We start from the raw sequence: 56387 nt of genomic DNA, 5'->3' as shown, positions 1-56387 counted from the left end.
ATCTCAGCGCGGACCCACTCGGCGGGATCCGAGGCCCCCAACTGCCGAAGCTGCTCCCACAAGGCGAACGCCGCCAGTTGGTCTCGCTCATTCAGCGAAGTAGCCCAGGCATCCCATGACGACCGATCCATCATGACGCCATGGTCACACGCATGGCCGTTACCGTGAGGCAAACGGGGGCGGGCCAGGAGCCGGGCCGCGCGCATCGGGTACCGCCGCGGGGCGTGTGCCTGATTGTCCTGGCGCAGTAGTCTCCATCATCGTGAACTTCGTTGCTGGTGTTCCGAGCCGTTGGCTTGTCACTTTGCACTCAGGCTCAGTCATCGAGCTTGCGGCCGACTGCTACAGCGAAGCCGACGGAGACCTGCTCTTCAGCATTCTCGTTGACGCCACCCCAGAGGAGCAGTCGCAGATGGTCGTCGAAGGGAGGACCCCATACGACCCGGCAAGGGTAATCGTCCTGGTTGCGAAGATCCCGGTAGCGGAAGTGGCGGACATCCTCACTGCCCCGTCGTGGTTCGACGATGGCAGTCAGTCCGATTCGACGCCTGAGTGAGCTGTGCCCGTTGCGTACCCGTCAGGACGGGAGTCTCAAGGTCGTTGTTCCAGCGGGGGGCTTCGCTGGTCAGCCGCGCTGGGTGTACACCCGCTTGACCTTGGCGACGGCCTTCTTGGCGTTCTTCACCGTTGTCGGCCACGTTGACCTGGTGTCGGTCAGGCCCTGGTAGACGATGACCGAGCTCTTGTAGGCGACGACGACGAACTCCGACACATAGGTGTTCGTATCGGCCCCGGGATACCGAGCGGTGTCGAAGGTCACCTCGAAGGCATAGGTGGTGTCGCCCAGGTTGGGGACCTTCTTCTTTTTGAACTCGCTCTGCCGTCGGAAACCCACCTGCCCGTCACAGGAGACGGTGACCTTCGACGCGGCGGTCTTGAGCTGCCTGATCGTCGCCGGACCACCCGTGAACACCTGCTGTAACCCGTTGACCTTGCCGACGAACCAGGCCGAGGGCCGCCTGCCGCCGAACACGCCGTCGTACGATTTCAGCGCGTCCATGCAGCGCGCCTCGTCCACCCTGAACGCGGACAGGAACGCCCCATCCAGGTCCGTCTTCAAGACGAACACGCCCTTGCCGAGATCCTTCTCGGTCAGCAGGGCCCGCTTCATCTCCGCCTTGGTCAGCGGGGCCACCGGCGCGCCCACCGCCAGCGCGCCCGTGAGCACCAGTTCCATGATCATGGTTTCTCCCGCCTCCGCGTGATCGGAAGACGAACGCTAGCGCCGTACGACAAACGTGATCAACGAAGTGCGCGGAATCTTCACACACACCGCACACCAGGCCCATGGCGAGCGCGGACCTCCCGTCAACTGGTGGCTGTTCTGACCTGGTGGGCGGCGTCTGGAGCCTGCCTGAGGCCGGACCGGTATGCGGGGGTCCAGGCGGCCGGGTCGGTGATGTCCGGGCCGAACGCCTTGAGCGCCTCGGCGTCTGGAACCAGTCGAACGATCACTCGATTCGCCGCTGAGACTTCGGGTGTCTCGGGGCCGCGTGCCATCGGCTCGGCGACGATCAGTACCGCCGCGTCGGCCGCCAGGTCCATGTTGGTTCCGGATCGCAGGGCGCCGTCGATGTAGCGGTGGCCGGCGATGGTGATGGGGGGAGCGGTCGTGGGGAAGGCGATGCTCGCGGCCACGGCCTGAGGGAGGGAGGCGGCGCCGTGGCGGTCCCAGATCGTCGGCTCGCCGGTCTCCAGGTTCACTGACGGGATCAGCAGTGGCTGGTCCGGCCATTCGTCTCCGCCGATGAGAAAGCGCATCCGGGCGATGGCGGCCTCCTCGTCGCCGGTCGCCGCGGTGACCGCGAGCGGGGCGATCCGGCGCAGGGCCTCGGCTCGCGTGAGGCCGGGGTCGCCGAGTGTCGCGAACACCTCGGCGAGTCTGGCCGGATCCGTCCGTACGCGCTGGGGTCCGGTGGGCGCGGGCAGCGTGGCGAGGCGGTCGAGCTCTCCCCCGCGGGCCAGGATCGCCCCCACGATCGCGCCCGCCGAAGTGCCCACGATCACGTCGGCTGCGCCCAGGTCCATCCCGGCATGGCGCAGTCCAGCCGCCAGTCCGGCCAGCCATGCCGTACCGACCGGGCCGCCAGGACCCAGGACGACGGCGTTCCCCGCCGTCAAGGACTGAAAAGCCATGGCTCAGACCCTAGGAAGAACAGAACCACGACGGCATCGGGCGAAGGGCCTAGGTCTGCTCCGGACTCTGATTGTCGGTCGGGTCTGACAGAGTGACGCCATGGGTGAGGCTGTGGAGGTGCGTCCCGGACGGGATGCGGACGTGGGCGCGGTCGCGACCATCTGGCGTGAAGGGTGGCGGGACGGTCATCTGACGCACGTGCCCGATGCACTGGTGGCGGTGCGGACGGCGGAGTCGTTCGCGGTGCGGGCGGGCGACCGGGTGGCCGACACCACGGTCGCCGTGGTTGGTGGGGCTGTGGCCGGGTTCGTGATGGTGGCCGGGGATGAGGTCGAGCAGGTGTACTGCGACCGCCGGCATCGTGGGGGTGATGTGGCCAATACCTTGATCGCCGAAGCCGAGCGGCTGGTCGCGGCGGCCAGGCATGAGCGGGCATGGCTTGCCGTGGTGGCCGGGAACGGGCGGGCGCGGCGGTTCTACGAGCGGAACGGCTGGATCGACGAGGGCCCGTTCGACTATCCGGCGCGGACGGACGATGGGCCGATCAGCGTGCCCTGCCACCGTTACACCAAGCGGGTGGCGAACCGATGACCAAGATCGCATTGGTGGCGGGGGCCACCCGCGGGGCCGGGCGGGGGGTCGCGGTCGAGCTGGGGGCGATCGGGGCGACCGTGTACGTGACCGGGCGGAGTACCCGGGAGCGGCGGTCGGAGATCGATCGGCCGGAGACCATCGAGGAGACCGCCGAACTGGTCGACGCGGCGGGTGGCCGGGGGATACCGGTCCAGGTCGACCACCTGGAGCCTGACCAGGTACGGAGCCTGGTCGAGCGGATCGACGCCGAGCAGGGACGGCTGGACGTCCTGGTCAACAACATCTGGGGCGGGGAGCAGCTTTTCAGCTGGGACGAGAAGCTCTGGGAGCACTCGCTGGACAAGGGCCTGCGGATCCTCAGACTGGCCGTCGACACGCACATCGTCACCAGCCATTTCGCGCTGCCGCTGCTGATCAGGAACCCGGGCGGCCTGGTGGTCGAGATGACCGACGGCACGGCCGAGTACAACGCCGCCAACTACCGGATCTCCTTCTTCTACGACCTGGCCAAGAGCTCGGTGCTGCGAATGGCCTTCGCGCAGAGCAAGGAGCTGGCGCCGCACGGCGGCACGGCGGTGGCACTCACCCCCGGCTGGCTGCGCTCGGAGCTGATGCTGGACCACTTCGGCGTCACCGAGGCCAACTGGCGGGACGCGCTACGCGCGCAGCCGCACTTCGCCATCTCCGAGTCCCCGGCCTACGTCGGGCGCGCGGTCGCGGCCCTGGCCGGTGACCCGGAGGTGAGCCGCTGGAACGGGCACTCGCTGTCCAGCGGCGGGCTCGCCCAGGTCTACGGGTTCACCGACGTGGACGGCAGCCGGCCCGACGCCTGGCGGTACCTGGTGGAGGTACAGGACGCCGGGAAGGAGGCCGACGTCACCGGTTACCGATGAGCTCGGCTGCCGCTGACCTCAAGGAGGTAGGAGCGGGCGATCCGGGAGATGGTTTCCTGGTCGACGTCGCGGGTGGTGCCGAGGAAGACGCGGACGATGCTGTTGATCAGGTTGGTCAGCCCGCCGAGGTCGCCCTGGTCGACCTTGTTGTCGAACTGCACGGCGATGCCGGGATCGGTGACGCGCGCGGAGACGATGGTCGCACGGATGTCGCTCTCAGTGAGGTGCATGCCGGTCCCTCCCTCGCGGGCGCGGACCGCGGGACCTGCCCCCCTCGCGGTACGTGATGTCGCGCCTGCGTGAATCGGCGACCGCGCGAGCGGCCTTGCCTGTTATTACATGAGATACCGGGCTGATCTGCGATGACGGTTCTTCAGCTGACACCGCACCCCGGCGTTTGCCGTCAAACCGTCAGATACAACGCGTTAAGGCCTTACACTCGGACGGCGCTTAACTGTCGGGACGTCGGCGAGTGATCCTCTGATGGCACACGGTGTTCGGTTGCTCGGCTCCACCAGCCGCGCCCCCGCGCGGGCCGCGCTGAACCGGGTGACCGCGCGGTGTGCCGCCGTCATGCGGGGCGTCATCGGCGTGGTCTCGAGCGTGGCGGGCCTGCTGAGCATCGGACCGCCGGTCACCCCCGCCTGGCTGCTGCCGGTGGTGGGGGCGGTCCTGGCCTGGACGACCGTGTTCTCGCTGACGGCCTGGCGGCACGGGCTGACCGTCTGGCTGATCAGCGGGGAGATCCTGCTGGTCTCGGGGCTGTGCCTGGCGCAGGGCCAGGTGGTGGCCGGCGCGGTGCTGGCCGGGGGCAGCAGCTGGGTGGCCGGCCTGGTGACCATGACCATTGTCGCGATCAGCCTGGCCTGGCCGCCGCCGGCCGCCGTACTGGGCGGACTGGTGGTCACGGTAGCCCACCTGGTGGGGGCGCAGAGTGCGGGCGCGGCGGACGACGGCCTGACCGGGGCGGTGATCAACGTCGTCCAGGTGGTGGCGACCGCGGCGCTGGGCGGGCTGCTCCGCAACGCCTCGGCCAAGGCCGACATCCTGCTGGCCCAGCTGCGCGACTTCGAGCGGCGGGCCACCGTGGAGCAGGAGCGACGCACCGACGAGCGCGCCCAGAACAGCCGGATGCACGGCAGCTTCCTGGCCACGCTGATGGTGGTCGGCGCGGGCGGCATCCCGGCCAGCACGCCGATGCTCCGCACGACCGCCACCGCGCACCTGGCCGAACTCGAACGGATCGCCCAGTCCACCGAACCGGAGGCCGAGCTGGTGGCGCTGGACGAACGGGTGCGGGCCGTGATCGACCGGGCCCAGCTGACAGTGGCCCGGCGACTCGCGCCCGTCACCGTGCCCTGGCGGGTGGCGGAGGCGTTCGCCGAGGCGGTCGCCGAGGCGCTGGCCAACGTGCACCGGCACGCCGGAACCGACTCCGCCGAGGTACGGCTGAGCGACGCCGAGGGCGGGGTCTGGGTCGAGGTGGTCGACCGCGGCGTCGGTTTCGACCACGCCGCCGTCCCCGACCACCGGTACGGCCTGCGCGTCTCGATCGTGGACCGCCTGGCGGCGGTGGGCGGCACGGCCACGGTGGCCTCCGGCGCGGACGGCACCCGGATCGCCCTGCGGTGGTCGCCGTGACCGCCGACACCGAGGTCCTGGTCGCCCAGCGGTACTCGGTGGGCAGCACCCGCGCGGCGGTCACCGTCGTGGCCGCCTGGCACCTGGGCTACGACCTGCCGGTCATGGTGCTGGGCTGGTCCGCCTACCGGTGGCCGTGGCTGGCCCTGGCCGCCTGGCTGCTCTACACGCTGATCGGGGTGGCCGCCTCGCCGGCCCTGCTGAACCCCGCGCGGCGGCTGCCGCTGGGCCCGTGGCCGCTGGCGGCTGCGGTGCTCGCGCTGGACGCGGCGGTGATCGTGGCCTGCCGCCCGGAGGACGTGCTGTCCCCGGCCAACTGGGCCTGGGGGTCGGTGGGCTGGCTGGCCATCATCCTGTTCTGGCCGCGCCGGAGCTGGCCGGTGGATCTCGGGGTGTTCTTCGCCGGGAACGCGGTGGTGATGCTGGCCGGGATGGCCGCCGCCGACGCCCTGGACCGGACCTCGATCAGCAAGTTCCTGGTGGTCCTGGTCGGCAGCATCACGTTGCAGGCCGGGGGCAGCGCGGGCGCGCACGGCTTCGACCTGGCCGCCCGCTGGGCGGCCGACAGCTCCCGCATCCTGGCCAGGGCCGAGGCGGCGCAGCAGGCCGCCGAGCAGGTGCACGCCGACCGGCTCCGCCGGTACGCCCAGGCCCGGCAGGCGGCCGCCGCCGTACTCACCCAGCTGGCCGCCGGCGCCGACCCGGCCGACCCCGCGGTACGGCATGCCTGCGCGGTCGGCGCCGCCCGGTTGCGGCGGCTGATCGCGGAGACCGACGACACCCCGAACCCCCTGCTGCACACCCTGCGCGCCTGCGCCTTCGACATCGAGCGCCGGGGGGTGGTGGTCAACCTGCTCACCGTGGGCGCGGTTCCCCCGCTCCCGCTGGAGATCCGGCGGGCGGTGATCGAGGCCCCGCTGGAGGCGATGGCGCGGGCCAGGACGCAGGCGCGCGTTACATTGGTCGCCACCGCGAACCAAGTGATCATCAGCGTGCTGTCGGACGCCGAGGCGTTCGCCGTGCCCGTGGCCGATGGCGTGACCGTGGCCACGCAGGTCGCCCCGAAGACGGAAGGAGGACTGCTGTGGATCGAGAGCTGCTGGACCGGCCCGTGACGCTGGCCGTGGTGGAGGATCTGCCGGTGGTGATCGAGGGCATGCGTTCCTGGGTGGCCCAGGACCCCCACCAGCGCGTGGAGATCGTCGCCAGCGGGAACACGCTGGAGGCGGTGCTGGCGGGCGCGGGGGCCGACGCCGACGTACTCCTGCTCGACCTGGAGCTGAACGGCGTGCTGATGATCGGCCGCATCCCTGAGCTGGCCGCGCAGGGGCGGCGGGTGGTCGTCTACTCGGTGCACGAGGACGAGGAGACCATCCTGACCGTGCTGAAGGCGGGGGCGGTCACGTTCATCAGCAAGAACGAGACCGCCGACCACTGCCTGGACACCATCCTGGCCGCCGCCGGGGACCGGCCCTACGTCACGCCCACCATGGCGGGCGCGCTGGTGGTGGCCGACGCCCGGACCACCCGGCCGATGTTGTCCGCCCGGGAGCGGGAGGCGCTGCTGCTGTGGTTCCAGGGCATGAACAAGCAGTCGGTGGCCACCCGGATGGGCATCTCGGAGGCCACCGTGAAGCAGTACATCGAGCGGGCCCGGATCAAGTACGCCAGCACCGGCCGGGCCGCCCCCACCAAGACCACGCTGCTGGCCCGGGCCATCCAGGACGGCCTGATCACGCCGGACGACATCATCGAATACCAGTCGCTGGCGGCGGAAGGCGGCTCGCATTGAGCGCGCCCGCGTGCCGCACCACGTCTGCCATACCCGGACGGACTGGGTATGTTCCCACCAGGGGCCATGGGCGACCGCCCGCCACGGCCTAGCAAATACGGATATGAGCTCTGGGGCAGTACAGTCTGGGAAAAATGCTGAAATGGCCCGGAGCTCCTAATTACCATTCGGAGAGATGAACCGGAACAGCGTGATCAAGGACCCCGTCCCCGGGGACCGGGCCGAATGGCGGCGCCGGAGCGCCAGTTCCGCGCGGGTACGGCTGGCGTTCCTGAACGAGGCCAGCCGCCGAATCGGGACCACACTGGATCTGGCCGAAACCAGCCGGGAACTGATGGACGTCACGGTGCCCCGGTTCGCCGACACCGCAGCGATCATGGTCCAGGACCGGCTGGTCATCGACGGCGAGTTCCCATCCCGCCCCACTGACGGCACCGCGCTGGTCCGGCGGGTGGCGCTGGCGGTGGCCGAGGAGAGCGCCGACGACTGGGTGGAGGCGTTCCCCCTCGGCGAGGTGACCGTCTACCCGGCCGGCCTGCCGCAGGCCCAGTGCATGGCCACCAGCAAGACGATCATGTATCCGGAGCTGGACGAGGAGACCGCCCGGCTGATCGGCGCCAGCCTCAACCACGAGCTGGTCGCCAAGCTGCTGGCCGGTGGCTCGTTCCTGGCGGTGCCGCTGCGCGCCCGGGGCCGGGTGCTCGGCTGCGCGATCTTCACCCGCCGCCCGGGCACCCAGCCGTTCGAGGAGCAGGACGTCGCGGTGGCCGAGGAGCTGGCCGCGCGCACCGCCGTCTGCATCGACAACGCCCGGCTGTACGCCAGGGAGCGGCGCACCGCGCTCACCCTGCAGAGCAGCCTGCTCCCCGCCGACCTGCACCAGCCGCTGGGCATGGACATCGCCACCCGGTACCTGCCGGCCAGCGACCTGATGGGCGTCGGCGGCGACTGGTTCGACGTGATCCCGCTGCCGGGCTGCCGGGCCGCGCTGGTGGTCGGCGACGTGATGGGGCACGGCACCAGGGCCGCCGCCACCATGGGACAGCTGCGCACGGCCGCGCGCACGCTGGCCGGTCTCGACCTGCCCCCGGACGAGCTGCTCTTCCGGCTCAGCCGGATGAGCCAGGACCTGGACCCGACCCAGATCGCCACCTGCGTGTACGCGACGTACGACCCGGTGACCAGGTCCTGCGCGATCGCCAGGGCCGGGCACGTGCCGCCGGTGCTGATCCACAGCGACGGGTCCACCGAGGTCATCGAGCTGCCGGCCTGCCTGCCGCTGGGCATCGGGAACGAGCCGCTGGAGATGGTGGAGCTCACCCTGCCGGCCGGGAGCATCCTGGCCCTCTACACCGACGGCCTGGTGGAGAGCCGCGCCAGGGACATCGACGAGGGCATCACCGCGCTCCGCCGCCTGCTCTCCGGCCCCGCCCAGGACCTTGAGGAGATGTGCGACCTCACCATCAACAGCCAGCGGCCCGGGCACGAGCGGGACGACATCGCGCTGCTGCTGGCCCGGGTGCACGACCTGGCGCCGGACGAGATCGCCTCCTGCGCGCTGCCGTCCGACCCCCGGTTCGTCGGTCACGCGCGCCGGTTCGTCCGGGCCACCCTGGCCTCCTGGGGGCTGAGCGGGGTGATCGACACCACCGAGCTGATCGTCAGCGAGCTGGTGACCAACGCGCTCAAGCACGGCTGGCCGCCGATCGAGCTGCGGCTGCTGCGCGGGCGGGGGCGCACCCTGGTCTGCGAGGTCTCGGACGGTTCGCCCACCGCGCCCGCGGTGCGCACGCCGAGTTCGGAGGACGACACCGGGCGCGGGCTCCAGCTGATCAAGCGCCTCACCTACCGGTGGGGCACCCGCCCGACCCCGTCGGGAAAGATCGTCTGGGTGGAGCTGCGGCTGCCCTGACCGTCAGGCGACGGATCCGCGCGGTGGGACCACCAGGGCGTAGATGATGAACAGGCAGAACACGATGTCGACGATCGACCAGACCGGGTAGGCCGCCATGAACGCGAACTGCCCGAGCATGGCCAGCAGGGCCATGATGATGCCCACCGCGCGGGCCCACGTCTTCCCGGCGATGATGCCGAACCCGGTGACCACCTGGATGACGCCGATGACCAGCCAGATCACGCCCCAGGCGAAGAAGTTGAAGACCAGGATGCGTTCGGTGCCGACCAGGAAGTAGCTGCTCCGGAAGAGCGCCACGAAGCCGCCGATGATGTTGAAGACGCCGACCGTGATGCCGATGATCCCGGCGAACCCCAGCCAGTTCGAGGTGGGCGGTGGGGACGGCACACGTTCGTGGGTCGTGGACGGCATCCGTCCGGGCGAGGCGGTGGTCACGAGTTACCTCCCGAACCAGTCGAACGATCAATCCCACCATAAGATGATAAATCGCCATTTCTCATTGTTTCTGGGGGAAAAATGAATGGCGATATATTTCCTTTGCTGGTTAATTGCCGATTCATCTGAAGCTGGGGGGTGTTTCGCGATGAAGGAAACGCGGGGGGAATGGAGTTTGCCGAGGGTACGGCGGTGCGCCGGGCCCGGCTCCGGATGACGGGACCGCTCCGGTCGGGTTAACGTCGAGAGGTGACCATCGATATCCGTGATGCCTACCGCCGGGCGCTGGATGCCTTCGGTCGGCGCGTGCACCTGGTCCGGGCCGACCAGTGGGGGCTGGTGACCCCCTGCGTGGACTGGGACGTCCGCGCGCTGGTCAACCACTTGGTGAACGAGAGCCTGTGGGCGCCAGAACTGCTCGCCGGCCGTACCGTCGCGGAGGTCGGGGACGCCTTCGACGGCGACCTGCTCGGCGACGATCCGATCAAGGCGTTCGACACGGCCGCGCACGAGGCGGTGCAGGCCGCCTTCGCCGAGGGCGCGCTCACTCGGACGGTGCACCTGTCCTTCGGCGACGTGCCTGGCGAGGAGTACCTCACCGAGCTGTTCGCCGACGCGCTCATCCACACCTGGGACCTGTCCCAGGCCATCGGCGTCGTCGACCGCCTCGACCCCGAGCTGGTGGACGCCTGCGCGAGCTGGTTCGCGGGCGCCGAGGAGAGCTACCGGCAGTCGGGCGTGATAGGAGAACACGCGGACGTGCCCGCCGAGGCCGACGCGCAGACGCGTTTACTGGCCGCCTGGGGCCGCCGCAGCGGCTGACTCAACCAACCCACGGCTGACCCGGCCGCTGACTCGGCGGCTGGGGTCACCGGCCGGTGGGCCGCTTGCCGTGGTTGGCCTTCTTCTTCTTGCGTGCCTTCGACTTGCGCTGACGTTTGGCCATGTGGCGTCCGTCCCTTCGGTCGTTCCCTCACTGTCTCCCGTCTGCCGTACCCTCACAAGGCCTCCTGGTCATCACGTTTCAACATTCGCTATGCAATAATTTGTTGAAATCTGTTGATAAGGAGCGGTGATGCTGGCCCAGCAACGGCAGCAGGCGATCCTGGAACGGGTCCGCAGGACCGGTGGGGTGCGGGTGGCCGACCTGGTCAGGGACCTCGGCGTGTCGGACATGACGATCCGCAGGGACCTGGAGGCGCTGGCCGACCGGGGGCTGCTGGAGAAGGTGCACGGCGGCGCCACCGTGCCCGGGCCCGGCTCGGCCGACGAACCGGGGTTCGCCGCCAAGTCCGTGCGCCAGCAGGCCGAGAAGGAGGCCATCGCCCGGCACGCGGCCGCCCTGGTCCGCCCCGGCGGCTCGGTCGCCCTCTCGGCGGGGACCACCACCTGGACCCTCGCCCACCACCTGGCCGACGTGCCCGAGCTGACGGTGATCACCAACTCGCTGCCGGTGGCCGAGGTCTTCCACCGCTCCGGCCGCCCCGACCAGACGGTCATCCTGGTCGGCGGGGTACGGACACCGTCCGACGCGCTGGTCGGCCCGGTCGCGGTGGCCGCCGTCCACTCCCTCAACGTGGACGTGCTGCTGCTGGGCGTGCACGGCATGAGCCCCAGGGCCGGTTTCACCACGCCCAACCTGCTGGAGGCCGAGACCGACCGGGCGCTGGTGGCCGCCGCGCAGCGGCTGGTGGTGGTGGCCGACCACACCAAGTGGGGCACCATCGGCATCAGCACCATCGCCCGGCTGGAACAGGCGCACGTGGTGGTCACCGACGCGGGCCTGCCGGTGGCGGCCAGGGCGGAGCTGGCCGAGTACGTGGGCGAGGTCGTGGTAGCGGGCGGAGAGGATCTCCCCCGGTGAAGAAGACCATGATCCACCTGGCCGACGGCCGGGAGCTGTTCTACTTCGACCGCTCCGACGCGGCCGACCGGAGCGCCCGCGACGAGCGCGACCTGCCCCCGCGGCCCCCCTCCTCCGAACTGCGCTACGACCCGCTGATGGACGAGTGGGTGGCCATCGCCGGTCACCGGCAGACCCGCACCCACCTGCCGTCCGCCGAGGAGTGCCCGCTCTGCCCCGCCCATCCCGGCTCGGAGATCCCCTCCTGGTACGACGTGGTGGTCTTCGAGAACCGCTTCCCCTCCTTCAGCTACGTGGGCCCGGACACGCGGGAGCAGGTGGGCGGCCTCAGCGAGGTACGGCCCGGCATCGGCCGGTGTGAGGTGGTCTGCTTCACCGCCGACCACCAGTCCTCCTTCGCCGCCCTCTCCCCCGAGCAGGTCGAGCTGGTGATGGAGGCCTGGGCGGACCGTACGGCGGAGCTGTCGGCGCTGCCGGGGGTGGAGCAGGTGTTCTGCTTCGAGAACCGGGGGGCCGAGATCGGCATCACGCTGCCCCATCCGCACGGGCAGATCTACGCCTATCCGTACGTGACCCCCCGGACCCGGCAGATCCTGGACAACGCCGAGCGGTACGGGGGCAACCTGTTCGCGGACGTCCTGGCGGCCGAACGGGCGGGCCCCCGCGTGGTCGCCGCCAACGAGCACTGGACGGCCTTCGTGCCGGCCGCCGCCCGCTACCCGTTCGAGGTGCACCTCTACCCGCACCGCCAGGTGCCCGACCTGGCCGCGCTGAACACCGAGGAGCGCGCCGCGTTCGGGGCCGTCTACACCGATGTGCTCTGGCGGCTGGACGGGGTCTTCGGGGTGGTCATGCCGTACGTGGCGGCCTGGCACCAGGCGCCGGTACGGGCCCGGCGCGAGCTCGGATACCTGCACCTGCAGCTGTTCAGCATCCGGCGGGCGCCGGGGAAGCTGAAGTACCTGGCGGGGTCGGAGTCCGGGATGGGGGCCTTCGTCAACGACGTACGACCGGAAGAGGCGGCCGAACTGCTCCGCGGATGGGGAAAGCCGGGGAGACAGATCACGGATTGATCTCTACTTGGTCGCGACTTTGGGTGGCAGGGCAACCCCTTTGCCACTACTATCCATCGCACCGGCTGATTCACACGGTCTCTCCAGAGATCAGGCGTCTCATCCGGTACGCCTAATCCCGGGTGCATCGCCCGGGAACCGGGGACCCAAGTACCTGGGGTGAACGCGCGAGAGCGCCAGGGCACCTCCCCGCCCGAACCCGTCAGCTAACCCGGTCGGCTCGCGGAGAGGAGCGGGCAGCTGCCCCCCACGTTCTACCGTCATGCCCTGGTTCTGGTCGGCATACTGGCCGCCGTCCTGATCCTGGAACCCGCTGCCACCGCGGCCCCCAAGCCCACCGAGGGCGAACTGCGCAAGCAGCTCAGCAGCCTGGAGAAGAAGGTCGACGGGCTGATCGCCAAGTACCACGCCGCTCGGGAGGACTTCGCGAAGGCGCAGACGGCGGAGAAAGGCGCCCAGGAACGACTGGACAAGGCCGAGGTCGCCGCGGTGGAGGCCCAGCGCCAGGTCGCCGAGCTGGCCGGGCTGAACTACCAGTCGACCGTGGACAGCCCCCTGCTGCTGCCCGGCATGCAGCTCGACCCACTGGTCGCGCAGTTGCAGGCCGAGCGTGCGGCCAAAATGGCCGAGTACGCCAAGCGGGAGACCGAGCGGCGTCGGGCCGCCGCGACCGCCGAGAAGCTCACCGCCGACATCAAGCGCAAGTCCGAAGACATCGACAAGCAGCGCAAGGACGCCGAGGCGCTGATCGACGAGATCAAGGACAAGCTGGACAAGCTCATCCCGATCGGCCCCGGCAAGCTGAAGAACGGCGGCTGGGCGCCGCAGCTCCCCACCGGCAGCGACAACATCACCCCGCGCACCCGGCTGATGCGCGAGGAGGTCAAGAAGGCCTTCAACCTGCACTACACGGTCGGCTGCTTCCGGGTCGACAGCATGGGCGAGCACCCGCTCGGCCGCGCCTGCGACTTCATGATGAGCTCCGGCGGCACCATGCCCTCCGCCGCCAACGTGGCCCTCGGCAACGCCCTCGCCGACTGGGCCCTGAAGAACCGCACCAAACTCGGCGTCAAATACGTCATCTGGAGACAACGCATCAACCACGGCTCAGGCTGGCGCTTCATGTCCAACCGGGGCAGCATCACCCAGAACCACTACGACCACGTCCACATCTCAATGTTCTAGAGCCATCTGCCCCACCCACCGACCACGCGGGTGTGTTTCCCAGCCCCCGCGGACGCACACCCGCGTGGTCACCCCTGTGACATTGGCCGATCCTCCGGATCGGCGGGCTTGGCCGCCGGGGAGCCTGTGTCTTCCCTCCTCCGCTCTGGTCGCTGCGCTCCCGCCGCTCCGTCAGTCCAGACACAGGCGCGGCCAAGCCACACCAGAGACGGAGAGAATGATTACCCCTCTAGTTGGGCGATCAGCGTCTTGGGGGCGATCTGGCGGTAGGCGTCGCGGATGATGTGGTTGATTTCCTGCCAGTCGACGGGGACGTCGAGGTAGACGCCGAGCCAGCCGCGGTGGCCCACGTATGGGGGGCGGAAGAAGCGGGTGGGTTCGGTTTCGGTGAGGTGTTCCTGGATGCCGGGTGGGGCGGCGCACCAGAAGCCCAGGCGGTCGTCGTGGTGGTGGTCGGCGAAGGTGACGAAGGTCTTCTTGCCACGGATGAACCAGGTGGGTTCGCCGTGGCTTATGCGTTCGGTGGTTTCCGGGAGGGCCAGGCACAGGGCGCGAAGGCGTTCCAACTGCTCCATGCCTGGCACGATAGCCGGGGTCTCCCCCGTCATCCGCTGATTCGGACCGGGTTCACGATGTCGGCGAAGATCAGCAGGCCGCCCATGAAGAGCAGCAGGATCGCCATCACGTACGTGATCGGGAGGGCCTTGGCCACGTCCACGTAGCCGGGGGTGGGGCGGCGGGCGATCTTGGCCCAGGCGCGCTTGACGCCCTCCCAGAGGCCGCCGGCGATATGTCCGCCGTCGAGGGGCAGCAGCGGGATCAGGTTGAACATCCCGACGGCCAGGTTGAGCCCGGCCAGCAGTTGGATGAAGATGATGATCTTGCTTTCGAGCGGCGCCGAGGAGGCCGCGATCTCACCGCCGATACGCCCGGCCCCGACCACGCCGATCGGCCCGTTGGGGTCGCGCTTCTCACCGGAGAAGGCGGCGTTCCAGATGCCGACCATCTTGCTGGGGATGTCCACCATGGCGACGGCGGTGCGCGAGGTCATCTCCCACATCTGGCCGATCACGTAACCGGGCCCCTGCCGCTCCAGCACCGCGGTCGGGGAGACCCCGAGGAACCCGACGTTCTTCACTATCTTCTCGGGATTGTTCAGATCCGGCCTGTCCTGCGCGATCAGGTCGACGTTGAGCGTGAGCTCCTTGCCACCCCGGTCCACCACCAGCACGGCCGGGCCGGCGCCGTGCGAGCGGATCAGCTTCTGCGCCCCCTCCCAGGTGGAGACCGGCGTGCCCTCGATGGAGAGCAACCGGTCCCGGGGCAGCAGCCCGGCCTTGGCGGCGGGGCTGGGCGGGTCGTCGGCCCGGCACTCACGTTTGGCGGCCTCCGCCGCCGGGATCACGCACTTGCTCACCTCACTGAGCACCGGCTTCTGGACCATCACCCCGAAGCCCATCATGACCACCGCGAAGAGCAGGAACGCCAGCACGAAGTTCATGAACGGCCCACCGGCCATGATGATGACCTTCTGCCACCACGGTTTGCGGTAGAAGACCCGGTCCTCGTCCCCCGGGCGGATGTCCTCCGAAGCCACCGCGCGGGCGTTGTCGATCAACCCCTGCCAGGGCCCGGTGGAGACGCTCCGCAGCTTGCCTGGCGCGTCGTACGGCCGGGGCGGCAGCATGCCGATCATCCGGACGTAGCCGCCGAGCGGCACGTACTTCACCCCGTACTCGGTCTCCCCGCGCCGCCGGGACCAGAGCGTGCCGCCGAACCCGACCATGTACTGGGTGACCCGGACGTTGAAGAGCTTGGCCGGGACCAGGTGGCCGATCTCGTGCAGCGCGATCGACACCAGCAGTCCCACGAACAGCAGCAGGAACCCCGCCAGGTAGACCCAGCTCATCGGCGCGTACCCCCGTACGGAGAAAGTGTCGTCCGGTTCGAGGGTAGCCGACCGGGAACCAGCACGCTTTCCGTGATCAGCTTGCACTGGCTTTGCCAAATCGGGAGACTTCGTTGACAGTCCGCATCGGGGTGATCACCCTGTGCTGAGGAGGGGGCCTCTTTGATCAGGATCCTGGTGGCCGAACATCTGCCGCTGGTCCGGCGTGGCCTGGTGGTGTCACTGGGGGCGGAGCCCGACTTCGAGCTGGCCGGTGAGGTGGCGAGCGCCGGGGAGATCGTGGCGACGGCGCCGGAGCTGAAGCCGGACGTGGCCGTGATCGACGTGGACCTGCCCGGCGGGGACGGGATCACCGACGGCGTCGCGGCCGCCGCCTGGCTGCACGAGAGGGCCCCCCGCTGCCGGGTGATGATCCTGTCCGGCCAGCCCACGCCGGGTCAGGTGCGCCGCGCGTTCGCGGTCAGGGCGCTCGGCTACATGGGCATCCAGGTGGCCCCCGAGCAGCTGGCCGAGGGCATCCGGCGGATCGTGTCGGGGCGCAGGGCGGTCGACTCGGAGCTGGCCATCGCCGCGTTACAGACCGCTGACAATCCGTTGACCCCGCGCGAACTCGACGTGCTCCGGATCGCCGCGCAGGGCGCGCCGTCGAAGGAGATCGCCGACCAGCTCTTCCTGTCGGTGGGCACGGTGCGCAACCACCTGTCGCGGATCATGTGCAAGACCGGGGCCAGGAACCGGGTGGACGCGGTCCGCATCGCGGGGGACGCCGGCTGGTTGTAGACGATCCCCCGTGCGGATCGTCAGGGACGCCAGATCAGCACCAGCGCGCAGTCGTCGTTGTGCCCCGAGGACATGGAGGTCACCAGCTGCCGCGCGCCCCCCGCGAACCCGGAGGGCAGCAGCCGTTCCGCCTCCCCGAGCAGCCGGTCCAGACCGGCGTCGATGTCGCGTCCCGGCTGCTCGATCAGCCCGTCGGTGAAGAGCATCAGCGCGTCCCCCTTGCGGAGCACCCCGCTGTCCGGCTCGCAGTGCAGGTCGGGCACCACACCGAGGACGACCCCCTTGGCCGCGGCCACCCGCCAGGTGCCGGTCCCGGCGTCGAACTTGACCACCGGCGGATGCCCGGCCGAGGTGATCACGTACCCGCCGGTGGCCAGGTCGAGGCTGAGGTGCACGGCGGTGACGAAGCCCTCGCCCTCGCGCTGCCGGTGCAGGTAGGCGTTGCAGGCGCCCAGGAAGTCGGAGACCGAGCCGAGCAGCCCGCCGAAGGTGCCGGACAGCATCAGCGCCCGGGTGCCCGCGTCGACGCCTTTCCCCGACACGTCCACCACGGCGAGCTCGACCCGGTTGCCCTCCCGCATGGACACCACGAAGTCACCGCCGAAGGAGGAGCCCCCGGCCTGCTTGAGCACCACCTTGGCGCCCCAGTCCTTGGGCAGGGCGGGCAGCTCGCTCTGGCGTTTCAGGCGGTCGCGCAGCTCCAGGAGCATGGCGTCGCCGCGCAGACCCTGCACTCCCAGCGAACCGCGGGTGCGGGCCATCAGCCAGGCGAGCACGGCGGTGAACCCCACCGTGACCAGCAGCCCTGGCCCCACGTTCCGGTCGTCGAGGTTGACCGCCAGATAGATCAGCGCGGCGGCGACCGCGCCGAGCAGCACGGCCAGGCTGCGCAGGCGCAGCTGCAGGCCGCCGAGCAGCGTGATCAGGATCAGCAGGGACGGCGAGAACCACTGCGTGGAGACCTCCACCCCGAGCACCCCGATCAGCAGGGTGAGCGTGACGAAGGCCACCATAAGATGGCGATCTTTCGACGAACTCTTCCTCACAAACCGGACGATGGGCACCAAAAGAGGTACCCGCACCAATATCGCGCGGAGCCGGGGAGGGATGAGCGGCACCGGACGGGAACTCATGATGCACTCGACTGTATCCGGCGACACTCCCGCAAGGCAGCCTCTTGACCAAGTCCTTGATCATTTAGCACCGATATTCGGTGGCCGTCCCTCTTTGCCCCGCCCTACGGTGGCCTGATGAATCTCCCCCTTCGTCCCATCTCAGAGGCCGAGTGGCCTGGGTTCGTCGCCGTCCTGGACGAGGCTTTCGGGTCCTCATTCCACGCGGCGCAAGTCGCGCGCTTCAAGGCGGTGACCGAGTTCGACCGCACCCTGGCGGCCTTCGACGGCGACTTGGTCGTCGGCTGCACCTCGATTTTCAGCTTCGATCTGACCGTGCCGGGCGGGATCGCGGTCCCGACGGCGGGCGTCACGGCGGTGGGCGTGCTTCCCTCGCACCGGCGGCGCGGCATCCTCAACGCGCTGATGCGCCGCCAGCTGCACGACATCAAGGCGCGTGGCGAGGCCGTGGCCCTGCTCTATGCCTCCGAGGCCGGCATCTACGGACGGTTCGGCTACGGCCGCGCGGTCGACAACATGTTCTTCCGCATCCCCAAGCTCGGCTCCGCCTTCGTCCCGCACGCGCCGGTGGACCCGTCACTGCGGCTGCGCGCACCGCTGCCCGCGCAGGCCCGCGCCGACTTCGAGCACGTCTTCGAGGTGGTACGGACCACCCGCCCCGGCCTCTACAGCCGTTCCCCGCAGCGCTGGGACGGCGTGCTCGCCGACGACGAAGCCTCCCGCGGCGAGGACGGCCGGCTGCGCTGCATGCTGGTCGAAGACGAGGCCAACGGGGTCCGCGGCTACGCGCTCTTCAAGATCAAGCGCCACTTCACCGACCACGACGTGGCGGCCGGCGAACTGCGGCTGATCGAGTTGTTCGCGCTGGACCCGGCCGCGTACGCGTTGCTCTGGCGGAGCGTGCTGGACCGGGACCTCTGCTCCCAGGTGTACGCCTGGAACCGCCCCATGGACGACCCGATCATGCACCTGCTGGCCGAGCCCCGCCACCTCAACGCGGGCACCCTGGACGAGATGTGGGCCCGGCTGGTGGACGTGCCCGCCGCCCTCACCGCCCGCGCGTACGCGGCCCCGGCCGACCTGGTGATCGAGGTCGTGGACGAGGTCTGCCCGTGGAACGCGGGCCGCTGGCGCCTGACCACCGCCAAGGCCAGCTGTGAGCGCACCGACGACCCGGCCGAGCTGACCCTGCCAGTGCAGGTGCTGGGCGCGGCCTATCTCGGCGGGCGCTCGCTGGTGGCCTTCAAGAGCGCGGGGATCGTGACCGAGCACCGGCCGGGCGCGCTGCTTGAGCTCTCCACCGCCATGTCCTGGGACCCCAAACCCTGGGGCGGCCTCGTCTTCTGACGACGTACCGGCTTTCCGGCGACGTACAGTACGGGCATGGCTTTGCAGAGCTTACAGATCACCGCGATCACCGCCATGCGCGCCCGGGACGTCTCGCGCCCGAGCAAGGAGCAGCAGGAGGCCGCCGACCGGCGGCCCCTGCGGGACGAGGCGCCCCGTAAGGAGGTCCGGCGGGAGCTAGGGCAGCGGGGGTAGCTTCCCGGTGGCCTCGTAGTCGGCCAGCATGGCGATGCGCCGCGCGTGCCGCTCGGCTCCCGAGAACGGCGTGGTCAGGAACAGCTCCACGAAGCGGGTGGACTCCGCCAGCGAGTGCATGCGCCCGCCGATGCTGATCACGTTGGCGTCGTTGTGCTCCCGGGCGAGCTTGGCCGTGTCCTCGCTCCAGGCCAGCGCGGCCCGGATGCCCTGCACCTTGTTGGCGGCGATCTGCTCGCCGTTGCCCGAGCCGCCGATCACCACGCCCAGGCTGCCGGGATCCTCCGCCACCCCGGCGGCGGCGCGGAGCACGAACGGAGGGTAGTCGTCCTCCGCGTCATAGGTCGCGGGACCGCAGTCGACCACCTCGTACTGGTTGTCCTTCAGCCAGGAGACCAGGTGGTTCTTCAGTTCGTAGCCGGCATGGTCGGCACCGATGTAGACGCGCACCGCCACAGTTTCGCAGGTCCACTAGAGTAAGTGCCAACCCACCCGGCGACCCCTTACCTCTTTCTGGAGAGAGCGCGATGCGCGAGATCCGTTACCTCGGCGACCCGGTCTTGCGCACCCCGGCCGAGCCGGTCACCGCCTTCGACCGCGACCTGCGCCGCCTGATCGACGAGATGTTCGCGACCATGCGCATGGCGGACGGCGTGGGCCTGGCCGGCCCCCAGATCGGCGTCGGCAAGCGGTTGTTCGTGTACGACATCAGCAACCGCCAGGGCCACATCGTCAACCCCGAGCTGGTGATCGACGACCCGGCCGAGGTGGTGGAGGAGGAGGGCTGCCTGTCGGTCCCCGCCCGGGAGTCCGGCCGCCCGCTCTACGCGCCGACCCCGCGCGCGGCGGGGGTCACCGTGCGCGGCTTCGACCGGCTCGGCCGCCCGGTGCAGGTGACCGCCCGCGGCATGCTGGCCCGCTGCTTCCAGCACGAGTTCGACCACCTGGAGGGCAGGCTCTACGTGGACCGGCTGCCCAGGGAGACGGCCCGCAAGATCATGCAGCAGGCCCACTGAGCCACACCTGAGCGCGGGGGCTACAGCAGCAGCGCCTTGATCTCCAGGAACTCCTCCAGGCCCTGCTCCCCCAGCTCGCGGCCGATGCCCGACTGCTTGTAGCCGCCGAACGGCGCGGCCGGGGTGAACCGCCCGCCGTTGATCGAGACCTGCCCGGTGCGCAGCCGCCGCGCCACGCTCACCGCGCGCTCCTCGCTCTCCGCCCAGACCGCCCCCGACAGCCCGTACGGCGTGCCGTTGGCGATCTCCACGGCCTCGTCCACCGAGCCGAACGGCACGATCGACAGCACCGGGCCGAAGATCTCCTCCTGCTCGATGGCCATGCCGGGCGCGACTCCGGCGAACACGGCGGGCTCCACGTAGTACCCGCGCTCCAGCGGATAGTCGGTGCTCCCCGTGACCAACCGGGCCCCCTCCTCCTGGCCGAGGTTGAGGTAGCGGATCACCCGGTCCCGCTGGGCGGCGGAGATCAGCGGCCCCAGCCGGGTGCCCTCGGCGAACGGGTCGCCCACGGTGTACTTGCGGGCGGCCGCGACGGCCAGGGCCACCGCGTCGTCGTACTGGTCCCACTGGACCAGCATGCGGGTCCAGGCCGAGCAGGTCTGGCCGGAGTTGGCGTAGGCGTGGGCGACCCCGACGTTGACCGCTTTCTCCAGGTCGGCGTCGGGGAGGATGAGGTTGGCCGACTTGCCGCCCAGTTCCAGCGCCACCCGCTTGACCGTCTCGGCGGCCAGCGCGGCCACCCGGCGACCGGCCCTGGTGGAGCCGGTGAAGGAGACCATGTCCACCAGGGGATGCGCGGCCAGCGCCTCGCCGACCACCGGTCCGCGCCCGCTGACCAGGTTGAACACCCCGCGCGGCAGCCCGGCGTCGTGCAGCGCGTCGGCCAGCGCGTACGCGGCCAGGGGGGCCAGCTCGCTGGGTTTGAGCACCACCGTGCAGCCGGCCGCCAGCGCCGGGGCCACCTTGCAGACGGCCTGGTGCAGCGGGTAGTTCCAGGGCGTGATGGCGGCCACCACGCCGACCGGCTCGCGCAGGATGAGCGCGGTGCCGGCCCGGCTCTCCTCGGCCGGCTTGCCGGCCATCTGGGCGTAGGACTCCAGCACGCCGGCGGGCATCAGCGTGTGGGTCTTCAGCGCGACCGGGTAGGGCGCCCCCAGGTCGGTGGCGATCACGGTGGCGATCTGCTCGGCGCGCTCCCTTATCAGGTCCGCCGTGTCGGCGAGGATCTTGGCCCGCTCGGCGGGAGCCATCCGGGACCAGAGCGGGAACGCGGCGTGCGCGGCGGCGACCGCGGCCTCGACGTCGCCCCGCGTGCCGGCCGGGACCCGGTCGATGATCTCCTCCGTGGCGGGGTTGATCACGTTGACCACCTCACCCGAGGTGGAGGGCGTCCAGGAGCCGTTCACGTAAAGGTGACGCATGTACCTCATCCTTGCGCGGGGACTGACGGTTGGCGAGCGCCCGGTATCGGCGAATTCGGGGAAATCCGCTGACAGCTCGGGTGGGTCGGGTGCGGTCCCGCGCAGAGGCCGGCACCCGATCGTGCATAGGTGCTTCCGCCGCGGTTCTGCAGCCGGCGGTGACGGTGTTCTAACTCAGCGTACGGGCCAATGGCGCGGAGAGGCGAAGTCTTCCAAGACCAGTAAGGACAGGCAATATCCAGATGAGAACAAGAGAATTCCGGGAGGGAGAGAAGTACCACTCAGGTGGATATCTCCCTCCCTAACGATCATGCGAAGCTGGGGCCCCTGGTACGGGTGCGCTTCAGCTCGAAGAAACCCTCCGTGCCGGCCACCAACAACACCCCGTCCCAGAGCCGCCCGGCCGCCTCACCGGTGGGCGCCGGGGAGACCACCGGGCCGAAGAACGCGGTCCCGGCGACCGAGATGATCGGGGTGCCGACGTCCTCGCCGACCAAGGCGATGCCCTCCTGGTGGGAGGCGCGCACCGCCTCGTCGTACTCCTCGGAGTCCAGGGTGTCGGCCAGGCGCCGGTCCAGACCGGTGGCGTCCAGCGACTTGGCCAGAGTGTCCCGGAGACGGCCGAGATGTCGGATCTCGCCGCCGTTGTGCAGCCGGATTCCCAGCTGGGCGTACAGCTCGCCGAGCACGTCCTGGCCGTACTTGGCGGCGGCCGCGGCCAGCACCCGGACCGGCCCCATCGCGTGCAGCAGGCGCTCCCGGTAGGAAGCGGGCAGGTCACGGTGCTCGTTCAGGACGGCCAAGCTCATGATCCGCCAGCGCACGTCGACCGGTCTGATCCGCTCGACCTCCACCATCCACCGGGAGGTCATCCAGGCCCACGGGCAGAAGGGGTCGAAGAAGAATTCCACCAACTCGCGCTCTGACATTTGTTAAGCCTCTCAACTGGCATATGGTTCCATCCATCGACAAGCGAAGTCAGAGTTCTACCCATTCCAGGTAGGGGAAATCTTGATTGCCGCTTTGTCGGAGCGTCGTGGCAGGATTCAGGGGTCCCTTCGCGATGACGCGGGAGGGTCGTGTTGGATGAGGAGCGGATGTGGCAGGCAATCTGACCCGTGACGAGGCCCGGGAACGCGCCCGGCTGCTGACCGTCCAGTCGTATGCGGTGGAGCTCGACCTGACCGAGGGCGAGGAGCGGTTCGAGAGCATCACGACCGCCCGCTTCACCTGTGCGCAACCGGGTGCCCACACCTTCATCGACCTGCACGGCGCGCACGTGCGGGAGGTCGTGCTGAACGGCGTGGCGCTCGACCCCGGCTCCTACGACGACGAGCGCGGCCGCTTCCCGCTGCCCAACCTGGCCGAGCAGAACGAGCTCCGGGTGGACGCCGACGCGACGTACATGCGCACCGGCGAGGGCCTGCACCGGTTCGTCGACCCGGTGGACCAGCGGGTCTACCTGCACAGCCAGTTCGAGACCGCCGACGCGCACCGGATGTACGCCTGCTTCGACCAGCCCGACCTGAAGGCCACCTTCGAGCTGAGCGTGCTGGCCCCCGCCGACTGGCAGGTGGTCTCCAACGCGGCGCCTGACACGGTGGCGGAACTGGCGGAGCACGCCGGGCGTCATGGCACGCTCCAAGCCGCCAAGCGCTGGCACTTCCCGCCCACCCCGGTGCTCTCCACCTACATCACCGCCCTGGTCGCCGGGCCGTACGCGGTGGTCAGGGACGAGCACGACGGCATCCCGCTCGGGCTGTTCGTGCGCCAGTCGCTGGCCGAGCACCTGGACTCGGAGAACCTCTTCGAGGTCACCAAGCAGGGCTTCGACTTCTTCCACCGCGTCTTCGGCCTGCGCTACCCGTTCGGTAAGTACGACCAGCTCTTCGTGCCCGAGTTCAACGCCGGCGCGATGGAGAACGCGGGCTGCGTGACCTTCCTGGAGGACTACGTCTTCCGGTCCCGGGTCACCGACGCCATCATCGAGCGGCGGGCCGAGACCATCCTGCACGAGATGGCCCACATGTGGTTCGGCGACCTGGTCACCATGCGCTGGTGGGACGACCTGTGGCTGAACGAGTCGTTCGCCACTTACATGTCGGTGCTCTGCCAGGCCGAGGCCACCCGGTGGGGCCAGGGCGCCTGGACCACCTTCGCCAACGTGGAGAAGTCCTGGGCCTACCGGCAGGACCAGCTGCCCTCCACCCACCCGATCGCCGCCGACATCGTGGACATGCAGGCGGTCGAGGTCAACTTCGACGGCATCACCTACGCCAAGGGCGCCAGCGTGCTCAAGCAGCTGGTGGCCTACGTGGGCCTGGACAACTTCCTGGCCGGGGTGCGCGACTACTTCAACGAGCACGCCTGGGGCAACACCGAGCTGAAGGACCTGCTCGCCGCGCTGGAGCGGACCTCCGGGCGGGACCTGTCGTCCTGGTCCAAGGAGTGGCTGGAGACCGCCTGGGTCAACACCCTCCGCCCGTCCTTCGAGGTGGACGCCGAGGGGCGGTTCACCTCCTTCGAGGTCCTCCAGGAGGCCCCCGCCGCCTACCCGACGCTGCGCTCGCACCGCGTCGCCATCGGGCTGTACGCGCGCCAGAACGGCAAGCTGGCCCGGGTCAAGCGGGTCGAGCTGGACGTGGTGGGCGCCCGCACGGCGGTGCCCGAGCTGATCGGCGAGGCCCGGCCCGAGCTGGTGCTGGTCAACGACGACGACCTCACCTACGCCAAGATCCGGCTGGACGAGGGCTCGCTGGCCACCCTGGTGCACGGCGGCATCGTGGAGTTCACCGAGTCGCTGCCGCGCGCGCTCTGCTGGTCGGCGGCCTGGGACATGACCCGCGACGGCGAGATGGCCACCCGCGACTACGTGCGCCTGGTCACCTCGGGCATCGACGCGGTGGACGACATCACCGTGCTGCAGACTGTCCTCCGCCAGGCCCGCCTGGCCGTCCAGCAGTACGCGGCGTCCGAGTGGCGGGCCACCGGCCTGGCCACCCTCGCCGACACGCTGCGCGGTCTGGTCGCGGCCGCCGAACCCGGCTCCGACCACCAGCTGGCCTACCTCAACGCGTTCGCGCCGGTCGCCACCTCCCCCGAGGACCTGGCCTTCCTGTCCGGCATCCTGTCCGGCGAGGCCGTGCCGGAGGGCCTGACCGTGGACGCCGACCTGCGCTGGACGCTCACCCACGCGCTGGTCTCCGGCGGGGTGCTCGGCGCCGCCGACATCGAGGCCGAACTGGCCAGGGACGCCACCGCCACCGGCGAGCGCTCGGCCGCCGCCGCCAAGGCGGCCATCCCCACCCCGGAGGCCAAGGCCGAGGCGTGGGCGTCCATCACCAGCGGCACGCTGAGCGGCGCGGTGCTCCGCGCCACCATCGGCGGCTTCATGGACTCCCACCACGTGGACCTGCTGGAGCCGTACGGGGAGCGGTACTTCGCGGAGGTCGGCCAGATCTGGAAGTCCTGGACCTCCGACACCGCGCAGAACTTCGCCGTCGGCTGCTACCCGTTCCTGCTCATCGACCCCGGCACGGTCGAGCGCACCCGGGAGCTGATCGCCGCCTCCGAGCCGCCGCACGCGCTGCGCCGGCTGCTGCTGGAGGGCGCCGACGGCATCGAGCGGGCGCTGCGGGCCAGGGCCAAGGACGCCTGAGAAAGTCCGGGCCCGGGATCTCGTTTCCGGGCCCGGAAGCCGTACGTGAGGAAACCATCAGGTGCAGTCGGCGCAGGACCTGCTCGTTGCTCTCGCCCGCCGGTACTCCTTCGGGGATGTGGGGGCGCTGGCGCCCGCCGTGCTGGGGAATCCGGTGCGGGCCGCGCAGGTCGCCGCCGTCTGCGAGTTCGGGCAGCGGCTGCTCACCCTGGACGCCGAGGACTTCGCCAGCGAGCTGGACGTGCCGACGATCCCGGCCGACCTGCGCCGCCGGGCGCGGGCCTGCCACATGCCGCAGACCCCCAAGGAGCAGCCCCGCGGCGCGCTGGACTCGCTCCGCCCGGCGTACGCGCTGCTCCTTGAGGTGATCAAGGTCCGCTGGGAGCAGCGGGAACTGAGCGCGATGATGGCCGCGCTGCATATCGCGGCGGAGTACCTGCCGCTGCTGGCCTTCGAGACGGCGCTCGGCCACGCCGGGGACCCGGCCCGCTGGCCGGACGGGCTGCGCGCTCCCGGCAGCCGGTTCGGGGTGCTCGGCGACCGGGACTGCGACCACACCCGCGCCGAGCAGTCGGCGGCGGAACGCACCCTACGGGTGGCGATCGAGCCCAGCGCGGGCTGGCGCGCCTACTTCGACCGCCAGCACAGCCAGGTCGCGGGCGCCCTGGCCACCTGCGTGAGCCGGTGCCGCAATCCCTGCCCGGCCATGGACTGGGTGCCGGGCCGGGAGAACCTGGCCCAACGCTGCCGCACCGCGCTCACCTTCGCCGAAACCCCGCTGGTACGGCTCCGCCACGCGGCCCCGGTCGGCCACGGATTCGGCGTGCCCTCCCCGGAGGAGGTGCTGGATGCCTGGCAGCGCAGCCGGGCGGCGCTGGACAAGAACGGGGTGGGGCACCAGGTGACGCGACGGGACGGGTTTCCGCTGGCGGGGCTGCCGAGCCTGTTCTCGGCGATCGCGGGGGCCGAACTGCGCCCGGCGGAGCTGCTGGCAGACGTGTCGGCGCACGTGGTGTCGCTGCTGAAGCCCTGAACTCCGGTCAGGCCATGCTGCCGGCCGACCATGCTCCGGTCGGCCGTGCTTCGACCGGCCGTGCTTCGACCGGCCGTGCTTCGACCGGCCGTGCTTCGACCGGCCGTGCTCCGGTCAGCCCATGCTGCGGTCGGCCAGGGCCTCGATGCCGCCGACCAGGCCGCCAACCAGGTCGCCCTTGCTGAACGCGTGGGCCATGGACATCGCGATCATGCGGCAGTCGCGGTCTGGGATTCGCCGCCTGGCCTCCTCGCCGGTGACGATCTCCATGGCCCGGGCGCCGGTGTCCAGCAGGATCAGCACCGAGACGGCGGCGTCCGCGCCGAGGGCGGCGTGCATGCGTTCGGCGAAGTGACGCCGGGGGCCCTGCACCGGGCCGGCGTACACGGCGAAGTGCAGGCCGGTGCGGCGGTCGGCGGCGGCCACGGCGGACCGCACGTCATCGGCCTGGAGTGTGGTCAGCGTGCGCATCTCCTCACCTTCCCCGCCTCATCGTCAGCCCTTGAGCTACCGACCCGCAGAGCTACAACCCGCGGGCTACCAGCCCGCCGAGGCGCCACCCACGTAGCGGCCCGGTTCGGCCGTCTGGGCGAGCGCGGGCCAGTCCACCTTCACCGGGGCGCTACGCACGGGCCTGCTGCTGGTCAGGACCAGTGAGGTCAGGCTGACCCCGTGCTCGCTGCCGGCTGGGCCGCCGATCCACGCGACCCCGTCGGAGGGCGCGCGCAACCGCCGGGTGTGCCCCACCACAAACACAAGCAGGGTAATCAGCAGAAAAATCCCCCCACCCACCCCGAAGAGAAATGCGAGAGTTTCCGACCCACTGCTCATGTATCGAACGTACGCCGGGAGCACGGCCTTTCCTAGGCTCTACCAGCCCACCACAGCGCCTATTTCCTTATATTTCGCCATAAATCACCACATAGTTGGGCGTCGGTCGCCCCAGAAACCGCCGACCGAGGCTTCCACCTGGGCCGACAGCGAGATCAGGGTGCCCTCGTCGCCGAACCGGCCCGCCAGCATGACCCCGATCGGCAACCCGTCCGGCGTCCAGTAGAGCGGCAGGTTGACCGCGGGCTGCCCGCTGACGTTGCTGCACGCCGCGAACGGCGCGAAGTCCTTCATCCGCGTGAAGGTGTCCTGCGGATCCGCCACGTCCTCAAACCACCCCACCGGCGCCGGCGGCTGGGTGATCGTGGGGGTGAGCACCGCGTCGTACTCGTCGGTGACCAGCAGCGCGAACCGCGTGGCGAGCTGGAGCGCCGACTGCGCCTTGAGGAAGTCGGGCGCCGGGGTGGCGAACCCCCGTTCCCGCAGCCAGGCGGTGAGCGGCCGGAGCTTGGACGCCATCTCCTCGGCCACTGGGTGCATGCAGGCGAAGCTGAACCAGAGCCGCTCGAACTCCGGCACCATGTCGGGCCCGAACGGGCTCTGGATGTCGATCACCTCATGACCGAGCGCCTCCAGCACGGCCGAGGCGCTCTCGTAGGCGGCCCGGACCTCCGGGTGCACCTCGGCGGTGGGCACCACGGGGTCGATGTACCTGGCGATCCGCAGCCGCCCGGGGTCCCGTCCCACGTACGCGCTGAACGAGCCGAGCGCGGGCGGCGGCGCCCAGTACAGGTCACCGGAGTTGTGGTGGGCCATCACGTCCAGCAGCGCGGCGGCGTCGGCGACGTTCCGGGTGATCGGGCCGTTGGTGGACAGACCGGCCAGGTCGGGGATGATCGGCGCGAAGGAGATCCGGCCCCGGCTGGGCTTGATGCCGTACAGGCCGCAGGCGGAGGCGGGAATGCGGATCGAGCCCGCGCCGTCGCTCCCTTGCGCGGCGGGGGCCAGCCCGGCCGCCACAGCCGCCGCGGCGCCGCCGCTGGACCCGCCCGCCGATCTGGTCAGGTCCCACGGCGAGCGGGCGGGCTCGCCGAACGAGGTCTCGGTGTAGCAGGGCAGCCCGAACTCCGGCGTGCTGGTCTTGCCCAGCATGACGGTGCCGGCCTCCCGCAGACGTTCCACCACGCTGTCGTCCACCGGCGCCACGAAACCCTCGTAGGTGGCGGAGCCGAACGAGATCGGCACCCCTTTCACCAGGTTGAGGTCCTTGATCGGGATCGGCACGCCGAACAGCGCACGCCCGGCCGGGTCCTCCCGCTCCAGCCGCCGCGCCTGGTCGAGTGCCATTTCCGCGGTCACTGTGACGTACGCGCCCACGGCCGCGCCGTATCTGTCGATACGGTCCAGAAAATGTTCGGTGACCTCGACAGGGGACAGTTCGCGGTCACGTACCGCAGTCGCCAGCTCAAGCGCGGTAAGGTCGTGAATACTTGTCACGCTACTGAACGGTAGGCGGCGGGCGCGGAGATATCTAGGTATGGTGCCCACGAATGGTCTCTGCAAATCAGCAGAAGCAGGCCACAAAAGTATGAACCAGGCAACACTAGGCAACGTCTCGACAATTCAACTACCGTGAGTGACGTGGATACCGGTCTAGCGCCCGAAGAGGGTCACGATGGGTCACCGATCTGGGTGAGTGATCGTGAACGAACCACGCCGCGAGCTGAGGAGCCCGCGTCGACGTATGCGCCCGTTGAGCGCGCATCCCTGCAAAGTCTGCTCAGGCAGCCCAAGTACCAGCACCTGCGGCAACGTGCCCTGATCGCGCTGGTGGCCGGAGTCGTCTTCGGCATCCTGCTCATGAGCTGGCGCGTCGGTCTCACCGCCGCCATCCTGGCGGCCATCGCGCACACCGTCTACCGGGCCAGGACCACCTCCTCGGTGCCGGCCTGGCGGCGGCCCTCGGTGGCCGAGCGGCGCACCGAAGCCCAGCTCAGGAAACTGGAACGTGGCGGGTACCGAACGCTGCACGCCCGCGCCATCCCCAACAGCGACGCCCAGATCGACCATCTGGTGGTCGGGCCCACGGGGGTGTACGCGGTCGACTCCGAGAAGTGGGACCGGCGGCTGCCGGTCCGCGTGCAGAACCACCGCAAGCTCTTCCACGGGCCCTTCAACCAGAAGCCCCGGCTGGACGAGGCGCGCTGGGAGGCCAGCCAGGCCAGCGAACTGATCAGCAAGGCACTCGGCCGCGAGATCATCGTGGTGCCGTCCCTGGCGATCTACGGCCCGGCCGTCCCCTGGCGCATCCTCAACATCCGGGACGTGGACGTCTTCTCCGGCAGCCTGGTCCGCAAGTGGATCACCAAGCGGGAGAAGTCCCTCACCTCTGACGAGATCGACTCGATCTACGAGGCGGCCCAGGGGGTGCTCCCTGCCCGGTACGGGGACTGACCCTCTCCCTCGTCGGTACGGCTCGCGCCCGCGCGGCATGAGCCGTACCGCTTTGTGGGACGCGTGTCTCAACGGACGGGCGGTTGGTCGTAGCATGGGGAGCTCGAACGTCGTCTTGCGATGGGAGCCCAGGCCATGCCCGCCCTCAGGTCTCGTACGGTCACACACGGCAGGAACATGGCCGGGGCCCGGGCTCTGCTCCGGGCGACGGGCGTAGCCGGGAGCGACCTCGGCAAGCCGATCATCGCGGTCGCCAACAGCTTCACCCAGTTCGTCCCCGGCCACGTGCACCTGCGCGAGGTCGGCGACGTGGTGGCCGGGGCGATCCGGGAGGCGGGCGCGATCCCCCGCGAGTTCAACACGATCGCGGTGGACGACGGCATCGCGATGGGCCACGGCGGCATGCTCTACTCGCTGCCGTCCCGTGAGCTGATCGCGGACGCGGTCGAGTACATGGTGAACGCGCACTGCGCGGACGCGCTGATCTGCGTCTCCAACTGCGACAAGATCACCCCGGGCATGCTGCTGGCCGCGTTCCGGCTGAACATCCCCACGATCTTCGTCTCCGGCGGCCCGATGGAGGCCGGCAAGACTCCCGGCCGCAAGCTGGACCTGATCGACCCGATGATCGCCGCCGCCGACGACAGCGTCTCCGACGCCGAGCTGCTGGAGATGGAGGAGAACGCCTGCCCGACCTGCGGCTCGTGCAGCGGCATGTTCACCGCCAACTCGATGAACTGCCTGGCCGAGGCGATCGGCCTGGCGCTGCCCGGCAACGGCACCGTCCTGGCCACCCACCGGGCCCGCAAGAAGCTCTTCCAGGACGCGGGGAAGCGGCTGGTGGAGATCACCCGCGCCTACTACGAGCACGACGACGAGAGCGTGCTGCCCCTCAGCATCGCCACCAAGGACGCGTTCGAGAACGCGATGGCCCTGGACGTGGCGATGGGCGGCTCCACCAACACGATCCTGCACATCCTGGCCGCGGCCAGGGAAGCCGGGGTGGACTTCGGGCTCAAGGAGATCAACGAGATCTCGCTCCGGGTGCCCTGCCTGTGCAAGGTCGCCCCGGCCACCGCCAAGTACCACGTCGAGGACGTGCACCGGGCCGGCGGCATCCCCGCCATCCTGGGCGAGCTCGCCAGGGCCGGGCTGATCCACCGGGACGCGCTCACCGTCAACGGCGGCACCATCGGCGACCTGCTGAACGCCTGGGACGTGAAGTCCCCGAACGCCGTGCCGGAGTCGGCCGAGCTGTGGCACGCCGCGCCGGGGAACGTGCGGACCGTCAAGCCGTACTCGCAGGACGCCCGGTGGGACTCGCTCGATCTGGACCGGGAGACCGGCTGCGTGCGCGACTTCGAGCACGCCTACACCCGCGACGGCGGCCTGGCCGTGCTGTACGGGAACATCGCGGTCGAGGGCTGCATCGTGAAGACGGCCGGGGTGGACGAGTCCATCTGGCGCTTCTCCGGGCCCGCGGTGGTCTTCGAGTCCCAGGAGGACGCGGTGGAGGGCATCCTCGGCAACCGGGTCCGCGAGGGCGACGTGGTGGTCATCCGGTACGAGGGCCCCAAGGGCGGCCCCGGCATGCAGGAGATGCTCTACCCGACCTCGTTCCTGAAGGGCAAAGGCCTCGGCAAGGCGTGCGCGCTGGTCACCGACGGGCGGTTCTCCGGCGGGACCTCGGGCCTGTCCATCGGCCACGCCTCCCCCGAGGCGGCCGAGGGCGGCACGATCGCGCTGGTCGAGGACGGCGACCTCATCGAGATCGACATCCCGAACCGCTCGATCGAACTCCGCGTGAGCGAGACCGAGTTGGCGGCCCGCCGCGAACGCCTGCTGACCTCCCTCGGCCGCTACCGCCCGAAGGACCGCAACCGCCCGGTCACCGCCGCCCTCCAGGCCTACGCCGCACTCACCACGTCGGCCTCTACCGGAGCCTCCCGGGATCTCTCCCAGCTGTCGCGCTGAACCAACGTGTGATCCCCTGGGTGGACCCACCCAGGGGATCAAGCGTTCGAAAAATGTCAGTCATCGGCGGTAAAATTTGAGGCATGGCCAACGTCATCAAGCACACCGGATCGCTGACGACCGCCGAAATCGCCGCCCTCGCGCTCTCCCTCGCCCACCTGGGCACGGGACCCCAGTCCGTGACGGCCCGCAGGGGCCTGCGGCACGTGTTCGAGCACCTCGAGCTCGACGACGACGTGATCGCCACTACCCTGTCCACGCTGACCACCCCGCTGCCGCCGGACGTGGCGCGCCGCGCCCGCGCGGTGGCCGGCGCCATCACCACCCGGCAGGTGGTCCGGATCCAGTACCTGGACGCGGCCGGTCACCTGACCATCCGTGACGTGGAGCCGGTGACCTGCCTGGTGCACCGGAGCCACTGGTACCTGGCGGGCTGGTGCCGCCTCCGCCGTGGCATCCGGGCGTTCCGCTTCGACCGCATCGTCTCGGTCGAGCCCACGGACCTCCCGGCCCGCCCCCACCTGGCCGAACGCTACTTACCTTTCCAACGCCGCAAAGCGGCCTAACCGCAGCATCCTCCGCCGCAGCAACCCCCGCCGCCCCCACCGGACGCGCGGGGGGCGCTGGCGCTCGCCCCGCCGGTGACGGCGACCGTGGAGAGCAGCTTCACCGTGTCGTCATGCCCACCAGGGCAGGCGGCGGGCGCATTGGCCTCCGCCATCGGCCGATTCAACTCGAAGGTGGCCCCACAGGCCCGGCAGCGGTAATCGTAACGCGGCATGCCCGCATAATAGTTGCCCCGGCTCCCCGGCGGCCAAGCCCGCCGAGCCGAAGGATCGGCAAATGACACAGCATCTCAGGTCAGTTGAACATGATGCTGGCGTAGTCGCCGACTGGCACGTAGCCGATCGCCTGATAGATGGAGTTCGAGGTCGGGTTGGCGAGGTCGGTGAACAGCAGGACCTCGCTGGCGCCCTCGTCGAGAGCCTTGCGGGTGGCCGCGTAGGTGACGGCGGAGCCGTAGCCCCGGCGGCGGTAGTCCGGTGGGGTGTAGACCGGGCCGATGCGGGACATGCCGGCGATGGGGGTGGAGACGCCGGCCAGCGAGACCGGGCGCCCGCCGACCTCCCACCAGACCAGCTCGTTGCGGTTCAGGCGGCTGGAGACGACCGGCGCGGGATCGGCCGCCAGGTCCACGTGGGCCTCGCTCTGGAAGGCGCGGAACCACTGCACGGCCACCGGCAGGTCGGGAGGGGTGACGATCCTGGCCCGGCCAGGGCCGTACAGGGCGAGGTGGCCGGACGGGTCGGTGGGGGTGACCAGGGTGGCGAGCCGGTAGAGGCGCTCGGCCCTGCGATCCTTCTCCGGCTCCCACCAGGCCGCGGCGAACGTGGCGGCGGTCTCCAGCGGCCCGCTCACCCCCGTCAGCTCCCGCCCCCGGTTGACCAGCAGCCCGACCAGGCTCTGCACGTCCGCCGCCGGGGCGGCGGAGATCAACAGCGGGTACGGCGGGGTGTGGCAGATCGCCCCCCGCACCTCACCGTGCTCGACGAACCAGCCCATCAGGGGATCGGAGTACTGGCCGCTCCGAATCCACCGCAACACGGTGACCAGCACCGTGTTGCGGACGGGGTCACGGAGCAGCCAGGACTCGACTGCTTCGCCGTAGGCCGACACGTCTGAGGTGAGCGTCCACGTCATGATTCGATTGTGCCCGTCCGATCAGCGAGTTTCAGGCAGCTGACTCCGCTAGGTAAGGAGCCCACTGCGGATCACCGTCGAATTGTGCACCAATCAGCCGCCAATGTGCACCGCGTGGCACCGCCGGACTTACCCGGAGCGACCACCCGATCTCCTCCAGCAGCTTGTCCGCCTTGCGGTGATTGCACGGCATACACGAGGCGACGCAGTTCTCCCAGGTGTGCGGGCCACCTTTGGATCGGGGGATAACATGATCAATGGTCTCGGCCCGCTGCCCGCAGTACGCGCAGCGGAAGTCGTCCCGGCGCATGAGCGCCGCCCGCGTCAGCGGGATCCGGGACCGGTACGGAATGCGGATGTAGCGTCTGAGCCGGATCACCGACGGCACGTCCAGCGTGCGGGACGCCGAGCGGAGCACCGCCCCCCGGCCGTCGCGGTGCACGACGTCCGCCTTCTCCCTGAGCACCAGGATGATGGCCCGGTGCATGGAGAGTGTCGTGAGCGGCTCGTAGGTCGCGTTGAGTAGCAGGACTTGGCGCATCAGCCGGCCTCCACGGCATTTCCGTGGGTCAGCCTGAAGGCGTTGACTGTGCGCCTACGTTGTGGCCCCACCTGTTGGGACTCGGGTGTTTCCTTCACGAAGACCTCCGCCGGACGGTCCAGCGGATGGTCACCACGGCACCGTCCTCAACCAAAGTGTGGCCTTTGCGATGACCTGTCCGCCACCCCATAACCTTGGGCAACTGACATCGCCTGATCAGCTTTATGCCCCGGCGATCATCTTTTTACTCCACGTCCCGGCGGGTGAGCGTGCTGCCGGAGTGTCGGTCTGCTGCCCTAGAGTGCTGAGACATGACACGACCTGCGTACCCACCGGCCCGCCGGGATGACATCGTCGACGACCTGCACGGCACGGCCGTGCCGGATCCGTACCGTTGGCTGGAGGATACCGAGTCCCCCGAGGTGAAGGAGTGGCTGGAGGCCCAGGGCGAGCTCTTCGAGCGGGCCGAACTGGCCGGGCGGGAGGGGTTCCGGGCCCGGGTGGCGTCGCTGCTCAGGTCGGGGTCGGTGGGGGCGCCCACCTGGCGCGGTGACCGGTATTTCTTTACCCGCCGCACGCCCGAGCAGGAGCACGCGGTGCTCTATGTGGCCGACGAGCAGGGTGAGCGGGTGCTGATCGACTCGATGGCGCTGGATCCGTCCGGACTGACCACCCTGGACACCTGGCAGCCGGACAAGGAGGGGCGGCGGCTGGCGTACCAGATCTCGGTGGGCGGCGACGAGGAGTCGCTGCTGCACGTGCTGGACGTGGCGACCGGAGAGATCCTGGAGGGCCCGATCGACCGGTGCCGCTACTCCCCGATCGCGTGGCTGCCCGGCGGCGAGGCCTACTACTACGTGCGCCGGCTGGCCCCCGACGCGGTCCCGGAGGGCGAGGAGCAGTACCACCGCCGGGTCTACCTGCACGATCTGGGCGCACCCGTCGAGGAGGACGTGCTGGTCTTCGGCGAGGGCCTGGAGAAGACCAACTACTACGGCGTGTCGGTCTCCCGTGACGGCCGCTGGCTGACCATCTCGGCCTCCCGTGGCACGGCGCCCCGCAACGACCTGTGGATCGCCGACCTGGCGACCTCCCCGCACGAGGCGCCGGAGCTGGTGACCGTGCAGGAGGGGGTGGACGCGCAGACCGGCCTCCACTTCGGCCGGGACGGCCGGCTCTACGTCTTCACCGACCGCGACGCCCCCCGCGCCCGGATCTGCGTGACCTCTCCGGAAACGCCGCAGTACGAGACCTGGCAGGACCTGATCCCCGAGGACGACGAGGCGGTGCTGAGCGACTTCGCCATCCTCGACGACCTGGACGACCCGGTCATGCTGGTCGGCTGGACGCGGCACGCGATCTCCGAGATCTCGGTGCACCGGCTGACCACCGGCGAGCGGGTCGGCGCGGTGCCCACCCCCGGCCTGGGCACCATCGGCGGCATCTCCGAGCGCCCAGATGGCGGCCACGAGGCCTGGTTCGGCTACACCGACAACGTCACCCCGCCGACCATCCAGCGCTACGACGCCCGGACCGGCGAGACCACGCTCTGGGCGGCCTCCCCCGGCTCGGTGACCGTGCCCGAGGTGCGCACCGAGCACGTGGTCTACCCCTCGGCAGACGGCACCGAGGTGCACATGCTGGTGATCTCCCCCACGACCGGTTCCGGCCCCCGCCCGACCGTGCTGTACGGCTACGGCGGCTTCGGCATCTCGATGACCCCCGGCTACTCGGCCTCCATCCTGGCCTGGGTGGAGGCGGGCGGCGTTTACGCCATCGCCCAGCTGCGCGGCGGCGGCGAGCAGGGCGAGCAGTGGCACCGGGCGGGCATGCTGGGCAACAAGCAGAACGTCTTCGACGACCTGCACGCGGCGGCCGAGCACCTGATCGCCACCGGGGTCACCACCCCGGCCCAGCTGGCCATCTCGGGCGGCTCCAACGGCGGCCTGCTGGTGGGGACCGCCCTCACCCAGCGCCCCGAGCTCTACGCGGCGGTGGTCTGCTCGGCGCCGCTGCTGGACATGATCCGCTACGAGCACTTCGGCCTCGGCGCCACCTGGAACGTCGAGTACGGCTCCGCCGACATCCCCGAGGAGTTCGGCTGGCTCTGGTCCTACTCCCCCTACCACCGGGTCACCGAGGGCGTGGCCTACCCGGCCACCCTGTTCACCGTGTTCGCCTCCGACACCCGGGTGCACCCGCTGCACGCCTGGAAGATGGCGGCCGCCCTCCAGCACGCCACCTCCTCCGACCGCCCGGTGCTGCTCAGGAACGAGGCCGAGGCCGGTCACGGCGCGCGTTCGGTGAGCAAGAGCGTGGCACTGGTGGCCGACCAGCTGGCCTTCCTGGCCACCCACACCGGCCTGAAGAAGTGACACCGGACTGGTCGGTGGCCGCCGCCTTGGGGCACGGCCACTGACCGGTCCCGCTCCGGTCCGCTAGCGGGGGAAGATCACCGTCTTGTGGCCGTCCAGCAGGATGCGGTGCTCGGCGTGCCAGCGGACCGCCCGGGCCAGCGCCTGGCACTCCAGGTCCTTGCCGATCCGCACCAGGTCCTCGGCCGAGTGGGTGTGGTTCACCCGGGCCACCTCCTGCTCGATGATCGGCCCCTCGTCCAGCTCGGCGGTGACATAGTGCGCGGTGGCCCCGATCAGCTTCACGCCGCGCGCGTGCGCCTGGTGGTACGGCTTGGCGCCCTTGAACGACGGCAGGAACGAGTGGTGAATGTTGATCACCCGCCCGGCCAGCTTCCCGCACAGGTCCTCGGAGAGCACCTGCATGTACCGCGCCAGCACCACCAGGTCGGCCCGGTAGTGCTCCACCAGGGTGAGGATCTCCGCCTCCTGCCGCGCCTTGGTCTGCGCGGTGACCGGCAGGTGGTGGTAGTCGATCCCGTACGACTGGGTGAGCGGCCGCAGGTCGGGATGGTTGGAGGCGACCGCCACCACCTCGATGTCCAGCAGCCCGGAGCGCACCCGGTAGAGCAGGTCGTGCAGGCAGTGGTCGAACTTGCTCACCAGCACCAGCACCCGGGGCTTGACCGCCCGCTCGAATAGCTGGAGCTCCATCCCGAAGTCGGGGGCGAGCGCGGCGAACGCCTCCCGCAGCCGGTCCGCCGGCTGCTCCCCGGTGAACTGCACCCGCATGAAGAACCGCTCCGCCTCCGGGTCGCCGAACTGCTGGCTCTCGGTGATGTTGCACCCGAGCCGTGCCAGTAACCCGGAGACCGCCGCGACCACGCCGGGCCGGTCGGGACAGGACAGAGTCAGCACATATTCGGGGTTCATCTGGGTTCCTTGGGCGCGCGGTTCCATCGGCTGAGCATGATATCCGCAATCCCGGCCGACGGCCGGGCAGCGGATGGCAGGATGAGGGAACGTGGCTGATTCCCGACCCGCGGCCCGGGTGCTCTGCGTGGACGCTCAGGAGCGGGTGCTCCTGCTCCGGTGGCACGATCACGTGAGTGACGTGATCTTCTGGGAGCCCCCCGGCGGCGGCATCGAACCCGGCGAGACGCCCCTGGAGGCGGCCAGGCGGGAGCTCGGCGAGGAGACGGGGTTACCCGGCGAGAGCGTGCTTGACCTGTGGGTTCCCGTGGAACGGGACTACCACTGGCTGGGCGTGCACTACGTGAAGACCGAGCCGTTCTTCCTGGCCCGCTTCGACCACACGCCGGATGTGGCCTCCACCGAGCTGACGCCCGAGGAGAACGGCACCTACCGGGGGCACGCCTGGCACACCCGGGAGGAGCTGGCCGCGCTCCCCGAACCGGTCGAACCGCCCAATCTGCTGGCCATCCTCGACCATCTGCTCTGAGGGAAACTTTCAGACGGTGCCGTCCCACCGCCGAAGCGTTCGGGAGAGCGTTTCCTGAGTGAATGACGTGCGAAGGGCCGGGCTCGCGGGGAACGCGACATATCTTTCCCAGCAGAGGTATAAATCTCATACGTGGGGACAAATGAGCGGTCCCACGCCGGAGCCCGGCCCGGAAATTACCTGATGAATTGACCCGAATTCACAGGGATTAGTGACTTTTCGCCGTAGAGCACGACCGTGTCGCCGCACACCTCCCGGCTGAGTTCGCGCCAGCCGTACTTGCGGTAGAGCTCGATCGCCGCGCCCTGGCGGAGGGTGGTGTCCCCGCGGAGCAGGCTGTAGCCCAGCTCGCGGGCGCGGTTCTCCAGCTGTTCCACGATCTGGGAGCCGTAGCCGCGGCGCTGGTACTCCGGATGCACCCGGAGCCGGCACATCTCGGCGGTCTCGTCGTCCAGGCGGCGTAGCCCGCCCATCGCGACGATCCTGGGCCCGGGCACCTCGCCGACCAGGAACTCTCCCCGGTCGGCCAGATAGACCTCACTGATCCGGGGAAAGTCGTCCTCGTAGTAGACGCCGTCGCCCGGTAACACGCCCACCTGGGCCAGGCAGATCTGGTGTAGCGCCCACACCTGGTCCAGGTCGGACCAGCGGTAGCGCCGCACGCGGAGCGGGAAGGTCATGCGCCCCCCACGAAGTCGCCGATGTCCAACTGCGCGCGCTCCAGCGCGACGGTCCGCAGCCGGTCCAGACCCTTGATCTCGCCGTGCCGGCCGACCACGCCGTTGATCAGCTCGTTCACCCTGCCGATCACCAGCTCGGTGCGGTGGGTCTTGTCGATCAGTTCCAGCGCGTTGACGGCCAGCGTCACGGCCTCCTCGGGGTCGCCCTCGATGAGGCGGCACTGCGCCAGGTCCAGCCGGATCAGCGTCTGGTCCAGCGGCTCGCCCTCGTACTGCCCGAGCGCCTGTTCCAGCACCACGTCGGCCTCCAGCGTCTCGCCGAGGCGGACCAGCACGTCGCCCTGGTAGAAGTAGAGCTGCCGCTCGGTGTAGCCGAACGCGGTGTCCTCCTGCTCGGAGGGCACCATCTGGGAGAACGCGGTGCGGGCCCGGGCCAGCGCCCGCTTGGCCTGCTCCACCACGTCCTTCTTCTGCCCGTTGCTGCCGGCCAGCATGGCCAGCGCCCTGGCCTCCACCACGGGCGCCATGGTCTTGGCCGCGCAGGGCGTCTGACCGGCCATGTCGCGGCTCTTCTTGGCGAGGGTGAGCGCTTCTCTGGGGTCGCCGTAGTAGAGCGGCACCAGCGCCTCCCTGGCCACCACCCAGGCCCGCAGCGCGCGGTCGCCGGTCTCGTCGGCGGCGGTCCGGCCGGTGCGGAAGAACGACCGGGCCATCCGGTGGTCGCCGAGGTCGATCATGATCATGCCGCACAGCCCGGAGAGCTGGGCGGCCATCCGGCAGAGCCGCTCCTGGAGGTCGACCGGCTGGCGCCGCTCCATCGCCTTGCGCACCGCGGCGAACTCCAGCAGCACGTCACAGAGGAGCCGGAGCGGCGGGGTGTTCATGTACTGGCGGCCGAAGCCGATCGTGGACTCTTCCCACTGATCGAGCATCGCGGGTGAGACGGTCGCCGACACCATCGTGTCGTCCATCCGCCGCCTGATGTTCTCTACCGCCCCCAGGACCTGGCCGTCCAGGCTCACCGAGGTGCCGGCGAGGAGCTTCAACAGCGTCCTCCTTAGCACGTTCTCGTCCTCCTCGCCCCTGGCCGCCGATTCGCCGTCGTCCGAGAGGATGAGCAACTCACGCGCCACAGGGGATGTGTCGGATCTTCCGTCCTGCAGGTCGCCGCCGCGGACGACGCCCGGCATACGGTGACCATGACCGCAGATGCAGGGCCCGTCGTAGCCGAGGGCGACCGGTTCGACCCGGTAGACGCAGCACAGGTAGTGGAGGTACTCGGGACCTGGGCGCTTCAACCCCGACTCGTACGCCGAGAGCAGGGTCTCCCCGATGCCGGGAATCGCCTTGCCGTCACGCTCGAAGAGGGCGCGCACCTGCTCGATCACGTCGGCGAGCGCGATGCCGTTCGAGAGCCGATGGGCCTTGATCCGGGTGGTGCCGAATGTCGGCGCGCATGTCTCGAAGATCTCTTCGGCGATGCTCGCCAGACTCCGCCCGGCCGCCAGGCCTTTGGCCCGGACCCGCCGCGCGGTCTCCGTCTCCTTGTGTTGCCTGCCGGACATACCGGCCCCTCTCTCGTGGCCGGCCGTACGTGCCGCCCACATGTCCCGACCGGTCCACATCTCTTGACTCAGCGTAACCCCAAGGTCGCACTGCGCCCAGACAAATGATGGACCAGGTTTTCCTGGCCAGGTCTCACGGTCGAACGTGCTGATTAAGGATCGTCCACCGCTGGGCTGTTTCTTTCAACCCACTTGGTGTTAACCCTATCCAGTGCTGCCATTCCCCTTCGTTGACCCGTGCGGCGTAGTAAGTCATCTTGGGCCAACCGGCACCGAAACGCTGAGCCGCAAAACACCGAAAAAGCCCCGAAGAAGGAGGACGAACGGTGGGGGAGGACGATTTCGGGCATCTGGAGCGTCTTGCTTCAGAGCTCGGCACTCGGGGACTACACGCGAGGGTGGTGCACAGCCAGACCGGCCGTGCCTTCGTTCGCGTGATCAACCCGAACGCGACCAGTCTCACCGAGAACGTCGTCTGTAAGGCGGCGGACTACTGGTGGTCCTGGGGGGAGCGCATGCACCGGGCGGACGACCCGGCCGGTGCGGCGACCAAGGTCGCGCGCGTACTCGCCGCGGTGGGCGAGTGATACATCGGCGATGGACCGGGTGAAGCGCAGTCACCTAGGCACATCGCGACCATCGCGGCTCCACGGAGCCGGTGGGACGTCCGGTGCGGAACGTTCCCCCAGGGGAACGTTGTGACGTCCCATCGGCTCCGCACCCACGAGAACCAGTGGTAACCAGCGGTAAAACGGCTCAACAGATTCTCGGGTACGGCTCCGGCGCGGGACCGTACCCGGCCGGCGCCATGTGGTCCCGCCGCCTTCCCGGCGGGGCCGGGTGGCCGATCGGGGGGATCCCCCTCTCGGAGAACGGCCGCGATATGCTTCCGGGTGCATGTCGCGGTCCTGCTCGCTGTCACGGGAACGTCCGGCCTCGCCCTCCGCGGCCCGAGGTCAGGCGTTCACGTCTCCCCGGCGGAATGTGACGGCGGCCGGTTCGCTCGGCAATATGGGTTAGGTTGACCTGCGTTGACCTGTCCTATACCGAATGAACCGATCCGAGGGGGATCCACCTCGTGTTCCTGCTCACCCCGAGCCCGAGCCCGACTCCCAGCCCGTCCTCGTTCGAGGATCAACTGAACAAGGCGGGAGAACACCTGGTCAGGGCGTGCACCGAAGGGGATGGGCTGATCTGCCCGCTGCTCAACGCGACACTGCCGGAACGGGCCAGCTATCCCGACTGGATTCCGCTGGTCGCCGGAGTCGCGGACGTGGTGCTCGTCGCGCTGCTCATCCTGGCGGCCGCCCTGATCCTGCGGAAGATCGCACACCGGCTGATCACCCGCCTGGCCATGCGGGCCGGGGAGGGCGTGCTGCCGGAGCGGCTGCGCCGGGTCACCCCCACCGAGGACGCGACCGCGGCCATCCTGGCCGAGCGGCGCCGCCAGCGCGGGGAGACCCTCGGCTCGGTCCTGCGCAGCATCGCCTCGGTGGTCATCCTGGGCACCGCGTTCCTGACCATCGCCACCAATTTCGGCATTCCGATCGCCCCGCTGCTGACCAGCGTCGGCATCCTCGGCGTGGCCGTCGGCTTCGGCGCGCAGGAACTGGTCAAGGACTTCATCGCGGGCATGTTCATGCTGATGGAGGACCAGTACGGGGTCGGCGACGTGATCGACACGGGCGTCGCGGTGGGCACCGTGGAGGCGGTCACGCTCCGCATCACCCGCCTCCGCGACGCGGACGGCAAGGTGTGGTACGTCCGCAACGGCACCATCACCCGGGTGGGGAACGAGTCCCAGGGCTGGTCACGCGCGGTCGTGGACGTGCCCGTGGCCTACAGCGCGGACGCGGTCCGGGTGCAGGACCTGCTCAAGAAGATCACCGCGGAGCTCTGGGAGGACGAGGAGTACCGGGACAAGGTCATCGTCGAGGAACCGAAGGTCTTCGGCATGGAGCAGATCTCCGAGACGGCGATCATCTTCCGGATCACCGTGAAGACCGTGCCCGGCGAACGCCTCGCCGTGTCCAGGGAAGTCCGCCGCCGCGTCAAGCGCGCCTTCGACGACAACGACCTCAGCTACGCGACCTTGACCGTCGCCTGATCCCTGTCCTGGCCGGCCATCCGGGTCGGCTGTCCAGCCGGGGAGTGATTCTCATCCCGCCCAGATGACTTCCGGGGTGAGAATTCTCCCCCGGGTCCCGCGCCTTTACTGGTGAGTAGCTGTCCTAGGCTGAAAACGTGACCAGCGAGGAGAGTTTCTACGACCTCATCGGGGGCGAGGAGGCGTTCAAGCGACTCGTCCACCGCTTCTACGAGGGTGTGGCCGAGGACACGCTGCTCCGCCCGCTCTATCCCGAGGAGGACCTCACCGGTGCCGAGGAGCGGCTGCGGCTGTTCCTCATCCAGTACTGGGGCGGCCCCGGCACCTACAGCCAGCAGCGCGGCCACCCCCGGCTGCGCATGCGGCACGCGCCGTTCGTCATCGGCACGGCGGAGCGGGACGCCTGGCTGCGGCACATGCGCGACGCGGTGGACTCCCTGGAACTCCCCACCGACCACGAGCAGAAGCTCTGGCGCTACCTGGAGTACGCGGCGCACAGCCTGATGAACGCTTAAGGCGAGGGCGATGCGGGCCGGGGCCGTGGACGGCTTCCGCGTCGACGTGGCGATGCCGGCCGGCTGACAGTCACCTCCGACGCACGCGGCGAGAGGGTAGCGTCGATTCATGACAGTGGTGCTCGACGAAGCCCCCTTACCGCTGGACATGATGGGGGCCGGTGATCCTCCTCTGCCGCCAACCGGAAGCATCTCGGATGCTGCTGGGCAAGGGCCGCTTCGGATCGGCCTATTCGGCGCGACCTCATCAGGGAAAAGCCGGTTGGCGAGCGAGTTGTTCGGACAGCTCCAGCCAACCGTCACGGCCTGGCCCGGCCCTCCGGAGGCCATGACGGGCCCCCTCATGCCTCCCCCTCAGCCTCCTGGTTCGACAGTCGTCGCTGCGCCAGACCGCCCCTCTGGCCCCCATTTCTTCATCTCCTATGCCCGCAGCCCCGCGGCCATCGCACTCGACAGTGCCTTCATTTCGAACCTGGACAGCAGGATCCTATGGATCCCCAGACCGGGCGTCGTCGTCGTTCTCTTAGGGTTGGACCGACTGTCTGTCTCCGATCACGACTGGCTGTCCGACATCCGGAACACGTTCTCGCGTCTCCTCGTCCAGATGTCCGTGCCGAAGACGCCTTTCGTCTTCCCGCACCAGCGGGACGGCCGCCCTGTCTGGCCGCCTCTGGAACTGCGGGAGAACTTTTCCCACCGCCTCGTCGCGCCGGTCGTGCCACCGGGAGACGTTCACACCCTCTCCCGGAGTCAACGGCGATGGATCTTCTGCGCGACCATCGCCGCCATGGGCTGGGCGGCCACCGCCAACCTCGTCCTGTCGATGCAGGATGTGGCCGCGTTCGCCAACTCCCTGACCGGCATCGACCCGTGGCTGACCAGCACAGCCGCGTGGATCATCGCCGGCAAGGCCTTCGACCGCCTCTACCCCGACGAGACGTAGGACCGCCACGCTAGAGGGTGTAGCGGGCGAGGTGGGTCTGTTCGGATGAGGTGAGGCGGCGGGGGCGGCTGTTCGCGGTGTCGTAGGCGACCATGACCGAGCGGGCCTCGACGTAGACGGTGTCGTCGTCGCGGATCTCGTAGGCCAGGGTGAAGCGCACGGGGCTGGCCGAAGTGACCCAGGTCTCGACCCGTACGGGGTCGGGGCGGAAGGTCAGCGGGTGGCGGTAGTCGATCTCGTGACGGGCCACCACGAGGCCGCGGTGCGGCTGGCCGCCCGCCCGGATCGGGTCCAGGTAGAACATGGCCAGCCGCGCGTCTTCCAAATAATCGAAGAAGCGGACGTTGTTGACGTGCCCGAGCTGATCGATGTCGGCGAACCGGATCTGCCGCGGGAACACATGGCGTTCCGGCACGCTACTCGCGGGTCAGCTTGCGGTAGGTGACCCGGTGCGGCCTGGCCGCGTCGGCGCCCAGCCGCTCGATCTTGTTCTTCTCGTAGTCGGCGAAGTTGCCCTCGAACCAGAACCAGTTCGACCCTTCCTCCCAGGCGAGGATGTGGGTGGCGATCCGGTCCAGGAACCACCGGTCGTGCGAGGTGATGACCGCGCAGCCGGGGAAGTCGAGCAGCGCGTTCTCCAGCGAGGAGAGCGTCTCGGTGTCCAGGTCGTTGGTCGGCTCGTCCAGCAGGAGCACGTTTCCGCCCTGCTTGAGGGTGAGCGCCAGGTTCAGCCGGTTCCGCTCGCCGCCGGACAGCACCCCGGCCTTCTTCTGCTGGTCGGGCCCCTTGAACCCGAAGGCCGCGATGTACGCCCTGGACGGCATCTCCACGTTCCCGACCTTGATGAAGTCGAGCCCGTCGGAGACCACCTCCCAGACGTTCTTGGTGGCCTCGATGCCGCCCCGGCTCTGGTCCGCGTAGGAGATCTTCACGGTCTCGCCGATGGTGATGCCACCCTTGTCGGGGGTCTCACCACCGGTGATCATCCGGAACAGGGTGGTCTTGCCCACACCGTTGGGGCCGATCACGCCGACGATGCCGTTACGCGGCAGGTCGAAACTGAGATCGTCCATCAACAGCCGGTCCTCGAAGCCCTTGGTGAGGTTCTCGGCCCGGATCACGGTGGTGCCCAGGCGGGGGCCCGGCGGGATCTGGATCTCGTCGAAGTCGAGCTTGCGGAACTTGTCGGCCTCGGCGGCCATCTCCTCGTACCGCTGCAGACGGGCCCGGCTCTTGGTCTGGCGCGCCCGGGCGTTGGAGCGCACCCACTGGAGCTCCTCCTCCAGGCGCTTCTTGCGCTTGGCGTCCTTCTGCCCCTCGACCCGCAGCCGGGTCGCCTTGGCCTCCAGGTAGGTGGAGTAGTTCCCCTCGTACGGGAAGCACCGCCCGCGGTCGAGCTCCAGGATCCAGCCGGCCACGTTGTCCAGGAAGTAGCGGTCGTGGGTGACGGCCAGCACGGTTCCCGGATACTTCTCCAGGTGCGACTCCAGCCACTGCACGCTCTCCGCGTCCAGATGGTTGGTGGGCTCGTCCAGCAGGAGCAGGTCGGGCTGCTCCAGCAGCAGCTTGCAGAGCGCGACCCGGCGGCGCTCGCCACCGGACAGGGTGGTCACCGGGGAGTCGGCGGGGGGGCAGCGCAGCGCGTCCATCGCCTGCTCCAGCTGGCTGTCCAGCTCCCAGGCGTTGCGGTGGTCGATCTCGTCCTGCAGCTTGCCCATCTCGTTGAGCAGGTCGTCGGAGTAGTCGGTGGCCATCAGCTCGACGATCTCGTTGTACCGATCGAGCAGCGCCTTGGTCTCCGCGACACCCTCCTCCACGTTCCCGAGGACGGTCTTCTCCTCGTTCAGCGGCGGCTCCTGCATGAGCATGCCGACCGTGAAGCCGGGCATCAGCTGGGCCTCGCCGTTGGAGGTGGGCTCGATGCCCGCCATCATCTTGAGCAGCGTCGACTTGCCCGTGCCGTTGGGACCGAGCACGCCGATCTTCGCACCGGGGAGGAAGGAGAGCGTGACGTCGTCAAGGATGACCTTGTCCCCGACTGCCTTACGCACACGTCGCATCGTGTAGATGTACTCGGCCATGGCACAAAGCTTAGTGGCCCGCGCCGGGCTTCCCGTCCGCCGGTGGATTTCGGGTGGCCGGTAGGCAGATCCGGTCCCGCCCGAGCTCCTTGGCCCGGTAGAGCGCCAGGTCGGCGGCGGCCAGCAGCTCGATCAGGTCCTCCCCGTGCATGTTCATGATCGCCACTCCGGCCGAGATGGTCACCGTGATCATGGCGTCCTCGGCGGGCACCGCCATCCGCCCGACCCGGCTCCTGAGCCGCTCCGCCACCCGGCGGGCCTCGGCCACGTCGGCCCTGGGCAGCAGCACCACGAACTCCTCGCCGCCGAACCTGCCGACCACGTCGTAGTCGCGCAGCTGGCTGCGGAGGGTGGCGGCCACCCCGATCAGCACCTGGTCGCCCACCAGGTGGCCGTAGGTGTCGTTGACCCGCTTGAAGTGGTCGATGTCCACGATGAGCAGGGCCAGCATCTCGCCGGTGCGCCGGGCCCTGACGATCTCGGTGTCCGCCTCGCGCTGCCAGGCGGCGGCGTTGAGCAGGCCGGTCTTCGGGTCGGTGCGGGCCGCCGCCTGGAGCTGGGCGTGCAGCAGGCTGCGCTGGAGCAGCACCACGGGCGGCAGCGCCAGCAGCAGCAGGGCCACGTTGATCCCGCACAGGATGGCCACCGAGACCCCCAGGCAGAGCTCCACCGCGTCCAGCAGCAGGCTCTCCCGATCCCAGAGCACGTCCCGCCAGCGGGTATCGGGGTCGGCGGTGTGCGCCGCCACCGCGATCAGCCCGGTGTTCAGCACGGTGAACAGCGCCGCGCAGGCCACCGCCGTCAGGATCGGCAACGCCGCGCCCCGCGCCAGCTCCCCCGGGCCGGCCACCCGCAGGTGGAACAGCACCGAGGCGCTCCCGGCCGCCAGCCCGATGGCCGCCGCGCTGAACACCCTCCGGTAGGCCACCGTGGCCCGGACCCGCAGTTGCAGCAGGATCTGCAACGGCACGGGGGCGAGCAGCGCGTAGACCGGCGGCAGCAGCAGCGCGGCCGGCAGCCACCAGGCGGAGAGCAGGTCGCGGGAGACGCCCGCGGGCATGCCGAGCCGCCGGGTGGCCTCGATGCAGACCGCCCCGCAGCAGGTCAGGGCCACGAAGGTGGCCAGGTCGTCCAGCGCGAACCGGGTGGTCGCCGCGAAGTAGCCGATCGCGGCCAGGTCCAGCGCCACGATCGCGCACAGGTACAGCACCAGCGGACGCCGCTGCGCGAGCAGCGGCCACCGGCCGCCCCGCCCGGGCAGCCCGCCGAGTGGCTTGGCCGAGATCTGACTGGGCGCCGCCATCCCGTCCCCCAACGCATCCATCCGCTGACTCCAGCGTCTCACGATGTGTAACACAATAGTTGCGGAGTGTGCGACGTGCGACGGGAACCGCTACCTTGGGCAAGGTGGCCATCGGTTCTGATGGCCTCGGGGCGGCTCTGTGGTGATTCGCCACAGACCGCCGGTTTTTGGTGGGGAACCGCTCCTTCGCGGGCGGGCCGTGTGGGAAAGGAGCAGCCATGGTGCGGGGCGTTACCTGGACCTGATCTGGTGCTCTTGCAGCGACGCGGATCGTCGCCATCGGCCGATCTCCGGACCCGCCCGCGTTCGAGCCACAGTGCTCCGAACCACTGGTGTTGAGCTCATTCACGCCACTGGTTCGCGGCACGTCTCGAATCCCCCGGGAGGGCACCGGCCCGCGCACGGCCGATGCCCCCTCCCCTCGAACACCCGCGCACCGGCGGCGTCACCGCGTCAGGCGGCCAACGGCAGGGCCCCGCCGGGCCACGGAGCGTCCTCCTCGCCTTGGCCTTGACCCTGGCCCTCGCCCTCGCCCGCGGCCTGGCCTGTCCCGCCGACGGCGTCCCCGCGGTCGGCGTCCGTCTCCTGCTCGGCCACCTCGCCGTCCAGCAGCCGGAGCGCGCCCGAACCCGCGCCCACCGCCAGCTCCCACTCCCGGGTGGCGTCCTCCATCGCCCGCAGATCCCTGGCCGCCGCAACCGGGCCCGTGGCTCCCCGCACCGGCCGCTCGAAGCTGGTGATCCCCCACTTCAGGTCGTGCCCCACCGAGGTGGCCTCGACCTCCGCCCAGAAGCGCTGCTCGCCGTCCCGCTCGAACTGCTTGATACGCAACTTCCCGGCGACCACCACCGGGTGGCCGCGCCGCACCGACTGGGCGACGTGGTCGGCCAGGCCCCGGTAGCAGCGCACGGTGTAGTAGGTGGTCTCACCGTCCTGCCAGGTCTGGGTCTGGCGGTCCAGGTAGCGCCGGTTGACCGCGACCCGCATCGAGGTCGCCCGGGAACCGTCGCCGAAGGTGAACTGCCGGGGGTCGTCGGTGACGTTCCCGCTCAACGTGACGTAGATCTCGCTCATGATCAGCCTCCACGGTCCGGACCCTCGCCGGACCCGGAGGCCACCGTGCCGCGCGCCGACCCCGCCGCGCGGCCCCGAACGCCGTTCTGTGGATATCCACAGGCCGGGCTAGTACCGGGCGGTGTTCAGCGCCTCGTGGTAGTCGTTGTAGCGCTGCAGCTCCCGCTCCACCGGCTCGAGGACCAGTTCCTGGGCCACCGTGGCGACCCGGCGGCGCATGTCCCGCTCCAGCCGGTCCCGCTCCTTCCCGGCCGCGAGCACGATGAAGTTCCTGCTGGCCACCGCGGTCAGCAGCCCGAGGCCCAGCACGCTGGCCATCATCAGCCCCACCCAGGGCAGGACCGACACCTCCCCCAGCAGCTTGACCGGCGGCTCGCCCGCGTCGAACACGCCGTACGCCAGGATGGCCCCGAACGCGGCCAAGCCTGCCACGAAGAGCAGGACCAGCAGGTACTGCCAGATCTTGGCCAGCCACCACCAGAAGGGCACCCGGTCCAGCGGCGGCGCGATCTCGCCCAGCTCGTCGGTGAGCACGGTGGGCAGCTGGCCGGCGCGGGACCTGGCCGCGTCCCGCAGGCTGTCCTGCCAGATCTCCGGCATGCCCTGGGAGAGGCCGTCGGCCAGCGCCTGCACGGCGTTGTCCACCTCCGCGGGCTGGGCCTGGACCGAGCCGCTGACCAGGGCTCGGATGTCCTCCTTGACGTCGCCCAGGCGCAGGTTCTTGAGCGGGTCGCGGCCGAGCGCCGCCGCCCAGCGGGCGTAGGGCCAGCCCACCCAGTCGACCGAGCGCACGCCGTACACGTTCTCGATGGCCTCGCCGACGGCGGGGGCGCCGACGGCGTCGCAGAGGGCGTCGGTGAGGCCCGCGCGGCGGGCGCCGTCCACGGCGGGCTCCACCCGGAGCATTTCCGGCATGTCCTTGGCGACCCGGACCATGAGCTTGTCCAGGTCGGCCTCCAGGCGCAGGTACCCGGCGCGGCGCATGCTCACCGACTCGGCCAGCACCGCCTTGAGGCTGTCGATGCCCTTTCCGGTGGAGGCCGAGGTGGCGACCACCTTCGGGTTGGCCACGCCCTCCCTGGCCAGCAACTCCTCCAGGTCGGCCACGCAGATGGCCTGGTCCTCCGGGCTGAGCCGGTCGATCTGGTTGAGCACGAAGACGGTGACCGCGTCGTGCCCGGCCAGCTCCGTGACGTACCGCCGGTGGGTGGCGGCGTCGGCGTACTTCTGCGGGTCGAGCACCCAGACGATCAGGTCGGCGGCGGTGATCAGCCGGTCCGCCTCGGTGTCGGTGAGGGCCCGGATGGAGTCGTGGTCGGGCAGGTCGAGCAGGATCAGGCCGTGCAGCTGGCTCTCGCCCTTGTCCAGCGCGCTGGCCCGGGCGAACCGGTGCCGCCACTGGATCTGCAGCCAGTCCAGCAGGGGCGCGGCGCCCTCCAGGCCCCAGACGCAGGCGTGGGTGCGCGCGGTGGTCGGCCTGCGCACCCCCGTCGGCGAGAGCTCAAGACCCGAGACCGAGTTGAACAGCGAGGACTTGCCGCTGCCTGTGCCGCCGGCCAGCGCCACCACGGTGTGGTCCGGGGAGAGTTTGAGCCGGTTGCCGGCCCGCAGCAGCAGCTGGGTGGACTCGTCGAGCAGCTCCGGGTCGACCCGGCCCTGGCCCAGATCCACCACCCGGGCCAGGGCGGCGAGCCGGGAGCCCAGGCCGTGCCGGGGTTCGGCGCTGATTGTCATCGGGCGACCTCGAGGTTGTAGGTGGCCTGGTAGAGCCGGGTGGCGGCCGCTTCGTCGGGGATGCCGGCGCTGTCCAGCGCGTCCACGTAGCGGAGCGTCTCGTCGTCGAAGAGCAGGCCGATCCTGGCCCGCAGGTCGCTGCGGGCCTTGGCGCTGATGCTGCGGAGCGACTCGGCGCCGAGCAGGCCGCGCAGCAGCCGCTGGGGCAGGGCGCTGTTGCCGGAGCCGACCGAGACGTCGGTGGTGCCGTACCCGAGCAGGCCGACCGTGAAGATCAACGCCAGCGACTGCACGTCGAAGGAGACCAGCTTGGCGACCGAGCGTTTGGTCACGCCCTCGGTCCTGACCAGTTCGGTCACGTGATCCTGCCAGGAGGTGACCATGCGCGCGGTGCGGCGGGCCGCCTCCTCGCTCGGCCGCCCTAAACCGGGCAGTGCGGCCAGCCGGTCCCCGGCCCCCGCCCGCTGCCGCCACCGGGTGACCACGTCCTCGGCGGCCCGCTGGGCGGCTGAGGTGATCACCGACTCCAGGCCGGTGTGCAGCGCGCTCTTCAGCGCGCGCAGCCGCTCAGGACCGTGCTGCCCGGCCTTGCTCGCCCGGCGCAGCTGGAGCGTGCGCATCAGGTCGCCGGAGCCGGCGAAGTCCTGCCAGCGGGCCAGCACCTCGCCGCGGAGCAGCGAGCCGTTCCTGGTGGCCTCGTCGATCTCGGCCAGCGCGCCCATGAAGGCGGCGTCCACGTCCGAGCGCAGGTCGGCGCGGAGCGCGACCTGGGTCTCCAGGTGCCGGGCGAGCGCGGGGACGCGGTTGCGGAAGCTGTTGAGCACGCCGTTCAGGGTCGTCTGCACGGCCTGGGTACGCCGCTGGTCGTCCACCGAGAGCTCGGCCAGCCACATGCGCAGCTCGGTCACCTGGTCGTCGGGGAGGCGGCCGTCGCGCACCTCGGTCTCGTTGATGATGAAACGCTCGACCTCGCCGAGGCCGTACTCGTCGAGCATGCGGGCGAAGTGCTTGACGATGACGTCGCGCGACTTGGCCGGGACCCGGGAGAGCACGATCACCAGGCGGGCGTTGCGCTCCTTGGCCAGGCGGAGCAGGCCCCAGGAGGGGGCGTCGGCGTACCGGGCGGCGGTGGTCACGAACACCCACAGGTCGGCGGCGTCGAGCATGCGGTGCGCGATCTGGTGGTGCTCCTCGACCACCGAGTCGATGTCCGGGGTGTCGAGCAGGGCGACGCCCTGGGGGAGGCGCTCGGTGGGGGCGATCACGATGCTGTCCTGGCCGGTGCCCTCGCGCGGGCGGTCCAGCCGGGTCAGGCCGCCGAGCAGGTCGCCCTTGGTGAACCAGTCGCCGTCGTCGGGGTGGCAGGCCAGGACGGGGGTGCCGGTGGTGGGGCGGCGCACGCCGGTGGCGCTGACCCGCTGCGCGGCCAGCGTGTTGACCAGGGTGGACTTGCCGGCTCCGGTGCTGCCCGCGACGACGATCAGCGCGGGGGCGGTGCTCATGTGGACCCGGGGGATGACGTAGTCGTCGATCTGGGTGAGGACGGCGGCCTGGGCCTTGCGGGCCTCGTCGGCCCCCGGGATGTCCAGGCCGAAGTGCAGGCCGGTGACGGCCTCCCTGAGCTGCGCGAGCGCGTCGGTCAACGCCGACGAGACGGCCTCGGGGAGTTTCTCCTCGGTGAACGCTCCACCCTTGGGCGCGGGCGCCTCCTCCGGTTCCGCGTCCTCCGGCTGCTCGCTGTCCGGTTCCTCGGCTTCTGAGGTGGTGTCGGCCGATTCGTCTGTCGCGGCGGTCTGATCCTCGTCGGTGGCGTCCTGCGCGACAGGGTCGTCGTCGTGGTCGTCCGCCGGGGTGTCCGCTGCCTGGCCGGGATCCTCGTCCGCCGCCGCGCTCACCGAGAGGTGGGCCCACGCGCTCTCCGGCCGCCTCCCCTCCTGCGCCGGCAGCGTCTTCGCCCGGGCCGCCGAGACCGCGGCCGGGTTGATCACCGGTTCGGGCGTTTCGCCGTCGCCGGTGGAAGCGCCCTCGGGCGTGGCATCACTCGGGCCGCCCTCGTCATGGTCCGGCCCGGAACTCTTGTTGGCGGCCGACTTCACGGGACCCGCTCCGTTCGCACCATCTCAATCTCCTGGCCGACTCCGACGACGTCCCCGATGATCACGATCGCCGGGGGCCGTAGCCCAGCGGCGGTCACTCGCTCTGCCACGGTGGACAACGTGGCGGTTACAGCGCGCTGGGTCGGAAGAGTACCGTCCTGTACCACCATTACGGGAGTTTCCGGTGAACGTCCGTCACTTTGCAGGGTTTCGGCGATCTCCGCGATCCGTTCAACCGCCATCAGAAGTATCAGGGTTCCCCCCGATCGCGCCAATCCCTTCCAGTCAACCGTGGAGTCGGGATGCCCAGGAGCCACGTGCACGGAGACCACATGGAACTCCTGGCTGACGCCTCGATGGGTGACCGGAACCCCGGCGGCGGCCGGAACCGCCACCGCGCTGGTGATGCCGGGCACCACGGTGACCGGAATGCCGGCCTCGGCGCAGGCGATCATCTCCTCGCCGCCGCGTCCGAAAACGAAGGGATCGCCGCCTTTGAGGCGGACCACGAACTTGCCCGCCCGGGCGTGCTCGACCAGCAGCTCGTTGATCCGCTGCTGGGACAGGAACCGGCCGTACGGGACCTTGGCCGCGTCGATCAGCTCCACGTCGGCCGGCAGCTCGTCCAGCAGGGCGCGCGGGGCCAGCCGGTCGGCCACCACCACGTCCGCCTGGGCCAGCAACTGGCGGCCACGTACCGAGATCAGGCCGGGATCGCCGGGGCCGCCGCCGACCAGGGCCACCCCGACCGGTTTGGTGCGGTGACGACGGGCGTCGACCGTACCGTCCCGGAGGGCGCTCACCACGGCGTCGCGTACGCCCGCCGCGCGGCGGGGGTCGCCACCGGCGGTGATCGCGATGCTGATCTCGCCGACCCGGCCGCTGGCGGGGGTCCAGGCCGCCGAGGCGTCCTTGTCGTCGGCGCGTACGCACCAGATGCGCCGGTCCTCCGCCTCCGCGGCGATCGCCGCGTTGGCCGCGCGGTTACTGGTGCAGGCGTGGACCAGCCAGGCACCGTCGCAGTCGCCCGGCTGGTACGGCCGGCGGATCCAGACCACCCGGCCGTCCGCGATCAGATCGTCCAGCGCGGGGGTGACGCTCGGCGAGACCAGGGTGATCGAGGCGCCCGCGTCCAGGAGCGCGGGGACTCGACGCTGGGCGACACGCCCGCCGCCGACGACCAGCACCCGCCGGCCGTCAAGCTGGAGTCCGAGCAGATAGGGCGCCATTTCTCCTCATTGCGGCAGCACGCGGATGGTCAGTCGTCAAGGGGTCTCGTTCTTCAATTAGTCATATCGTCATTCGTCAAGAGAAAAACCTACCGCCTGACCTGTGACGGCACCCACGAGATGCCGCTTATCGGCCGTCGAGCAAGGGCTTGCGGGGGTCCCAGGGCTCTCCGCCGGCGGCCACCTGGCGGCGGCGGGCGATGGCCGAGAGGGCTTCGAGGATGACCCGGTTGCCGAGGAACGCGGTGATGTCGGCGTGGTCGTACGGCGGGGCGACCTCGACGACCTCCAGGCCGACCACCGGGAGTTCGTAGCAGATGCGGCGGACCGCGTCGAGGAGTTCCCTGGCCGAGAGGCCGCCAGGCTCGGGGGTTCCGGTGCCCGGGGCGTGACCGGGGTCGCAGACGTCGATGTCCACCGAGAGGAAGACGCCGTCGCAGTCGTCCATCGCGATCGTGAACGCCTCGGTGAGGCATTCGGGGAGGCCGCGGGTGACGATCTCCGTCATTTCGTACGATCGCATGCGCTGGCCGGCCATCCAGTCGAGGATCTGGGGGCCTGGCCAGTAGCCGCGCAGGCCGAGCTGGAGGAAGCGGTCGCCGCGGATGGCGCCGGACTCGATCAGGCGGCGCATGGGCTGGCCGTGGCCGTACAGGTGGCCGAACTCGATCTCTCCGGTGTCGGCGTGCGCGTCGAAGTGGATCATCGAGACCCGGCCGAATCCGTGGTGTCTGGCCACTCCTCTGGCGTCCGGGAGCGCGATCGTGTGGTCACCGCCAAGGATCACCGGGATGGCGCCGGAGGCCGCGATCGTGTGGACGGCTTCCTCGATGTCGGCGATCGACTTCTCCAGGTCGCCCGAGTAGCACTCGACGTCGCCCGCGTCGAGCACGCGCAGGTCCGTCAAGCCGTCCACGCGCAGTGCCAGGCTCGGCCGTGAGCCGTCGTGGGCCAGGTAGCACGCCTGCCGCAACGCCTGCGGCCCGAACCGCGCGCCCGGGCGGTTGCTCGTCCCGCCGTCGAACGGCGCCCCGACGATCACGACGTCCGCGCCCGCGAGGCTCGCCGCGTCGGTCAGGTCGCACCGGTCCACGCCGAGAAATGTGATGTCCGGGCCATACATCGCCCCATACCTAGCCATGGGCCCCATCATGTCGGGACTATTCGCCCGCCTTGTCGGTGACCCCGGCCGAGTCGAAGGTGGCGACATCGTGCAGGACGCGAACCGCAGCGAGCACGAGCGGGTACGCCAGGAGGCCGCCGCTGCCCTCGCCGAGGCGGAGTTCCAGGTCCACGAGCGGGCGGAGGCCGAGGAAGTCGAGGGCGGCGGTGTGGCCGGGTTCGGCCGACCGGTGCCCGGCGACGCAGTAGCCGACGGCGTCCGGCGCGAGCGCCGCCGCCGCCAGGGCCGCCGATCCGGCGATCACGCCGTCCAGGACGACCGGTACGCGTTCCGCCGCGGCGCCGAGGATGAATCCGGCGATAGCCGCGTGCTCGAAGCCGCCGACCGCGCTCAGGATCCGCAGCGGCTCATCGTCCGGGTGGATCTCGTTGGCCTGGAGGGCCTGGCGGACGATGTCGATCTTGTGGTGCAGGGTGGGGTCGTCAATGCCCGTGCCGCGGCCGGTGACCTCGGCGGGGGGACGGCCGGTGAAGGCGGAGACGAGGGCGGCCGAGGCGGTGGTGTTGGCGATGCCCATGTCGCCGGTGATCAGGCAGCGGCTGCCCTGGGCGATCAGGGTTCTGGCGACCTCGATGCCGGTGGTGAGGGCGGTGATGGCCTGGGCTTCGGTCATCGCGGGGCCCTGGGAGAGGTCGGCGGTGCCGGGGGCGGTTCTGCGGTCGAGCAGGTTGGACGTGCCGGTTCCTGTGCTGGTGGATTCCCGGTCGATCTGGGTGAGGAGCGGGTCGAGGTCGGTGGCCACGCCGACGTCGACGACGGTGACGGAGGCGCCGGCCTGGGCGGCGAAGGCGTTGGCGACCGCGCCGCCGGACAGGAAGTTGGCGACCATCTGGGCGGTGACTTCCTGGGGCCACGGGCTGACGCCCTGGGCGTGTACGCCGTGGTCGGCCGCGAAGATCGCCAGGGCGACCGGTTGTGGGAGGGGCGGTGGGGAGAAGCCCGCGATGCCCGCGAGGCGGGTGGCCACGTCTTCCAAGGCACCCAGGGAGCCTCGGGGTTTGGTTAGCCGGTCCTGGTGTGCTCGGGCTGCCGCCATCGCCGTTTCGTCCACCGGGTGGATGGCGGCGATCGTCTCGTTCAGCACTGGGCGCTCCTCAGGGGTGGGGGGTCTCGTTCATTGTCGCCGCCAGGGCGGTGAGGAACGCGTCCGAGGTGGCCTCGTTTCGTACGGCTACGCGGATCCAGTCGTCGTTCAGGCCGGGGAAGGTGTCGCCGCGGCGTACCGCGAAACCCTTGGCGCGGAGGGGGATGCGGACGTTCGGGAGGCGTACGCAGAGGAAGGACGCTCGGGGGTCGGGGACGACGTGGGCGCCCAGGGTGTGGAGGCCGGCGAGCAGGTGGGTGCGGTGGGTGGTGAGTTCGTGGGCCCAGTGGTCGGTTTCGGCGAGGGCTTGGGGGGACATGCAGGCTTCGGCGGCGGCGAGGGCGGGGGTGGAGACCGCCCATAACGGCTGGGCTTCGGACAGTTCGGCGATGAAGGCGGGGTCGGCGAGGACGTAGCCGACTCTGAGCCCGGCCAGGCCCCAGGTTTTGGTGAGGCTGCGGATCACTACAAGCCCTGGCAGCCTGGTCGATGTCAGGGACTCCGGCTCACCTGGGACGCAGTCCGCGAACGCCTCGTCGACCACCAGGATCCGTCCCGGTCTCGCCAGTTCTCCCAGAGTCTTTGCCGGATGCAGGACCGAAGTGGGATTTGTCGGATTGCCTACCATCACCAGGTCGGCGTCCTCCGGGATCCGATCCGGATCGAGGGTGAATCCCTCCCCCAGAATCACTTGCTCCACCCGATGCCCGGCCGCACGTAGCGCCGCCTCCGGCTCGGTGAACTGCGGATGCACCACCACCGCCCGGCGAGGCCGCACCACCCTGGCGATCAGGACAAACGCCTCGGCAGCCCCCGCGGTCAGCAGGACCTCATCCGGCTCCCGCCCATGCCGCCCGGCCACCACCTCCCTCGCCCGTTCCCCGTCCGGGTAGGCCGCCAGCTCCCCCAACGCCTCCCTGATAACCGCTTCCAACCACCGAGGCGGCATCCCCTGCCGAACATTAACCGCAAGATCAACCAACCCCGGCCCCACCTCCCGATCCCCGTGAAACCGCAACCCTCCACCCACATCCCCAAAATCCACGATCCCCGACCCTACGCACCAGCCCCCATCCCAACGGCCCCGGGTCCGCCCGAAGGCCGAAGGTGGCGCGCCGAACGGCACCGAAAGTGGCGTGCCCGGACGGCAACCGACCTCCCAGCGAAGCTGGGGCCGGACCCGAAGGGCCAAACGAATGGGCGGGCGGGATTGCCTCGGCAGCCAATCATTCGCGGCGCCACGCGGCAGCCGCCCCTCCCAGCGGAGCCGACCCGGACCCGAAGGGCCAAACGGATGGGCTGGTGGGATTGCCTCGGCAGCCAATCCGTGTGTGGAGGCGGTACCCGGGGGATCCTGGTTGCCGTGGTCCTCCCGCCCACCCGCCCCCTCCG

Annotated in this window: 56 protein-coding genes and 1 riboswitch; of the genes, 26 read left to right on the top strand and 30 right to left on the bottom strand. The window is 70.0% G+C overall.

Going from position 1 to position 56387, the window contains the following annotated elements:
- Positions 1–262: 262 nt before the first annotated feature.
- Positions 263–556, top strand: coding sequence for a hypothetical protein (locus tag KIP79_RS37325; protein WP_214109713.1), 294 nt, complete (start codon positions 263–265; stop codon positions 554–556).
- A gap of 69 nt (positions 557–625) precedes the next feature.
- Here KIP79_RS37325 and KIP79_RS37320 read toward each other — a convergent pair whose 3' ends face one another.
- Entirely contained in the window at positions 626–1243 is a 618-nt protein-coding gene (locus tag KIP79_RS37320; protein ID WP_214109712.1) for a hypothetical protein, read from the bottom strand.
- A 125-nt stretch (positions 1244–1368) separates the two neighbouring features.
- Positions 1369–2196 (bottom strand): patatin-like phospholipase family protein, encoded by an 828-nt coding sequence (locus KIP79_RS37315; protein WP_214109711.1) that lies wholly within the window; start codon positions 2194–2196, stop codon positions 1369–1371.
- Positions 2197–2296: 100 nt separating this feature from the next.
- Between KIP79_RS37315 and KIP79_RS37310 the strand changes: the two genes are divergently transcribed.
- Both KIP79_RS37310 and KIP79_RS37305 read left to right on the top strand, forming a co-directional pair.
- Positions 2297–2788 (top strand): GNAT family N-acetyltransferase, encoded by a 492-nt coding sequence (locus tag KIP79_RS37310; RefSeq protein WP_214109710.1) that lies wholly within the window; start codon positions 2297–2299, stop codon positions 2786–2788.
- Entirely contained in the window at positions 2785–3684 is a 900-nt protein-coding gene (locus KIP79_RS37305; protein WP_214109709.1) for an SDR family oxidoreductase, read from the top strand. Before KIP79_RS37310 ends, KIP79_RS37305 begins: the two co-directional genes overlap by 4 nt.
- On the opposite strand, the gene KIP79_RS37300 is transcribed toward KIP79_RS37305, so the two are convergent.
- The gene (locus tag KIP79_RS37300; RefSeq protein WP_214109708.1) at positions 3675–3914 is read right to left on the bottom strand and encodes a hypothetical protein; all 240 of its coding nucleotides are present in this window, start codon (positions 3912–3914) and stop codon (positions 3675–3677) included. The two genes, KIP79_RS37305 and KIP79_RS37300, sit on opposite strands and share 10 nt — an antisense overlap.
- 253 nt (positions 3915–4167) lie before the next feature.
- Between KIP79_RS37300 and KIP79_RS37295 the strand changes: the two genes are divergently transcribed.
- The 4 genes from KIP79_RS37295 (at position 4168) to KIP79_RS37280 (ending at position 9029) form a co-directional block, all read left to right on the top strand.
- Positions 4168–5325 carry a sensor histidine kinase gene (locus tag KIP79_RS37295; RefSeq protein ID WP_214109707.1) on the top strand — a complete coding sequence of 386 codons (1158 nt, stop codon included), beginning with the start codon at positions 4168–4170 and terminating at the stop codon, positions 5323–5325.
- A complete protein-coding gene (locus KIP79_RS37290; protein WP_214109706.1) occupies positions 5322–6440 on the top strand; it encodes a hypothetical protein in 1119 nt (372 codons plus the stop codon). Before KIP79_RS37295 ends, KIP79_RS37290 begins: the two co-directional genes overlap by 4 nt.
- On the top strand, positions 6410–7117 hold the full coding sequence (locus KIP79_RS37285; protein WP_308170081.1) for a response regulator: 708 nt from the start codon (positions 6410–6412) through the stop codon (positions 7115–7117). The genes KIP79_RS37290 and KIP79_RS37285 overlap by 31 nt, the downstream gene beginning before the upstream one ends.
- A gap of 175 nt (positions 7118–7292) precedes the next feature.
- Positions 7293–9029, top strand: a complete 1737-nt coding sequence (locus tag KIP79_RS37280; RefSeq protein WP_214109705.1) for an ATP-binding SpoIIE family protein phosphatase — start codon at positions 7293–7295, stop codon at positions 9027–9029.
- A gap of 3 nt (positions 9030–9032) precedes the next feature.
- On the opposite strand, the gene KIP79_RS37275 is transcribed toward KIP79_RS37280, so the two are convergent.
- A complete protein-coding gene (locus KIP79_RS37275; protein WP_214109704.1) occupies positions 9033–9467 on the bottom strand; it encodes a DUF7144 family membrane protein in 435 nt (144 codons plus the stop codon).
- A 249-nt stretch (positions 9468–9716) separates the two neighbouring features.
- On the opposite strand from KIP79_RS37275, the gene KIP79_RS37270 reads away from it, so the two are divergent.
- Entirely contained in the window at positions 9717–10289 is a 573-nt protein-coding gene (locus KIP79_RS37270) for a TIGR03086 family metal-binding protein (RefSeq protein WP_214109703.1), read from the top strand.
- Positions 10290–10335: 46 nt separating this feature from the next.
- Here the strand turns inward: KIP79_RS37270 and KIP79_RS50265 are convergent, their stop codons facing one another.
- Positions 10336–10413, bottom strand: a complete 78-nt coding sequence (locus KIP79_RS50265; protein WP_372453742.1) for a 50S ribosomal protein bL37 — start codon at positions 10411–10413, stop codon at positions 10336–10338.
- A 129-nt stretch (positions 10414–10542) separates the two neighbouring features.
- Here KIP79_RS50265 and KIP79_RS37265 point away from each other — a divergent pair, with 129 nt between their 5' ends.
- The 3 genes from KIP79_RS37265 to KIP79_RS37255 all read left to right on the top strand — a co-directional run bounded on the left by KIP79_RS37265 (position 10543) and on the right by KIP79_RS37255 (position 13589).
- A complete protein-coding gene (locus KIP79_RS37265; RefSeq protein ID WP_214109702.1) occupies positions 10543–11331 on the top strand; it encodes a DeoR/GlpR family DNA-binding transcription regulator in 789 nt (262 codons plus the stop codon).
- Positions 11328–12404, top strand: coding sequence for a galactose-1-phosphate uridylyltransferase (gene galT / locus KIP79_RS37260; RefSeq protein ID WP_214109701.1), 1077 nt, complete (start codon positions 11328–11330; stop codon positions 12402–12404). The genes KIP79_RS37265 and galT overlap by 4 nt, the downstream gene beginning before the upstream one ends.
- A 99-nt stretch (positions 12405–12503) precedes the next feature.
- A riboswitch (cyclic di-AMP (ydaO/yuaA leader) is annotated at positions 12504–12639 on the top strand.
- A gap of 254 nt (positions 12640–12893) precedes the next feature.
- A complete protein-coding gene (locus KIP79_RS37255) occupies positions 12894–13589 on the top strand; it encodes a VldE C-terminal domain-containing protein (protein WP_250214456.1) in 696 nt (231 codons plus the stop codon).
- A 221-nt stretch (positions 13590–13810) separates the two neighbouring features.
- Here KIP79_RS37255 and KIP79_RS37250 read toward each other — a convergent pair whose 3' ends face one another.
- Complete coding sequence (locus KIP79_RS37250; protein WP_214109700.1) at positions 13811–14164, bottom strand: MmcQ/YjbR family DNA-binding protein; 354 nt, start codon at positions 14162–14164, stop codon at positions 13811–13813.
- Positions 14165–14193: 29 nt separating this feature from the next.
- On the bottom strand, positions 14194–15498 hold the full coding sequence (locus KIP79_RS37245) for a M50 family metallopeptidase (protein WP_214109699.1): 1305 nt from the start codon (positions 15496–15498) through the stop codon (positions 14194–14196).
- 162 nt (positions 15499–15660) lie between these two features.
- Between KIP79_RS37245 and KIP79_RS37240 the strand changes: the two genes are divergently transcribed.
- Positions 15661–16278 (top strand): response regulator transcription factor, encoded by a 618-nt coding sequence (locus KIP79_RS37240; protein WP_214109698.1) that lies wholly within the window; start codon positions 15661–15663, stop codon positions 16276–16278.
- Positions 16279–16298: 20 nt separating this feature from the next.
- Here KIP79_RS37240 and KIP79_RS37235 read toward each other — a convergent pair whose 3' ends face one another.
- The gene (locus KIP79_RS37235) at positions 16299–17411 is read right to left on the bottom strand and encodes a PP2C family protein-serine/threonine phosphatase (RefSeq protein WP_214109697.1); all 1113 of its coding nucleotides are present in this window, start codon (positions 17409–17411) and stop codon (positions 16299–16301) included.
- Between the two features lie 117 nt (positions 17412–17528).
- Here KIP79_RS37235 and KIP79_RS37230 point away from each other — a divergent pair, with 117 nt between their 5' ends.
- Both KIP79_RS37230 and KIP79_RS37225 read left to right on the top strand, forming a co-directional pair.
- Entirely contained in the window at positions 17529–18758 is a 1230-nt protein-coding gene (locus KIP79_RS37230) for a GNAT family N-acetyltransferase (protein WP_214109696.1), read from the top strand.
- 36 nt (positions 18759–18794) lie between these two features.
- The gene (locus KIP79_RS37225; RefSeq protein WP_214109695.1) at positions 18795–18953 is read left to right on the top strand and encodes a hypothetical protein; all 159 of its coding nucleotides are present in this window, start codon (positions 18795–18797) and stop codon (positions 18951–18953) included.
- Here KIP79_RS37225 and KIP79_RS37220 read toward each other — a convergent pair.
- Complete coding sequence (locus KIP79_RS37220) at positions 18936–19403, bottom strand: ribose-5-phosphate isomerase (RefSeq protein ID WP_214109694.1); 468 nt, start codon at positions 19401–19403, stop codon at positions 18936–18938. The genes KIP79_RS37225 and KIP79_RS37220 overlap by 18 nt on opposite strands.
- Before the next feature lie 77 nt (positions 19404–19480).
- Here KIP79_RS37220 and def point away from each other — a divergent pair, with 77 nt between their 5' ends.
- On the top strand, positions 19481–19969 hold the full coding sequence (def, locus tag KIP79_RS37215) for a peptide deformylase (RefSeq protein ID WP_214109693.1): 489 nt from the start codon (positions 19481–19483) through the stop codon (positions 19967–19969).
- Positions 19970–19989: 20 nt separating this feature from the next.
- Here def and KIP79_RS37210 read toward each other — a convergent pair whose 3' ends face one another.
- Together KIP79_RS37210 and KIP79_RS37205 are read right to left on the bottom strand one after the other, a co-directional pair.
- Entirely contained in the window at positions 19990–21393 is a 1404-nt protein-coding gene (locus KIP79_RS37210) for an aldehyde dehydrogenase family protein (RefSeq protein ID WP_214109692.1), read from the bottom strand.
- A gap of 308 nt (positions 21394–21701) precedes the next feature.
- Positions 21702–22322 carry a mycothiol-dependent nitroreductase Rv2466c family protein gene (locus tag KIP79_RS37205; protein ID WP_214109691.1) on the bottom strand — a complete coding sequence of 207 codons (621 nt, stop codon included), beginning with the start codon at positions 22320–22322 and terminating at the stop codon, positions 21702–21704.
- Between the two features lie 170 nt (positions 22323–22492).
- Here KIP79_RS37205 and pepN point away from each other — a divergent pair, with 170 nt between their 5' ends.
- Together pepN and KIP79_RS37195 are read left to right on the top strand one after the other, a co-directional pair.
- Positions 22493–25051, top strand: coding sequence for an aminopeptidase N (gene pepN, locus KIP79_RS37200; RefSeq protein ID WP_214109690.1), 2559 nt, complete (start codon positions 22493–22495; stop codon positions 25049–25051).
- Positions 25052–25112: 61 nt separating this feature from the next.
- Positions 25113–26084, top strand: coding sequence for a hypothetical protein (locus KIP79_RS37195; protein WP_214109689.1), 972 nt, complete (start codon positions 25113–25115; stop codon positions 26082–26084).
- 114 nt (positions 26085–26198) lie between these two features.
- Here the strand turns inward: KIP79_RS37195 and KIP79_RS37190 are convergent, their stop codons facing one another.
- From KIP79_RS37190 to KIP79_RS37180, 3 genes are all read right to left on the bottom strand, one after another.
- A complete protein-coding gene (locus tag KIP79_RS37190; RefSeq protein WP_214109688.1) occupies positions 26199–26555 on the bottom strand; it encodes a DUF5130 family protein in 357 nt (118 codons plus the stop codon).
- 66 nt (positions 26556–26621) lie between these two features.
- Positions 26622–26834, bottom strand: coding sequence for a hypothetical protein (locus KIP79_RS37185; RefSeq protein WP_214109687.1), 213 nt, complete (start codon positions 26832–26834; stop codon positions 26622–26624).
- Positions 26835–26999: 165 nt separating this feature from the next.
- On the bottom strand, positions 27000–28412 hold the full coding sequence (locus tag KIP79_RS37180) for an amidase (protein WP_214109686.1): 1413 nt from the start codon (positions 28410–28412) through the stop codon (positions 27000–27002).
- A 195-nt stretch (positions 28413–28607) separates the two neighbouring features.
- On the opposite strand from KIP79_RS37180, the gene KIP79_RS37175 reads away from it, so the two are divergent.
- The 3 genes from KIP79_RS37175 (at position 28608) to KIP79_RS37165 (ending at position 31909) form a co-directional block, all read left to right on the top strand.
- Entirely contained in the window at positions 28608–29369 is a 762-nt protein-coding gene (locus KIP79_RS37175) for a nuclease-related domain-containing protein (protein WP_308170080.1), read from the top strand.
- Between the two features lie 135 nt (positions 29370–29504).
- A complete protein-coding gene (gene ilvD / locus KIP79_RS37170) occupies positions 29505–31343 on the top strand; it encodes a dihydroxy-acid dehydratase (RefSeq protein ID WP_214109684.1) in 1839 nt (612 codons plus the stop codon).
- An 83-nt stretch (positions 31344–31426) separates the two neighbouring features.
- Positions 31427–31909 (top strand): helix-turn-helix transcriptional regulator, encoded by a 483-nt coding sequence (locus KIP79_RS37165; protein WP_214109683.1) that lies wholly within the window; start codon positions 31427–31429, stop codon positions 31907–31909.
- Here KIP79_RS37165 and KIP79_RS37160 read toward each other — a convergent pair.
- The 3 genes from KIP79_RS37160 to KIP79_RS37150 all read right to left on the bottom strand — a co-directional run bounded on the left by KIP79_RS37160 (position 31906) and on the right by KIP79_RS37150 (position 33585).
- Positions 31906–32124: an FmdB family zinc ribbon protein gene (locus KIP79_RS37160; RefSeq protein WP_214109682.1), complete on the bottom strand. Its 219-nt coding sequence runs from the start codon at positions 32122–32124 to the stop codon at positions 31906–31908. The two genes, KIP79_RS37165 and KIP79_RS37160, sit on opposite strands and share 4 nt — an antisense overlap.
- A gap of 80 nt (positions 32125–32204) precedes the next feature.
- Positions 32205–33044 carry a GNAT family N-acetyltransferase gene (locus KIP79_RS37155; protein WP_214109681.1) on the bottom strand — a complete coding sequence of 280 codons (840 nt, stop codon included), beginning with the start codon at positions 33042–33044 and terminating at the stop codon, positions 32205–32207.
- Positions 33045–33075: 31 nt separating this feature from the next.
- Positions 33076–33585, bottom strand: a complete 510-nt coding sequence (locus tag KIP79_RS37150) for an HNH endonuclease (RefSeq protein WP_214109680.1) — start codon at positions 33583–33585, stop codon at positions 33076–33078.
- A 311-nt stretch (positions 33586–33896) separates the two neighbouring features.
- On the opposite strand from KIP79_RS37150, the gene KIP79_RS37145 reads away from it, so the two are divergent.
- Positions 33897–35960 carry a prolyl oligopeptidase family serine peptidase gene (locus tag KIP79_RS37145; protein WP_214109679.1) on the top strand — a complete coding sequence of 688 codons (2064 nt, stop codon included), beginning with the start codon at positions 33897–33899 and terminating at the stop codon, positions 35958–35960.
- A gap of 63 nt (positions 35961–36023) precedes the next feature.
- Here KIP79_RS37145 and purU read toward each other — a convergent pair whose 3' ends face one another.
- On the bottom strand, positions 36024–36872 hold the full coding sequence (gene purU, locus KIP79_RS37140) for a formyltetrahydrofolate deformylase (RefSeq protein ID WP_214109678.1): 849 nt from the start codon (positions 36870–36872) through the stop codon (positions 36024–36026).
- A 91-nt stretch (positions 36873–36963) separates the two neighbouring features.
- Between purU and KIP79_RS37135 the strand changes: the two genes are divergently transcribed.
- Entirely contained in the window at positions 36964–37401 is a 438-nt protein-coding gene (locus KIP79_RS37135) for an NUDIX hydrolase (RefSeq protein WP_214109677.1), read from the top strand.
- A gap of 176 nt (positions 37402–37577) precedes the next feature.
- Here KIP79_RS37135 and KIP79_RS37130 read toward each other — a convergent pair whose 3' ends face one another.
- Together KIP79_RS37130 and KIP79_RS37125 are read right to left on the bottom strand one after the other, a co-directional pair.
- Positions 37578–38081: a GNAT family N-acetyltransferase gene (locus KIP79_RS37130; protein ID WP_214109676.1), complete on the bottom strand. Its 504-nt coding sequence runs from the start codon at positions 38079–38081 to the stop codon at positions 37578–37580.
- Positions 38078–39646, bottom strand: a complete 1569-nt coding sequence (locus KIP79_RS37125) for a tetratricopeptide repeat protein (protein ID WP_214109675.1) — start codon at positions 39644–39646, stop codon at positions 38078–38080. Before KIP79_RS37125 ends, KIP79_RS37130 begins: the two co-directional genes overlap by 4 nt.
- A gap of 326 nt (positions 39647–39972) precedes the next feature.
- Between KIP79_RS37125 and KIP79_RS37120 the strand changes: the two genes are divergently transcribed.
- The 4 genes from KIP79_RS37120 to KIP79_RS37105 all read left to right on the top strand — a co-directional run bounded on the left by KIP79_RS37120 (position 39973) and on the right by KIP79_RS37105 (position 43211).
- Entirely contained in the window at positions 39973–40233 is a 261-nt protein-coding gene (locus KIP79_RS37120; RefSeq protein WP_214109674.1) for a hypothetical protein, read from the top strand.
- Positions 40234–40724: 491 nt separating this feature from the next.
- Positions 40725–41753: a mechanosensitive ion channel family protein gene (locus KIP79_RS37115; RefSeq protein WP_214109673.1), complete on the top strand. Its 1029-nt coding sequence runs from the start codon at positions 40725–40727 to the stop codon at positions 41751–41753.
- Positions 41754–41890: 137 nt separating this feature from the next.
- Positions 41891–42268, top strand: coding sequence for a globin (locus KIP79_RS37110; RefSeq protein WP_214109672.1), 378 nt, complete (start codon positions 41891–41893; stop codon positions 42266–42268).
- Positions 42269–42377: 109 nt separating this feature from the next.
- Positions 42378–43211: a hypothetical protein gene (locus KIP79_RS37105; protein WP_214109671.1), complete on the top strand. Its 834-nt coding sequence runs from the start codon at positions 42378–42380 to the stop codon at positions 43209–43211.
- Between the two features lie 10 nt (positions 43212–43221).
- Here KIP79_RS37105 and KIP79_RS37100 read toward each other — a convergent pair whose 3' ends face one another.
- From KIP79_RS37100 to cobC, 10 genes are all read right to left on the bottom strand, one after another.
- Complete coding sequence (locus KIP79_RS37100; RefSeq protein ID WP_308170079.1) at positions 43222–43611, bottom strand: acyl-CoA thioesterase; 390 nt, start codon at positions 43609–43611, stop codon at positions 43222–43224.
- Between the two features lie 16 nt (positions 43612–43627).
- Positions 43628–45292 (bottom strand): energy-dependent translational throttle protein EttA, encoded by a 1665-nt coding sequence (ettA, locus tag KIP79_RS37095; RefSeq protein ID WP_214109670.1) that lies wholly within the window; start codon positions 45290–45292, stop codon positions 43628–43630.
- 10 nt (positions 45293–45302) lie between these two features.
- Positions 45303–46616 carry a GGDEF domain-containing protein gene (locus tag KIP79_RS37090; RefSeq protein ID WP_250214455.1) on the bottom strand — a complete coding sequence of 438 codons (1314 nt, stop codon included), beginning with the start codon at positions 46614–46616 and terminating at the stop codon, positions 45303–45305.
- A 432-nt stretch (positions 46617–47048) separates the two neighbouring features.
- Positions 47049–47669 carry a single-stranded DNA-binding protein gene (gene ssb, locus KIP79_RS37085; RefSeq protein WP_214109669.1) on the bottom strand — a complete coding sequence of 207 codons (621 nt, stop codon included), beginning with the start codon at positions 47667–47669 and terminating at the stop codon, positions 47049–47051.
- A gap of 108 nt (positions 47670–47777) precedes the next feature.
- Positions 47778–49403 (bottom strand): GTPase, encoded by a 1626-nt coding sequence (locus KIP79_RS37080; RefSeq protein WP_214109668.1) that lies wholly within the window; start codon positions 49401–49403, stop codon positions 47778–47780.
- On the bottom strand, positions 49400–51499 hold the full coding sequence (locus KIP79_RS37075; RefSeq protein WP_308170078.1) for a GTPase: 2100 nt from the start codon (positions 51497–51499) through the stop codon (positions 49400–49402). The genes KIP79_RS37080 and KIP79_RS37075 overlap by 4 nt, the downstream gene beginning before the upstream one ends.
- Positions 51496–52728: a uroporphyrinogen-III C-methyltransferase gene (gene cobA, locus KIP79_RS37070; RefSeq protein ID WP_214109667.1), complete on the bottom strand. Its 1233-nt coding sequence runs from the start codon at positions 52726–52728 to the stop codon at positions 51496–51498. Before cobA ends, KIP79_RS37075 begins: the two co-directional genes overlap by 4 nt.
- A 127-nt stretch (positions 52729–52855) precedes the next feature.
- The gene (gene speB / locus KIP79_RS37065) at positions 52856–53869 is read right to left on the bottom strand and encodes an agmatinase (protein ID WP_250214454.1); all 1014 of its coding nucleotides are present in this window, start codon (positions 53867–53869) and stop codon (positions 52856–52858) included.
- A gap of 19 nt (positions 53870–53888) precedes the next feature.
- Positions 53889–54995 (bottom strand): nicotinate-nucleotide--dimethylbenzimidazole phosphoribosyltransferase, encoded by a 1107-nt coding sequence (cobT, locus tag KIP79_RS37060; protein WP_214109666.1) that lies wholly within the window; start codon positions 54993–54995, stop codon positions 53889–53891.
- 10 nt (positions 54996–55005) lie between these two features.
- Positions 55006–56043 carry an Rv2231c family histidinol phosphate aminotransferase CobC gene (gene cobC, locus KIP79_RS37055; protein ID WP_214109715.1) on the bottom strand — a complete coding sequence of 346 codons (1038 nt, stop codon included), beginning with the start codon at positions 56041–56043 and terminating at the stop codon, positions 55006–55008.
- Positions 56044–56387 lie beyond the last annotated feature (344 nt).

The sequence above is a fragment of the Acrocarpospora catenulata genome, from assembly GCF_018476525.1.
GTDB lineage: Bacteria > Actinomycetota > Actinomycetes > Streptosporangiales > Streptosporangiaceae > Acrocarpospora > Acrocarpospora catenulata.
The sequence above is the reverse complement of the archived record's forward strand: the minus strand, read 5'-3'. Positions and strand labels throughout refer to the sequence as shown.

Coding starts and splice junctions, on each gene's coding strand:
- ilvD (WP_214109684.1), top strand. CDS start 29,505: ATGCCCGCCCTCAGGTCTCGTACGGTCACACACGGCAGGAACATGGCC.
- speB (WP_250214454.1), bottom strand. CDS start 53,869: ATGGCTAGGTATGGGGCGATGTATGGCCCGGACATCACATTTCTCGGC.
- def (WP_214109693.1), top strand. CDS start 19,481: ATGCGCGAGATCCGTTACCTCGGCGACCCGGTCTTGCGCACCCCGGCC.
- KIP79_RS37145 (WP_214109679.1), top strand. CDS start 33,897: ATGACACGACCTGCGTACCCACCGGCCCGCCGGGATGACATCGTCGAC.
- KIP79_RS37080 (WP_214109668.1), bottom strand. CDS start 49,403: ATGACAATCAGCGCCGAACCCCGGCACGGCCTGGGCTCCCGGCTCGCC.
- KIP79_RS37090 (WP_250214455.1), bottom strand. CDS start 46,616: ATGGATGCGTTGGGGGACGGGATGGCGGCGCCCAGTCAGATCTCGGCC.
- KIP79_RS37225 (WP_214109695.1), top strand. CDS start 18,795: ATGGCTTTGCAGAGCTTACAGATCACCGCGATCACCGCCATGCGCGCC.
- KIP79_RS37250 (WP_214109700.1), bottom strand. CDS start 14,164: ATGGAGCAGTTGGAACGCCTTCGCGCCCTGTGCCTGGCCCTCCCGGAA.
- KIP79_RS37245 (WP_214109699.1), bottom strand. CDS start 15,498: ATGAGCTGGGTCTACCTGGCGGGGTTCCTGCTGCTGTTCGTGGGACTG.
- KIP79_RS37150 (WP_214109680.1), bottom strand. CDS start 33,585: ATGCGCCAAGTCCTGCTACTCAACGCGACCTACGAGCCGCTCACGACA.
- purU (WP_214109678.1), bottom strand. CDS start 36,872: ATGAACCCCGAATATGTGCTGACTCTGTCCTGTCCCGACCGGCCCGGC.
- KIP79_RS37280 (WP_214109705.1), top strand. CDS start 7,293: ATGAACCGGAACAGCGTGATCAAGGACCCCGTCCCCGGGGACCGGGCC.
- KIP79_RS50265 (WP_372453742.1), bottom strand. CDS start 10,413: ATGGCCAAACGTCAGCGCAAGTCGAAGGCACGCAAGAAGAAGAAGGCC.
- cobA (WP_214109667.1), bottom strand. CDS start 52,728: ATGGCGCCCTATCTGCTCGGACTCCAGCTTGACGGCCGGCGGGTGCTG.
- KIP79_RS37160 (WP_214109682.1), bottom strand. CDS start 32,124: ATGCCGCGTTACGATTACCGCTGCCGGGCCTGTGGGGCCACCTTCGAG.
- KIP79_RS37320 (WP_214109712.1), bottom strand. CDS start 1,243: ATGATCATGGAACTGGTGCTCACGGGCGCGCTGGCGGTGGGCGCGCCG.
- KIP79_RS37125 (WP_214109675.1), bottom strand. CDS start 39,646: ATGTCCGGCAGGCAACACAAGGAGACGGAGACCGCGCGGCGGGTCCGG.
- KIP79_RS37265 (WP_214109702.1), top strand. CDS start 10,543: ATGCTGGCCCAGCAACGGCAGCAGGCGATCCTGGAACGGGTCCGCAGG.
- ssb (WP_214109669.1), bottom strand. CDS start 47,669: ATGAGCGAGATCTACGTCACGTTGAGCGGGAACGTCACCGACGACCCC.
- KIP79_RS37105 (WP_214109671.1), top strand. CDS start 42,378: ATGACAGTGGTGCTCGACGAAGCCCCCTTACCGCTGGACATGATGGGG.
- KIP79_RS37165 (WP_214109683.1), top strand. CDS start 31,427: ATGGCCAACGTCATCAAGCACACCGGATCGCTGACGACCGCCGAAATC.
- KIP79_RS37300 (WP_214109708.1), bottom strand. CDS start 3,914: ATGCACCTCACTGAGAGCGACATCCGTGCGACCATCGTCTCCGCGCGC.
- KIP79_RS37315 (WP_214109711.1), bottom strand. CDS start 2,196: ATGGCTTTTCAGTCCTTGACGGCGGGGAACGCCGTCGTCCTGGGTCCT.
- KIP79_RS37295 (WP_214109707.1), top strand. CDS start 4,168: ATGGCACACGGTGTTCGGTTGCTCGGCTCCACCAGCCGCGCCCCCGCG.
- KIP79_RS37130 (WP_214109676.1), bottom strand. CDS start 38,081: ATGACCTTCCCGCTCCGCGTGCGGCGCTACCGCTGGTCCGACCTGGAC.
- KIP79_RS37235 (WP_214109697.1), bottom strand. CDS start 17,411: ATGAGTTCCCGTCCGGTGCCGCTCATCCCTCCCCGGCTCCGCGCGATA.
- KIP79_RS37210 (WP_214109692.1), bottom strand. CDS start 21,393: ATGCGTCACCTTTACGTGAACGGCTCCTGGACGCCCTCCACCTCGGGT.
- KIP79_RS37305 (WP_214109709.1), top strand. CDS start 2,785: ATGACCAAGATCGCATTGGTGGCGGGGGCCACCCGCGGGGCCGGGCGG.
- KIP79_RS37205 (WP_214109691.1), bottom strand. CDS start 22,322: ATGTCAGAGCGCGAGTTGGTGGAATTCTTCTTCGACCCCTTCTGCCCG.
- ettA (WP_214109670.1), bottom strand. CDS start 45,292: ATGGCCGAGTACATCTACACGATGCGACGTGTGCGTAAGGCAGTCGGG.
- KIP79_RS37230 (WP_214109696.1), top strand. CDS start 17,529: ATGAATCTCCCCCTTCGTCCCATCTCAGAGGCCGAGTGGCCTGGGTTC.
- KIP79_RS37310 (WP_214109710.1), top strand. CDS start 2,297: ATGGGTGAGGCTGTGGAGGTGCGTCCCGGACGGGATGCGGACGTGGGC.
- KIP79_RS37155 (WP_214109681.1), bottom strand. CDS start 33,044: ATGACGTGGACGCTCACCTCAGACGTGTCGGCCTACGGCGAAGCAGTC.
- KIP79_RS37190 (WP_214109688.1), bottom strand. CDS start 26,555: ATGCGCACGCTGACCACACTCCAGGCCGATGACGTGCGGTCCGCCGTG.